This window comes from Clostridium sp. Marseille-P3244, assembly GCF_900120155.1.
GTDB lineage: Bacteria > Bacillota > Clostridia > Lachnospirales > Lachnospiraceae > Mediterraneibacter.
Genome location: NZ_LT635549.1, coordinates 1,266,059 through 1,322,396 on the forward strand (window position 1 = coordinate 1,266,059; position 56,338 = coordinate 1,322,396).

A 56,338-nucleotide genomic window follows, 5' to 3' on the forward strand; every position below is an offset into this window, starting at 1 on the left:
GGTGACGTCTACCTGATAGACACCGAAAACGCGAGCCCCATCATTACGGTAAAGGAGGACTTTAACCCGGCGGCGCCGATCGCCGTAAATGCACTTAACGGAAAGAACGGAATGGTGGCAGTGTCCTATCCCGCCAGCATGACGGCTGCCGAAGCAGAGGCGCTTTTTGCCTCCACAAATGAAAGCAGGATACTGACAGAGACCGGATCGGACAATACGCTTGAATGGTTTGATCTGGTAAAGGTGAGCTTCATGGCGGCGGATGGAACAACTACATACAAGACCGTCTATGTACGTCCGGGCGCGCGGATCAATGCGTCGGATGCGCCTGCCGAAAGTGAAATTACGGCGCCTGCAGGCTACGAATTCTCACACTGGAGACAGGATGGGCAGACGGCGGCCTGGAACTTCGAGACGGATTCTGTTCCGGCGGATACAACAGAAATGGAACTGTATGTAGCCTGGAACCTGAAAGCCCCGACTGTGGAAGTTAAGGCTGAAACTACGACGCTGCAGGGCGGTGCGAGCATAACGCTTACGGCAGTCCCATCCCACGATCTCAGTACGGTTACTTATACTTATCAGTGGTATAAGGACGGGACACCGATTGAGGGAGCAGTCGGAGCGACATTAACTGTATCTGAAAGCGGAAGCTATACGGTCAGGGTAAAAGCAGGCGATGGCGTGGAGGAATCTGCGGAATCTGAAAGCGCGCCAGTGGTCATCACGGCAGGGGGACAAGTTTCTGAGCCCGCAGGAACTTCGCCGACTGATACTCCGCCGACCGGGGACAACAGCAGTATGCTGCTCTGGCTTATCCTGTGCATTGCGGCAGCGGGTACAATGGCCGGCACTTTCGCCTGTAAAAGATACGCGCGGAAAGAAAAATAAAAAACATACACGATAACATAATTTCATGAAAGGAGCTATTGCAAAATGGATGAAGAATCATCTATGGAGCAATGGCTCCTTTGATAATGCTTTTTAGTAGGTCATTGAAAGTAGGATCATTATTGACATTTGTTAAAAGAAACGATATGATTAAATTACCTGAAAGGTAATTTATATATTGGGAGGGGCGGTTTGGAACTGATATACTCGTCTGAGAAACTCAAAAGACAATGTACAAATATAAAAGCGGCCAGGAAACTGTTTCATGGAGATGCCGGCTTATCAATAAGTTTGTTAGGCCGTATCAATGCTCTTGAAAATGCTTATAATCTGAAAGATATTATTGTTCAGCCGTCATTTCATTTTCATAAATTAGCAAATAAAAAGGGAAGAAATTTCGGAGGTAAGCAAACATTATGAGTAACTATGTTGAATATCACGGCACTGTTGCATTTCATCCGGGTTATTATCTCAAGGAAATAGTAGATGAAAGTGGGCTGACACAGGAGGATTTTGCTAAAAGGCTGGATACAACACCTAAGAATCTTAGCCTTTTGATCAGGGGCGAACAGAACCTGTCAGTTGATATTGCTTTGAAACTTTCCCGAATGCTTGGAACGAGCGTAATGTATTGGCTTAATTTACAAAATTCGTACGATGCACTGATCACGGAGTTTAAATCAGATGAGGAACTCGAAATTGAGCGTAAGGTTTTTAAAAGTCTGGATTACAGATATTTCAGGGATAACTTTGGTCTGCCGGATCTTCCCAGAAAAACAGATGAGCAGATTAAAGAGATAAGAAATTTTTTAAATGTGTCGACACTGAAAGTATTCACAAAAAAGGATATGGCCGTCAGCTTCAGAAGTTCTGCAAAAGAATTGACGGAGGCTAATATAATCAAGGCGAATACAATGGTTCAGATTGCGACAAACAAAGCTTTAAAAGTGGATGCACCCAAGTTTAACAGGCATAAATTTGAGGATGCAGCAAGATATGCACTGACTTTAACAAAAGATCATGATAAGTTTTATCCTCTGTTATATAAGGCTTTTTTGAATGCAGGTGTGATATTTATTATTCTGCCGAATCTCACGGGGTCAAAGATTAATGGTGCCACGAAAAAGATCGGAGACAACATTATGTTGATGGTAAATGATCGAAGATTGAATGCTGATTCTTTTTGGTTTACTCTTTTCCATGAAATCGGACATATTATTAACGGCGACTATGGAATCTCTTTTGAGAAAGAGACCGGAGAGCAGGAAGAACTCGCAAACAAATATGCCGAAGACTCTTTAATTCCTGAAAAACTGTATAAAGAGTTCAGAGAAAAAGGTCAATTTGATCTTCAGGCAATTCGCCTTTTTGCTGATCAGATCAACCGTGATCCGGGGATTGTTTTGGGGAGATTGCAGAAGGAGGAAATTGTCAGCTATGACGATTGGAGGATGAAATCCCTCAGACATAAGTATAAGGTTCAGACAGTGATCTGATAGTTTAGTGATCATAAAAATACCCCCTCGAAAGAGCTGGATCCGCAGTCTTTCAAGGGGGTATTTTAGCAGTTATTTATTTTCCTAAAGATGGATCCTTGTCCCGGTCTTCCCGAGGATGCCGTCCTTGGCTTTTTCCAGCAGGGTGATCAGGGCCTGTCTGCCGGGTTTGGACTCGGCAAATTCTACCGCGGCCTGCACTTTCGGGAGCATGGAGCCGGGGGCGAAATGTCCTTCTTCTATGTACTGCTTCGCCTCGTCGACGGTAATGTCGTCCAGCCATTTTTCATCCGGCTTCCCGTAGTTTATGGCGGCCTTTTCTACAGCCGTCAGGATGATCAGGAAATCCGCGTCCAGCTCTTTCGCCAGAAGGCAGCTTGCGAAATCTTTGTCGATTACGGCGCTGGCGCCTTTTAAGTGGTTCCCCTGTCTTGTGACCGGGATGCCGCCTCCTCCACAGGCGATGACCAGATCGCCGGAATTTACCATCGTGCGGATGGTGCCGATCTCGACGATCTCCTGCGGCTTCGGGGACGCGACGACACGGCGGTAGCCGCGGCCTGCGTCTTCTTTCATGATGTAGTCATATTTCTCGGCCATCACGTCGGCCTGTTCTTTTGTCAGGAACCGTCCGATCGGTTTGGAGGGATGGTCAAACGCCGGATCATCCGCGTCCACCCGGACCTGGGTGATCATCGTGGCGACAGGAATATCCGTGATGCCCCGGTTCAGCAGCTCTTCCCTCAGAGCGTTCTGCAGGTCATAGCCGATGTAGGCCTGGCTCATGGCCACGCATACAGAGAGCGGGGTATTGGGCTGCTGTGGATCCTCGTGGGTGAGGGCGATCATGGCATTGTTTACCATGCCTACCTGCGGACCGTTCCCGTGGGCCACTACCACTTCGCAGCCTTCCTGGATGAGATCCACGATAGCCCGGGAAGTGATCTTTACAGCCTTCATCTGTTCCGGCAGAGTATTGCCGAGGGCGTTCCCGCCCAGGGCAATGACGATACGTTTTTTCTTTTCCATAAACCTGCCTCCTGTGCGTTTAAGCCTCTTTCACGGCGGCGATGGTCTCCACTTCGCAGAGTACGCCCTTGGGGAGGGCTTTTACAGCCACGCAGGAGCGGGCCGGATTCCCTGTAAAATATCTGGCGTACACTTCGTTGAAGGCCGCGAAATCCCCCATATCAGCGAGGAAACAGGTGGTTTTCACGACGTCCGCGAAGGAAGCGCCCTGGCTTTCCAGGAGAGCCCGGACATTTTTCATGACCTGCTCAGCCTGCTCTGTGATGTCACTGCCTACTACTTCGCCGGTCTCCGGAGAGAGCGGGATCTGGCCCGAGAAAAAGGCGATCCCGTTGTAAATGATCCCCTGGGAGTAAGGTCCGATAGCTGCCGGCGCGTTTTTTGTTTCTACATATTTTAACATGATGTGATGCCTCCTTGATGTTTTTGTCTGGCCGAATGATCGGCGGGTTGTTTTCAGATTTTTTATTTGAAGATCCTCGGCGCTGCTTTCTCTTCCAGCTTTTTCAGGATATCGGCTGGATCCGCGAATTTTGCCAGGAAGATCATGGCTGCGATGATGTACGGCTTATAGCTTGCCTCTTTGTACAGCGGAGTTCTGTAGCGGTCGAATACGCTGGCGTCCACCTCTCCGGTCTCACAGCTTACGCCTGTGATGTCCGCCGGCAGGCAGTGCATGTAGAGTGCCTTTCCATTTCTGGTAGTTTTCATCAGTTCTTCTGTACAAGCCCAGTCTTTGTGCTGTGCGTTCTGTGCCAGCAGTTCTTTCTCCAGCGCCTGGATGCCTTCGGTGTCGCCGTTTCCGTACAGCTCGGTACGTTTCTCCATGGCGGCGAAGGGAGCCCAGCTCTTCGGATATACGATGTCCGCGTCCTTGAATGCTTCTGCCATGCTGTTTGTCTTTGTGAAGGTGCCGCCGGATTTCTTCGCGTTTTCGGCAGCTACGGCCTCGACCTCCGGGAAAACTTCATATCCTTCCGGGTGAGCCAGGACGACGTCCATTCCGAAGCGGGACATCAGGCCGATGATCCCCTGGGGAACGGAGAGCGGTTTGCCGTAGGACGGAGAGTAAGCCCATGTCATGGCGATCTTCTTGCCTTTCAGATTCTCGACGCCGCCGAACTCATGGATGATGTGGAGCATATCCGCCATGGCCTGTGTAGGGTGGTCGATGTCGCACTGCAGATTGACAAGGGTAGGTTTCTGTTCCAGGATGCCGTCTTTGTTTCCCTGTGTCACAGCGTCAACGACTTCATGCATATATTTGTTTCCCTTGCCGATGTACATATCATCACGGATACCGATGACATCTGCCATGAAAGAGATCATGTTGGCTGTCTCGCGCACAGTCTCTCCGTGGGCTACCTGGGATTTTCCCTCATCCAGATCCTGTACTTCAAGCCCCAGCAGGTTGCAGGCGGAAGCGAAAGAGAAACGTGTTCTGGTGGAGTTGTCACGGAAGAGGGAGATGCCCAGGCCGCTCTCAAACACCTTAGTGGAAATATTGTTCTCCCGCATGTAGCGCAGAGCGTCGGCAACGGTAAATACCGCCTCCAGCTCATCGTCTGTCTTCTCCCATGTCAGGAAAAAGTCTCCATTGTACATGTCCTTGAAATTCAGTTTATTCAGCTTGTCAATATAGTCCTGCAATGTTTTCATATTTGTTGATCCTCCTTAATATTATTGAAAAGATTTTGAAACGCAAATTTATTCACAGTAAGTTTCCGGAAGCGCCGCGTACACAGCTGCGCAGGTTACCAGATCCTGTTTCCATGTTTTCTCGTTGGGAGCATGTGCCTGAGCCTCGGCTCCCGGACCGAATCCGATGCAGGGGATGCCGTTTCTTCCCATGATAGAGACTCCGTTTGTGGAGAAGGTCCACTTGTCTGTCAGCGGACGGCTCTGGCGCATTTCCAGAGTCTCGGGAGCGCCGATCCTCTTGTCACCGTAAAGGGAGGTATATGCTTTCTCCAGCGCCTTCGTGACCTTGTGATCCTTCGGGATCGCCCAGGTGGGGAAGTAGCACTCGATCTCATAAACACATCCTGTATAGGACGGACGGTCGTAGTTGTACATGGATACGACTACGTCGTCTCCGTATTTCTTGACACTGGGCAGCGCTCGGATCTCATCCAGGCAGCTCTCCCATGTCTCGCCGAATGTCATGCGGCGGTCAAGGGATACCGCGCAGGAGTCCGCCACCGCGCAGCGGCTGGGTGATGTATAGAAGATCTGGGATACAGTGACGGTGCCCCGGCCAAGGAAACGGGCCTCTTCCCAGTCGGGGTTGTATTTCGGGTTCAGCATTTTCACAAGGCCCTTGATCTCGGTGGCGTCTTCGTCATCATTTTCATTAAGGGCACGTACGTCCTGGAGGATATCGGCCATCTTGTAGATGGCATTGTCACCCCGCTCCGGAGCGGAGCCGTGGCAGGAGACTCCTTTGACGTCGATGCGGATCTCCATACGACCTCTCTGTCCGCGGTAGATCCCGCCGTCTGTAGGTTCTGTGGACACGACAAATTCCGGCCGGATCTTGTCTTCATTGATAATGTACTGCCAGCAGAGACCGTCGCAGTCTTCCTCCTGAACTGTTCCTACGACCATGATCTTATACCCGTCCGGGATCAGATCCATGTCTTTCATGATCTTTGCTCCGTATACAGCGGATACGAGGCCGCCGCACTGGTCGGATACGCCGCGCCCGCCGATCTCGGTGTCATTTTCATAGCCTTCATAGGGATCGAAGGTCCAGTTGTCGATATTGCCGATGCCGACGGTGTCGATGTGCGCGTCAAAAGCGATGATCTTGTCGCCGGTCCCCATATAGCCGATGACATTTCCCTGGGGATCGATGACCACTTCGTCGAAGTCCAGCTTCTTCATCTCAGCGGCGATGGTGTCGATGTGGGCCTTCTCATCGCAGCTTTCGCCCGGATTTCTGACGATGGCGCGCAGGAAGGCGGTCATGTCTGTCTGATAGTTTTGAGCAGCTTCTTTGATTTTGTTGAAATCCATAATCTTTCTCTCCTTTTCCCCGGCGGCCGCAGCCTTATGGATTGCCGCGCGGCCGGAATGTATTGAATTGATTTGTTACTTTCGTTTTACATTTATTTCTCGTTTCCGCCCCAGACGATGGACTCATAACGCTCTGGGTCTGTGTCCCCTTCTGTGGAGAAGAGGAGAACTCTGGAGTTTTCATCCAGCCCCAGGTGATCCCGCAGCGGTCTGTATTCCTCCATTGTCATGATACATGAGAGCACTCCGAAGGGAGCCGCGCCGGATTCTCCGGAGGTGACAGGCTGATCTCCTTTGATGGGGGCGGCCAGCATGCGCATTCCCCGGGCTGCTACCCAGTCAGGCGCTGCGGTAAAGGTATCTACGTGGTTTTTCAGGATATCCCAGGAGATCGTGTTCGGTTCTCCACACGCGAGTCCCGCCATGATGGTTACCATATCTCCGTCTACGATACGGATGTCTCCATCGCCTGCGGAAGCTCCTTTGTACAGACAGGCAGCTGCCTCGGCTTCTACAACGATCACTTTCGGAGGATTGTCGGGATAACGGTTCGCGAAATATCCCTGAACTGCTCCGGCCAGAGATCCGACGCCGGCCTGGATGAAGACGTGGGTCGGGCGATCGCAGCCGTAGCCGTGCAGCTGTTCATCTGCCTCCATAGCCATGGTGCCGTAGCCCTGCATGATCCAGGACGGGATCTCTTCATATCCGTCCCAGGCGGTATCCTGTACCATGACACCGTTCTCTGTCTTTTCGGCCATGGCGTTTGCCATGCGCACACACTCGTCATAATTGTACTCTTCAATGGTCGCCTGGGCCCCTTCAGCCAGAATGTTGTTCAGCCTTGTCTGTGTGGACCCTTTGGGCATGAGGACGACAGCCTTCTGTCCCAGTTTATTCGCGGCCCACGCCACCCCGCGGCCATGATTTCCGTCCGTCGCGGTAAAGAATGTGGCCTGGCCGAATTCTTCTTTCAGCGCTTCGGATGTAAGTACGTTGTAGGGAAGCTCGGAAACATCCTTTCCGGTCTGTTTCGCGATATAGCGCGCCATGGCGAAGGACCCTCCCAGCACTTTAAACGCGTTCAGTCCGAAACGGTAGGACTCATCCTTTATGTATACTTCTTTCAGCCCGAGATGAGCCGCCATATGGTCAAGTTTCACAAGAGGAGTGACGGTGTACTGGGGAAAGCTTTCGTGGAAAGCGCGTGCTTTTTGTACCTCGTCAAGCCCCATGACCTTCAGATTGGCATCGTCGGTTTTTGGCATTTTGTTTACTGCCCATTTGATCGCTTCCATTGTGGAACCTCCTTTAGATTGATTTTCAGACGGACATATACCCATGTTCAGTGTTTGTCCATGTAACTGTATAATGTGAATTTTGAAATTCCAAGCAGGGAGGAGATTTTGTCTCCGGACTTGGTGATCAGGAACGCCCCGGCATTATTCAGATACTGTACCACGGCGATCTTATCGTCTTTATTCATGAGAGCCACGGGTTTTCCGACTCTGTCTACAGCCTGTTCGATGAGAAGATCCAGGAGTTCCGTCACATTGTGGGTGATCTTCTGGGGAGAGTCAGAGCTCTTCGCATCAGAATGTGTCTGAGGATCCGTCTCTACCAGGGCACGGATGGAGTTCTCCGCGGCGACAAGAGTCGTGATATCATAATTGATAGAAAAGATATAAACGATCCTGCCTTTGTCATCCCGGATGTAAAGTGTACTGGATTTCAGGATCCTGCCGTCATCTGTCCTGGTAAGGTAGCAGAGACGGTCGTGGATCTTTCCCGGGTCAGACCGGAGGGTCTCCAGTACAATACCGGAAGGCCCGTCGCCGGTATGGCGGTTGGATACATGGCCATTTTCGATATAGACGATGGACTGCTCCAGATCCTGCCGTGTCAGATCGTGGATCACTACTTCACAGGAACTGCCGAACTGAGCGGCAAGACCATGCGCAAGCTGCTTTAAAAAATCAAGCTTGTGGTTCATGTTTTCACCTGCCCTTTTTCGAAATAATGTCAGAGAGAAGAAGTTGTTTTGATGTGTGTCTTTAAACTCATCATAGCATAAAAAAATGCAGAGTCAATAGTTTTTCTAAAAATTTTTTAGGTAATCTAAAAATTATTTAGGATTTGTCTTGCATTTATACATTTTTAATGGTATTCTATAAAAAGTAAAAGGTATTTGTATGCGAAATGCACAGGATATGGAGAGAAGATACAAATGCCGGTGTGTGTAATATCAATAAAAAAGGAGAAAGATGTATGCTTGTTTTAGACAACGGAAAAGTGATCACAAGAGACAAGGCCTGTCCTTTTATTGAAGACGGCGCGGTGGCCATTGACGGCAGGACGATCGTCCGGGTCGGCACTTCACAGGAGATCCGAGAGGCGTATCCTGACGCAGAGCATATTGACGCCGGAGGCGGACTGATCATGCCGGCCTTTATCAATACACATGAACATATCTACAGTTCGTTTGCCAGAGGGCTCTCCATAGAGGGGTATGATCCGAAAGGCTTTCTGGATATCCTGGATGGGATGTGGTGGACCATTGACCGGAATCTTACGCTTCATGACACCTATCTGAGCGCTATGGCGACTTACATTGACTGCATTCGAAACGGAGTCACAACGATTTTTGACCATCATGCCAGTTTCGGGTCTGTAGGCGGGTCCCTGTTTGAGATCGAAAGGGCTGCGAAAGAGACAGGAGTACGGTCCTGCCTGTGTTATGAGATTTCTGACAGAGACGGCATGGATAAGGCCAGGGCATCCGTGATGGAGAACGCGGAATTTATCCGGCATGCTCTGAAGGACGACAGCGGGATGATCGCCGGAATGATGGGAATGCACGCGCAGTTTACGATCTCGGATGAGACCTTTGATCTGGCGGCTTCAAACAAACCGGATGAGGTGGGATATCATATCCATGTGGCCGAGGGGATCGAAGATCTTCACCATTGTCTGAAGCATTACGGGAAACGGATCGTGGACCGTCTGATGGATCATGGGGTTCTGGGAGAAAAGACTTTACTGGGGCACTGCATTTATATTAATCCGCATGAAATGGATCTGATCAGGGAAACAGATACTATGGTCGTACATAATCCGGAGTCGAATATGGGCAATGCCTGCGGATGCCCGCCCACAATGGAGCTGGTACACAGGGGGATCCTGACCGGGCTGGGGACAGACGGATATACCCATGACATGATGGAATCCTACAAGGTGGCAAATGTACTGCACAAGCATCATCTTTGTGATCCCAACGCAGCATGGGCAGAAGTGCCGCAGATGCTGTTTGAGAACAACGCGAAGATCGCGGCAAGATATTTTAAGCCTGAGCTTGGCGTTTTAAAAGAGGGGGCGGCAGGAGACGTGATTGTTGTAGACTACAATCCTCTGACTCCGATGAATGCCGGGAACATTAACAGCCATCTGGTGTTCGGTGTTACGGGACATGATGTGGTCACGACGGTAGCGGACGGAAAAGTTCTGATGAAGGACAGGGAACTCGCAGATCTTGACGCGGAAAAGATCATGGCGGACTGCAGACAGGCGGCGGCAGAGCTGGCCGGTCGGATCAACAGCAAATAGAAAGGAAGAAAGAGATGAGTGACAGAAAACAGAAACGGGATAATTCAGAATTATTTAAATGGGATGGCAACCCATCTGTGGGACAGATCCTTCCTCTTGCCGCGCAGCATGTGCTTGCCGCGGTCGTCGGATGTGTTACGCCGGCGATCCTTGTAGCGAACGCCGCGAACAACGCGGGAGGAAATGTAAATATGGGGCTGCTGATCCAGGTATCTCTTGTGTTCGCGGCGCTCTCCACTTTGCTGCAGCTGTATGGGAGCAAGATCAGACTCGGGTCGGGACTTCCGGTCATTATCGGAGTGAGTTTTGCCTATGTGCCAACGATGACAGCCATCGCGGCACAGGCAAAGGATGTCAATACAATTTTCGGCGCCATAGTCGTAGGCGGTGTCATAGCGATCATTGTAGGACTTTTTATCAGGCAGATCAGAAAGGCATTTCCACCTCTGGTGATCGGGACAGTGATCTTCGCTATCGGTCTTTCCCTTTATACGACGGCGATCAACTATATGGCAGGAAATTCTTCTAATACATATGAAGTGATCGTAGAGCAGCAGGGAAAGACAGAAGCCCTTGTCTATGGTTCCTGGCAGAACTGGCTGGTGGCGTTTATCACACTGGGGATCGTTGTCCTTCTGAATCATTATGGGAAGGGCCTGTTCAAACTGGCATCTATCCTGATCGGGCTGATCTGTGGATACGTAGTAGCGCTGTTCTTTGGAATGGTGGACTTTTCTGCTCTTGCAAGCGCCGGATGGTTCCAGGTGCCCATGCCCCTGGAGTTTGGAATAAAATTCGATATCTCGGCCATTATTCCGCTTGGGATATTATTCCTTGTGAATTCGATCCAGGCGATGGGTGATTTTTCCGCTACGACTACCGGCGGCATGGACAGGCTGCCCACCAACGCCGAACTTAATGGAGGAATCATCGGATATGGGGTGAGCAATATCGTGGGCGCGGTTTTCGGATGCCCGCCCACCGCGACATACAGCCAGAACGTAGGAATCGTCGGCTCTACAAGGGTCGTGAGCAGAAAAGTCTTTTCTGCGGCGGCGGTACTCCTGCTGATCGCGGGCCTGATCCCGAAGTTTTCCGCCCTGCTCCGTACGATACCTCAGTGTGTGCTGGGCGGCGCCGTGGCATCGGTATTCGCCTCCATCGCGATGACAGGGATCAAGCTGTTTGTAACAGAGAAACTGACGTACCGCAATACGACGGTCGCGGGACTTTCTATTGCCATCGGGATGGGTGTGTATTTAAATGACGGATGCCTGAATCAGATGACGCAGAGCATCCACAGCGCTCTGGATATGAGCATGAGTCTGGAGAGCTTCCAGTCCATCATCAACAATACATTCGCGTCATCACCGGTAGTGCTGGCCACGATCTTCGCGGTGATCCTGAACCTGATCCTGCCCAAGGACAAACCGGAGGCGGAGGCCTGATACAACCTTATAACAGGAGGTAAAAACAATGAGTGATATTATGAGACCAATGTCTTTTGCCCAGCTGCTGGACTGGACACTGACAGAATATAAAAAGAGCGGCACCGTGTTTGGAGCGCATCACCCTTATCACGCGGATGCCAGATTTGTAAGAAACATCTTTGAGCGGCCCCTGGAGACTCCTGTGGGACCGGCCGCGGGACCGCATACACAGCTGGCGCAGAACATTGTGGCGGCATATTATACGGGCAGCCGTTTCTTTGAGCTTAAGACAGTGCAGATCATGGACGGCGAAGAGCTTTCCGCGTGTGTGAACAAGCCATGTATTAAAGCGGATGATGAGTGCTATAACTGCGAGTGGTCCACAGAACTGTATGTGCCGGAGGCCATGGAAGAGTATATCAAGGCATGGTTTTTGTGCAAGATCGCTGCCAAAGAGTTCGGCCTTGGCAGCATGGACGGATTTCAGTTTAACATCAGTGTAGGATATGATCTGGCCGGGATAAAATCTGAGAAGATCGATCATTTTCTGAATACGATGAAGCGGGCGCAGGACTCAGAAGTATTCCAGTCCTGCAAGTCGTATCTTCTGAAACACGCAGACATGTTTGAAAAGGTGACAAAGGAAGATATCGATAACATTTCCGGAGATATCTGTAACTCTGTGACCATATCCACTCTGCATGGATGTCCGCCGCAGGAGATCGAGAAGATCGCGATGTATCTGATAGAGGAGAAGGGATTCCATACCTTTATTAAATGCAATCCCACGCTTCTTGGCTATGAGTTTGCCAGAAAGACGATGGACGACATGGGGTATGACTATGTAGCGTTCGGAGATTTCCATTTTAAAGACGACCTTCAGTGGGAAGACGCGGTTCCTATGCTGAACAGACTGATGAAGGTCTGCTCAGAGCGGGGGCTGGAATTTGGCGTAAAGATCACCAATACGTTCCCTGTGGATGTGAAGCAGAATGAACTTCCCAGCGAGGAGATGTACATGTCGGGGAAATCTCTTTATCCTCTGTCCATTTCTCTGGCCGCGAAACTGGCGAGAGAGTTTGACGGGAAGCTGCGGATCTCCTATTCAGGAGGAGCGGATTTCCATAACATCAAAGAGATCGTAGAGGCAGGTATCTGGCCGGTCACAGTGGCGACGACGCTGTTAAAGCCCGGCGGTTATGACAGAATGTCTCAGATGGCCGCGCTTCTGGAGAAAGAGAATGCTGTGTTTACGGGGGTCAGCGCAGATGCCACGGCGAAGCTGGCGGAAGAAGCCAGGGTCAGCCCGTACCATGTAAAGGCATTGAAACCGCTGCCTTCAAGAAAGATGAAAAAGCAGGTCCCGCTGCTGGACTGCTTTACCGCTCCCTGCAGGGAAGGCTGTCCGATCCATCAGGATATCCCGGCCTATCTGCAGCTTGTAAAAGAAGAAAAATATGAGGAAGCGCTGAGGGTGATCACAGAGAAGAACCCGCTCCCATTTATCACGGGGACCATCTGCGCACATCCGTGTATGAGTAAATGCACCCGTAATTTCTATGAAGAATCTGTTTATATCCGTGGCATGAAGCTGATCGCGGCAGAGAAAGGCTATGACGCCCTGCTTCAGAAGATCCAAGCGCCTGCTGTGACAAAGCCTGGAAAGGCCGCGGTGATCGGAGGCGGGCCTGCGGGTATGGCTGCGGCATATTTTCTCAGGAGAGCAGGTATGGAAGTGACACTTTTTGAGAAAAGCAGCGCTCTGGGCGGAGTGGTGCGCCAGGTAATCCCGGAATTCAGGATCCCGTCAGATGCCATTGACAAGGATGCGGCTCTGCTTGAGAAGATGGGAGTGAATATTTTCCTGAACTCTGAGATCACGGATATTTCGATGTTGAAGAACGCGGGATATACCGCGGTGATCCTGGCGGTAGGAGCGTCTGAGCCGGGCGTCCTTCGGCTGGAAGAAGGGAAAACAGTCAATGCCCTGGAATTCCTGGAAGATTACAAGAAGACGGACGGGAATCTCGATATTGGGAAACAGGTGGCTATCATCGGCGGAGGAAACACGGCGATGGATACTGCCAGAGCCGCAAAGCGCACAAAGGGCGTGGAGCATGTTTATCTTGTATACAGGAGAACAAGGAGATACATGCCGGCGGATGAGGAAGAGCTTGAGATGGCCATGGAGGACGGCGTGGAATTCATGGAACTTCTGGCACCATTGAAGCTGGAAAATGGAAAGCTGCTCTGTAAAGTGATGAAACTTGGTGATACGGATGCTTCCGGCAGAAGGAGTGTTGTGGAGACGGATGAAGAGAAGGAGATTCCGGCAGATACAGTGATCGCGGCAGTAGGCGAAAAAGTACCTACCGCGTTTTATCAGAAAAACGGGATCCATGTAAATGACAGAGGCCGTGTCATTGTAAATGAGGAGACCTGCGAGACAAATCTGGCGGGTGTCTATGTGGCGGGCGACGGGCTTGGAGGACCTGCTACAGTGGTAGAGGCGATCCGTGACGGGCTGAAAGCCGCAGAGGCTGTGGCAGAAGGCACACTGGTGAAGGATCACGAGGCAGTTACGGAGGAAACGGTCCTCTATAGCAGAAAAGGCAGACTGGCCGACCTTGAAGAAGGAAAAGAAGAGAGCGGACGATGTCTTGGATGCTCCGGTATCTGTGAGAACTGTGTGGAAGTCTGTCCGAACAGGGCAAATATATCGATCCGTGTGCCGGGCATGGAGAAGCATCAGATCATTCATGTAGATTATCTGTGCAATGAATGTGGAAACTGCAGGAGCTTCTGTCCTTATGACAGCGCTCCGTACCTGGACAAATTTACTCTGTTTGCCGATGAGAAAGATATGGAAGACAGCAAAAATCAGGGATTTGTCGTGCTTGACCGCAAAGCGGTGAAGTGTAAAGTCCGGTTCTTCGGCGAGACTTCTGTGTGGACAAAAGGCGAAGAGACACGGATACCTGAAGGACTGTTAAGACTGATGGAGACTGTCATAGAGGACTATGGCTATCTTTTAAGACAGTAACAGGGAAACCAGTAAATACGTACCGTTTTGGCCTTATAACGGCCAAAACGGGCTATCCGGAAAGAAGGGGTCAGCGATGAAACGGTTATTCAAAGGCGGAACAATTGTCAACGGAGAGGGTATGGAGAAACTGGATCTGCTTGTGAAAGGAGAGAAGATCCTGGCGGTAGGCAAGGATCTGGATTTTCCGGATGCCGAGATTGTGGACGTGAGGGGTAAACTTTTATTTCCCGGATTTATTGACGCGCACACCCATATGGCGCTGGAAGTGAGCAATACAGTCACGGCGGACAAGTTTGACACCGGGACGAAGGCAGAACTGGCGGGCGGCACCACCTGTATTATTGATTACGCCACCCAGTACCCGGGAGAGAGTCTGCGGCAGGGACTGGACAACTGGCACAAAAAGGCAGACGGCCATTCATCCTGTGACTATGCGTTCCATCTGGCCGTGACGGACTGGAATGAGGAGATCAGCCGGGAGCTGGAGGAGATCACAAAGAAAGAGACCATGTCTTTCAAATTGTATATGACCTATGACACCAGGGTGGATGACGAGGAGATGTACCAGATTCTTGCCCGGTTGAAAGAACTGGGAGGTATTGCCGGAGTGCACTGTGAGAATCACGGGATCATCCAGGCCAGGCTGAAAGAGACGGAAAAGACAAAGGGGAACAGGATGGATGTCTCAGATTACCCCTGGACCCGTCCGAAGGAAGCTGAAGCTGAGGCAGTGAACCGCCTTCTGAAGATCGCGAAGTGTGTGGACACGCCGGTCATCGTTGTGCATCTGAGCACGGCAGCAGGTTACCGGGAGATCTTAAGAGCGAGGGAGGCGGGACAGACTGTTTATGTAGAGACCTGTCCACAGTACCTTGTGATGGATGAAGAAAAATATTCACTTCCGGCAGAAGAGGCAAGGCGATACATGATCGCGCCGCCTCTGCGGAAGAAGAAAAATCAGGAAGTGCTGTGGCAGGCACTGCGGGAAGGGCGGATCCAGACGATCGCCACGGACCACTGCAGCTTTACGCAGGAACAGAAAGACGCAGGGGCAGAAGATTTCTCGAGAACGCCCTGCGGAATGCCAGGGGCGGAAGAGCGCCCGGCTCTGATCTGGCAGTTCGGGGTGCAGGAAAAGAGGATCACTCCGGAGCAGATGTGTCTGTATCTGGCGGAGAATCCGGCAAAGCTTTACCGTCTTTACCCCTGGAAGGGGGCTCTTGTCCCGGGGGCTGACGCCGATATTGTTGTCTGGGATCCCCATACAGAGTGGACGCTGTCCGCAAAGTCCCAGCAGTCAGCCTGTGATTACTGCCCCATGGAGGGAACGAAGATCCACGGGCGGGCAGAACAGGTTTATCTGAGGGGAACGCTGGCGGCGGAGAACGGAAAGATCCTTTTAGAGAACGCCGGCACCTATATCCGCCACGGGGCAGAATGAGATGGTCGGATATTATCGGAACGGATCTCTGCAGGAGGCAGAATCTCTGGTGAAGGCCGCGGGGCTGGGAACGGCTCCGGTAGTCTCTGTGGTAGGGGCAGGAGGAAAGACTTCTCTGCTCCGCCGGCTCGCGGAGGAGTATGCAAAGTCCGGGCAGAAAGCAATCGTCACGACTACGACGCACGTCTTGAAGGAGGAGCACCCTTATTTTCTCACTGATCCTTCGCCGGATCAGATCCGGGAATGCCTCGAAGCATACAGGCAGGCGTGGGCAGGCGGTTCTTCGTCCGGCGGCAGGCTGAAGGGCCTTCCGGAAGAACATCTGAAACAGATGATCGGGTGGGGAATCCCTGTGCTGATCGAGGCGGACGGAGCGAAACGGATGCCGCTGAAAGTCCCGGCAGACCATGAACCGGTGATCCTTCCGCAGACAACGCATGTCCTGTCAGTGTATGGCCTTGACGCGGTGGGGCGGCCCCTGGAAGAGGTCTGTTTTCGTCAGAAGAAAGCAGAAGCCCTGCTGGAGAAGAAAGGGACCGAACAGGTGACGCCGGGGGATATCGCATTCCTTGCGGCCTCAGAGCAGGGAGGAAGGAAGGGCTGTCCTTCGAAGGCATTGTACACCGTCATTCTGAATAAAGCGGATACACCAGGCAGAAGGGAAACTGCCCTTGCGATATGCGGGCTGCTGAAAGTAAAAGGGGTAGACCGGGTGTTGGTTACATCCTGTCTAGAGGAAAAGTGGAGCAGACAGTTATGAAGATTTTGATAAAAGGCGCGGGAGACCTGGCCACGGGAATTGCCTCCCGCCTGTATGGAGCCGGGCATCAGATCCTGATGACGGAGATCGCGGTTCCCCTGACAGTGCGCAGGACGGTTGCGCTGTCCAGAGCAGTCTATGAGGGAAAAGCAGAGGTGGAAGAACTTTGCGGTTTCCTTGCGGACAGCCGGGAGAAAGCACAAGAGATCATGGGCAGAGGCGATATTGCCGTTATAGTGGATCCGGAAGCGGAAAGCAGGAAGTGGTACGGTCCGGACGTCATCGTCGACGCCATCCTGGCAAAGAGAAATCTGGGCACGCAGATCACAGACGCGCCTTTTGTGGTCGGCGTCGGCCCGGGATTTGAAGCAGGAAGGGACTGCCACTGCGTGATCGAGACAAAAAGAGGGCATACTCTGGGAAATATTATCTGGAAAGGCAGCGCCATCCCGAATACCGGAATACCGGGAAATGTAGGAGGGTATACTCTGGAAAGGCTGATCCGGGCATCCGCGGACGGGGTGATGGAGCCCAAAGCCTGTATCGGGGAATGTGTGGAGAAGGGACAGATTGTCGCGCTGACGGGAGGAAAGCCCGTGTACGCCCAGATGAGCGGGATCGTCCGGGGAATGCTCCAGGAAGGAGCGCCGGTAACGAAAGACCTGAAAGTGGGCGACATTGACGCCAGAGCAGAGTTATCTCACTGCTATACCATATCTGACAAAGCCAGGGCCATCGGAGGAGGAGTTCTGGAAGCTGTGAGCCGGTTTGAGAAGATGAAAGGCGGGTACGCGATCGTGGTGCTTGCCGCGGGAGCCGGAACAAGATTCGGCGGGAACAAGCTCAGAGCAATCATCAACGGGCGGACACTGTATGAGCACATGCTGGATAAGATGCAGGCGTTTTCCGCGTTTTCCGCGTTTATTGTCACCGGTGACGAAATGATTGCCCGTGAGGCGCGAAGACGGGGCATAACCCCGGTATGGAACGGGGAACCGGAGAGGGGAATCTCAAGATCACTCCAGCTGGGGCTCGAGGCGGCTCTTCAGGGAAGAAGCGGGAGTCGTCCTCTGAAGGGAGTTCTCTTTTCTGTATGTGACCAGCCGGGGCTGAAAATTTCAACGATACAGAGGATATTTAATGAGGCCGTGCTGCATCCGGGAAGCATCGTCTGTGCCGGGAGCAGCGCCAGAAAAGGAAATCCCGCTCTGTGGGATCCGGCATATTTTTCCGAACTGAGAGGACTCTCCGGTGATGTGGGAGGCAGACAGCTGATGGAGAAGTACCGGGACAGAGTGCGGATCGTGGAAGCAGAGACTGAAGAACTGGAGGACGTTGACCTGAGAGAGGATCTGCCGTCAGAGAGAACAATGCAGGCAGGAGGACAGTTAGAATGAGCGAAATTTATTCCTTTACAGTAAACGGAGTTGAAAGAAGTACAGATCAGGAGAAACCGCTTCTGCGGTATCTGAGAGAAGATCTGCATCTGCATTCCGTCAAAGACGGATGCAGTGAAGGCGCCTGCGGAACCTGTACGATCATCGTGGACGGCAGGGCAGTCAAGTCCTGCGTGCTCACCACAAAACGGGCGGCGGGGAAGAACATCCTGACGACAGAGGGACTCAGCGAGGAGGAGAAAGAGGCGTTTGTGTATGCTTTCGGCGCCTGCGGTTCCGTACAGTGCGGCTTCTGCATCCCGGGGATGGTGATGGCGGGAAAGGCGCTCATCGATAAAGTGCCGGATCCCACAGAAGACGAGATCAAGGCGGCTCTGAAAGGAAATATCTGCCGCTGCACCGGATATAAGAAGATCATTGAAGGAATCCAGCTTACGGCAGCGATCCTCCGGGGAGACGCGCAGATAGAGGAAGACCTGGAAAAAGGTGACAACTATGGAGTAGGACAGCGGGCCTTCCGTCTGGACGTCAGAGAGAAGGTGCTGGGATACGGCGAATATACGGATGATGTTGAGATGGAGGGCATGGTGTACGCATCAGCCGTAAGGTCGAAATATCCCCGTGCCCGGGTGCTGGATATCCGTGCCGACAAAGCGCTGGCTCTTCCCGGCGTGCTTGCCGTGCTGACGGCGGAGGACGTGCCCCATAACAAAGTGGGACATCTCCAGCAGGACTGGGATGTGATGATCGCGAAAGGATCAGTGACCCGCTGCGTTGGCGATGCTATCTGTCTGGTGGTGGCGGAGACAAAGGATATCTTAAAAGAGGCCAAAGAGCTGGTGGAGATCGACTATGAAGAGCTGAAGCCGGTGACTTCCATTCAGGAGGCCATGGCCGAGGATGCCCCCAAAGTACATTCTGCCGGCAATCTCTGCCAGAAGCGCCACGTGACCAGGGGAGACGCGAAAACGGCCCTGGCAAACTCAAAATATGTGGTGACGAAGACGTACCGGACGCCGTTTACAGAGCATGCGTTCCTGGAGCCGGAATGTGCGGTGGCATTCCCCTATAAGGACGGGATCAAGGTGTATTCTTCCGATCAGGGAGTGTACGATACCCGGCATGAGATCTCGATCATGTTCGGCTGGGACCCGGAGCGGATCGTGGTAGAAAACAAGCTGGTGGGCGGAGGATTCGGCGGCAAGGAAGACGTCTCCGCCCAGCATATCGCGGCGCTGGCCGCGTATAAAGTCCAGCGTCCTGTGAAGATCACATTCTCCAGACAGGAATCGATCAATTTCCATCCAAAGCGGCATGCCATGGAGGGCACATTTACGCTGGGCTGTGATGAAAACGGAATATTTACGGGACTGGACTGCGAGATTTACTTTGACACCGGGGCATATGCGTCCCTGTGCGGTCCTGTCCTGGAGCGGGCTTGTACCCATTCTGTAGGGCCATACTGTTATCAGAATACAGATATCCGCGGATATGGCTATTATACAAATAATCCTCCGGCAGGGGCGTTCCGAGGCTTCGGCGTGTGCCAGAGCGAGTTCGCTCTGGAATCCAATATCAACCTTCTGGCGGAGATGGTAGGAATTTCTCCCTGGGAGATCCGTTACCGGAATGCCATTGAGCCCGGAAAAGTGCTGCCGAACGGACAGATTGCGGACTGTTCCACCGCGCTCAAAGAGACGCTTCTGGCGGTGAAGGATGTGTATGAGAAGAATCCGGGAAGAGCCGGGATCGCCTGCGCCATGAAGAACGCGGGCGTGGGTGTGGGTCTTCCGGACAAAGGCCGGGCAAAACTGAAAGTACACAACGGAAAAGTAGAACTGTACAGCGCCGCCTCTGATATCGGGCAGGGATGCGCCACTGTGTTTGTTCAGATGGTGGCAGAGACCACCGGGCTAGGGAGAGACAGGATTGTGAATATGGGAGCCAATTCAGAGGTGGCGCCTGATTCCGGAACTACGTCCGGGTCCCGTCAGACCCTGATCACCGGCGAGGCAGTGCGGATGGCAGCGGCGGATCTTAATAAGGCGCTCAAAGAGGCGGGAGGAAGCCTGGAAAAGCTGGAGGGCTGGGAGACATTTGCCGAATTCTTTGACCCAACAGACAAACTGGGCGCAGATGTCCCGAATCCGAAGAGCCATGTGGCTTATGGATTTGCCACTCATGTGGTAATTCTTGATGATGACGGGAAGGTAAAAGAAGTGTATGCGGCCCACGATTCCGGAAAAGTCGTGAACCCGATCTCCATCCAGGGACAGATCGAAGGCGGGGTGCTGATGGGACTGGGATACGCCCTGACAGAGGATTTCCCGCTGAAAGATGGCGTGCCCCAGGCAAAATACGGGACACTGGGACTGATGCGCGCGCCTCAGATACCGGATATCCACGCCATCTATGTGGAGAAAGAAGAGCTGTTGCCCTTTGCCTATGGCGCGAAGGGAATCGGAGAGATCGCGACGATTCCGACAGCTCCCGCAGTCCAGGGAGCGTACTATGCGAAAGATCATGTGCTCCGGACGAAACTTCCAATGGAAGATACCTTCTATTCAAAGAAAAAGAAGCCTGCAAAATGACCGGCGGTGAGTTGACAGTAATCGGCAGCGGGAATGGATGAAATCCAGGAAACCGGTGGAACAGCTGTGAGAGAGGATGAGAAGATGAACGGGAAGGAGAACACAGCCGACCTGGGACAGAAAAAATTGAATATGCCGGACAACATCCGTCCCCGGCTGAAGGTACAGCTGGCCGGTATGGAATCTTTTTTTGGCCCGGGCGTCAGGACACTTCTCAAAGGGATAAGGCGGGAGGGATCCGTGCGCGAGGCATGCGAGAAGATGGGAATGTCTTACAGCAAAGGCAGGAGGATCATTGAGCGTGCGGAGCGAGAGCTGGGTTTTACGATCATAGAACGCAGCCATGGAGGAAAAAATGGAGGCGGCGCAATGCTCAGTGAAAAAGGAGCTCTGCTGCTGGAGCGTTATGAACAATTTGAACAGGAACTTGATCAGATCGCGGAGGAAAAATACAGAGAAATATTTGTGGATTTTTAAAATGGGGATGTAACGGTGTGGCAGGAGTGGAACAGGAAGACCGGTATCCTGCCACAATTTTTAAATTCGATTGCTTTTGAAAAAACAATCGAGTATACTTTAAGGTAACAGCAAAAAGGACAGAGAAGATGAAAAGAGAAAATGTAAAAGTCAAGGAGGAAAAGTAATGAAGAAACGAATTTTAGCGGCAATGACGGCGGCAGTCCTGGTATTTTCAATGGCGGGCTGTTCAGGCGGAAGCAGTGACGCCGGGGAGGACAGCGGCGGCACGACAGAGGAAAATGCCGCAGCAGAGGAAGAGGAGACAGAGATCCAGGTATTTATTGCTGCAAGTCTGAATACAGTGATGGAAGAGCTGGCAGAAATATATAATGAGGATCATCCGAATGTAAAGATCACTTACAATCCGGACAGTTCCGGAACGCTCCTGACGCAGATCCAGGAAGGATATGAGTGTGATATTTTCTTCTCCGCGGCCCAGAAACAGATGGATGACCTGGAAGCAGACGGCCTGATGGTAGAAGGAACAAGAGCAGATGTGGTGAATAATCAGGTTGTTGTCGTAACATTAAAAGACAGCGGAACCAAGGTGACAGGACTGGAGAATCTGGGAGATGCGGAGAGTATCGCCCTTGCGGGCGGCAGCGTGCCTGTGGGCAGGTATACCAGACAGGCTCTGATCAGTCTGGGGATTCTTCCGGAGACAGACGATCCCGCATCTATTACGACAGAGGAAATATCTGAGGCCCTCGGCGGCGTGGAGATCAGCGAACAGGACAATGTGAGCAAGGTTCTTTCAGCGGTAGTGGAAGGGTCCTGTGAGGTCGGCACCACCTATTATTCTGATACATATGGATATGAGGAAGATCTTCAGATCCTGCAGACGGTAAGTTATGATCTGACCGGCAACGTCATCTATCCCATCGCCCGTGTGATAAATGAGGAAGCGGATGATGCGCAGACAGCGGCGGCCGAGGATTTCCTTGCATTCATACTTTCCGATGAAGCGAAGGAGATATTTGAATCCTATTATTTTGACACAGACGTATAAGAACCGTACAGAGGAAGGTTATGGAAGAAGTTATACAGATTTTGAAGGAACTGGACTGGAGTCCCCTGGTTATTTCACTGAAAACAGGGGTCGTGGCCACGATTATTTCGTTCTTCCTGGGGATTTTTGCGGCCCGGAAAGTCGTGAAGGCATCGCCGGGGAAAAAGGCAGTCGTTGACGGCATACTTACGCTTCCCATGGTGCTTCCGCCCACAGTGGCGGGATTCTTCCTGCTTCTGCTGTTCAGCCGGAGAAGACCGCTGGGAGAATTTCTCTTCGACGAATTCGGGTTCAAAGTGGTGCAGACCTGGCTGGGATGTGTCATAGCGGCTACGGTGATCGCATTTCCGCTGATGTACAGAAATGCCAGGGCAGCCATGGAACAGATCGATATGAATCTGATCTATGCAGGGCGGACACTGGGAATGTCGGATACAAAGATTTTCTGGAAGATCATTGTGCCTACAGCCGGCCCGGGGATCGCGTCAGGGACGATCCTTACCTTTGCCAGAGCGCTGGGTGAATATGGCGCGACTTCTATGCTGGCCGGGAATATTCCGGGGAAAACAGGTACCATTTCCCAGAAGATCGCCATGGTCATTCAGGATGGAGATTATCTGACCGCGGGGATCTGGGTCGCGATCGTTATGGTTATCGCCTTTGTGATTATTTTCCTGATGAATCTGATTTCAGGCAGGAAGATGAAACATATCGGGAGGTGGTAGGCCATGTCTGTAAAGGTTGAGATCCGCCGGAAGCTGGACAGTTTCCGGCTGGATATCTGTTTTCAGAGTGATTCCCGGCGTATCGGCATACTGGGCGCGTCCGGGTGCGGAAAAAGCATGACCCTCAAAAGCATTGCCGGCATCGAGACGCCGGACGAAGGGCACATTGAGGTGGAAGGGCGCACATTGTTTGACAAAGCAGGAAAGATCAATCTAAAGCCTCAGAAGAGAAATGTGGGTTATCTGTTCCAGAATTATGCCCTGTTTCCTACCATGACGGTGGAGAAAAATATTGCGGCCGGTCTGAAGGGAGGCAAACAGGAGACAGAAACCAGAGTGAAGGAAATGGTGGAAAAATTCCAGCTGAACGGCCTGGAAAAACGCCTTCCGGGACAGCTTTCGGGAGGTCAGCAGCAGAGAGTGGCCCTTGCCCGGATCATGGCCTATGAACCGGACGTGATCCTCCTGGATGAACCGTTTTCTGCATTGGATATGCACCTGAAAGATCAGCTTCAGCAGCAGCTGATCCGGATGCTGGAAGGCTATGAAGGGACGGTTATCATGGTATCCCATAACCGGGATGAAGTATACCGGTTCAGCGAAGAACTGCTGATCATTGATCAGGGCAGCATTGCGGCAGCAGGACGGACAGAAGAGATTTTTGCGAATCCGGTAAGCCGGGAGGCTGCAAGACTGACCGGATGTAAAAATCTTTCCCGGGCAGTGCGCAGAGATGCCCATACAGTTGAGGCTGTGGACTGGGGGATCTGCCTGCATACTCATTCTGAGATCCCGGAGTATACAGAATGGCTCGGATACCGGGCCCATGATATTATCCCTGTATGGGGAAAACGGGGCGAGAATATGATCCGGTTTGATCTGGAGAGCAGCGCGGTGTTACCTTTTGAACAAAATTACTATATCAGACCTGAAATGACAGGTGAAGATGCACAGATGATCTGTTGGTTTGTGCAGCGGGAAAAGGGGGATGAACTGAAGAAGAAAGGAATGCCGGATTATCTTGAATTCAAGGAAGATAAAATACTGTTTCTGAAATAAAAACAAAATAAAAACAGAACCCGTATAAGGAGATCTGTTCAAAGCTTCTTAGGCGAAGTCCGATGGCTGTGCATGCAATAGCTGTATGTACAGCCATCGTCTTCTTATTATCATGTTTACAGGATAGCAGAGAAATGTGAATCGGCTGTGACAATATATGGAAGAAATCTTAAACATTCTTAAAATTAGATAAAGAGTCCGATTTCTCATTTTTTACTGTGCTCATCATTCCCTTCAAAGCAGTGTTCCATCGCTTCTGCTCAGAGGTATAATTCTCGACCAGCCATTCGATCGCCTGGTCCATTCCGTCCTCTGTGAGGGGAAATGTCGCGCTTTGCCGTTCTTCTGCCGGCGTCTGTTCAAAACACCATGGTTCGGGATAGATAAAAACTGTGAAGGTCGTACTGTTCTTTCCGTCATCCCCAAGGAATAAATAGCGCATGCCATTATGGCTCCCGGAGAAGGGTTCTTTTTTTAATCCGGCTACAGGGATCAGTCTTTTGTCGATCATACAGAATCTTCCTTTCGTATAAAAGGTACAGAAATATTATATCACTGCGCCGCGATCTCCGCAAATTCTGTTGTGACGAGATCTTCATAAGGCACCCGCTCTTCCAGCTCTCCTGCGGTTTCCAGGATATCCTGCAGCAGATCAAAGCTGCTTTCTTCAAAAATCAGGTCGCTCTTCCATGTTTCCTGGTCATAGTACCGTGTCACAATAGTAGTGATTGTTTCCAGATCTGTTTCCGGGAACTGGGGCTCAATGACAGCGGCAATCTCTTCCGGAGTATGAGACTGTACGTAATCCATCCCTTTCTGCAGCGCGTTGGTGAATCCCTGGATAATGTCAGGATTTTCGCCGATATAGCTTTCTTTTGCGCTGAACGCGGTGTAGGGGACAAAGCCGCTGTCCTCGCCCAGAGAGGCGACGACATAGCCCTTGCCCTCAGACTCCAGGGAAGTGGCGCCGGGTTCAAATTCAACTGAGCGCAATTAATTACCGCACCCAAAAGGCATAAAATTAATAGATTCTATTTTGTGGGTTTCTTTGTTCAGAACGATCTCCTTCACGACTTTTTTCCAGAAGGCATTTTTGTGTTCCGGATCAAGGGCATTATAAATGTCGATCCAATTTCCGGAGAGCATTTTGACAATATGCTCATAATCCGCGGCTGTTTCTTTTTGTCTCTGAAGCTCATCTCTGAGCTGCGTTTCCAAAGCCTCATACTGACGGTCATATTCCTGTTCAGATATACGTCCTTTCATGTAGATGTTGTTCAGCCGGTTCATTTCCGCCCGGATGCGAGGCTCCGGATCCTCTTTCTTTTTTGGATTTCCTCCGTTCCTGATGGTGTACATCTTCCGGTTGAGCTCCGACTTGATGTGATGGGTTATGTACTCTTCGACAGTAGACTCAGAGATGCATATTCCCCGGGGATGCTGATCGAACTTCCGGGAGCAGCGGTAACGCTTATACCGGGAGACAGATCCGTCTTTACATTTGTGGGTCTTTACAAATCCGGTCATCGTGGCGCCGCAGTAAGGACACTTCATGAGCTGGCTGAAGATATACGGCTCATTTGATGTGTGAAAGGTACGTGCGGAGGTAGTTTCCTGGATAAAGCGGAACTGCTCCGGTGTGATATATGGCTCGCAGTAATTGTGATCATCGCCGCGCCAGCCGCAGTACACCTCTTTTTTGGTAAACTTATCCATCGCTTGGGCGGATGGGGCGCGATCGCCATATACGTCCCGGATATAGTTGATCGCCTTGCGTTTCGACAGGCTTCCCAGGTACTGCCGAAAGTATTCCTCTACAATTTCGGATTCTTCCGGGTTCTTTTGAAGCTTCTTATTCACCGTCATGTATCCGAACGGAGGTTTCCCGGTGATCAGTTCCCCATTTCTCCGCTTATGCTCGAACACCACCTTGATACGCTCACTTGTCCGGTCTGACTCATTCTGGGCCACTGCCAGCATGATATTGATCTTAAGCTGGCCGTCCGCCGTGGACGTGTCGTAATCCTCCAAGATCGTCTTCCAGTTGCAATGATGCTGTTCCAGGATCGCCTGTGTGTTGTGGTAGTCCCGGACGTTCCGGAACCATCGATCCAGCTTTGTCACCAGGATCAGGTCTATTTTGTCTTTCTGGACATCTGAAAGAAGCCGCTGAAAGTCTTTCCGGTTCTGCAGCTTCTTCCGGGCAGTCAAACCCTCATCAGCATAATAATCGACGATCTCATATCCGTGGGAAGTGGCATACTCTGTCAGCAGTTCCTTCTGCGTATCCAGAGACAGACCATTTTCAACCTGGATATCCGTGGACACACGATCGTAAATGGCGCACCGGATCCTTTTTTCCATGCTATCATCTCCTTATTCATTTGTATGTTTCAAACCGTGTTCCTACGCAGGAAACGGCGATACAAAATAACAGCCGGACAATGAACGGATGTTCTGGATTGTGTCGGCTGCCCGAAGATGATACAATATTCCTGTCAAGAAGGTATCTCTTCGGAGATCATCTCCGTCCGATGTTGGCGCATCGGGCGGTTGACTTTTCGGGTACATTTGCTATAATGTACTTAACAGGATAGCCGGAAGATAGATGAAGCCTATCCGCTCCGGTGCAAAGTTAACAGTTACTAAAAAGCAAGCTGCCTACTCCGGCCAAGAGACAAGGCGGCTTGCTTATTTTCTATAATTCAGAATTGCTACAATGAGCGTTGACACGGTCAAAATTACCATGAATTCTTCATATGTAGTCATAGCATTTCACCCTTTCTACAGGATAAGAACGGATGACTGCACGCCTTCCCGGCTACCCGGGTAAATACATTATTCTGTTTGGGCACCCCGGCGGCTCTGGGAGTGCCGGGGCGGGTATATTATTTGGATTTGACCAATGAAACAATTGCCAGTATCGCACAGATTAAGCACCATGCTGACCAAATATATAAATCGCTGTAGCCGCCTGCCAGCGCAAATCCACAAAGCGCGCCAATACCGAAAAGTATAATCAAAGCAATGTTTCCGCCTTTTCCACCATTGCGGGTGGCGATAGAAACGATGCCGCCAACAAGAAGCATAAGAGCAACAATTATGCCGGCAGATCCTCCGACTTCTCCGTTAGCTTCCAGAGTATTTGCAACTCCCGCCGCACAAGACTGGAACGTTACAAATACGAACAGCACGATTGATAAAATACCAGATACCAGTTTCCAAGTTTTCATGTTACATTTCCTCTCTTTCTTCTCATTCCAAAAAACACCACATTTATATAATCCCTTCCGGGGTTATACCAATTTCCATACAGTCAGATTGGGAATGAACATAACATAGTACCCATCTATTTCAGTCCCAAGACCATACTTGCCGCGATATGTTTCGATACAATCCTGTAGAAATTCTTCTGTCACGTCCAGATACTCTGCCACTTCATGGCAATTTTGGCAGCCGGCTTCATAGGCCCGTATAATACCGGTCAGCCCGATCAGCTTGTTGTATCCCCAGAGCCGTGCCTGACGCTCCTGTTTGCGGTTCCCGGCATCCGATGTATCGAGGATATTCCCCATGCTGGTATGGTGGTGGCCCAGCTCTTCCGCGAGGACACAGGCTTTTTCAGTGGAAGTGTCGATATCTTTACGGATGGCGATACGTTTCCCTTTAATTCTACCGTTATTGTATTTAAGGGGCTTTTCCTTTACAATAAGCCCTTCCTGATATGCCTCATCCAAAAGTGCTTCATATATCATAGGTCATACCTCCAGTTTATAGTGTACTATAAATCTTGTCCTATAAACTGGACTTAGAAATTTTCATCATCCATAATATCATCATCGGATGTGTCTATGCCTTCTGGTATGTCTATGTCGGTACGGGCATGGGCGGCGTTGAGTTCTGTATCATTATCAAATATTTGTTCAGATGATTTTAATAATAACTTTTGTAAACGCTTTTTATAAAAGAGTTCTACGTCATTACAAAATGAATTATATTCCTTTATTGAAACATCAAATGAAAGAGTTCCATTGGAAAATTTATAATGAGGATGTCGATATACACAATTTTCGCATTTTGTATATCCTTTATTTGGAAGTGAACACCCTATGGGATGCCCCGTTCCTCCATCAACCATCTCGCCTTCATCATTTAATCCCATTCCGCCATTTTCAATTAATTCCCAATCATTACAGCCAAAATATTCACAAGTCCATCCTATGGCTTTTAACTGCGCTTCAAAAGCATCCGTTTTATTTATAGATTTTTTTATGTTTGCCCATTTGTTTTCCCTTTCCATAGGAACATCAAGCCCCATCAGCCAGGATTCAGATACATTTAAAGCCTTAGCGATTTTATATAAATTTTTTTGTTTCGGTTCGTAAGCTCCTGAGATATATGAGCTCAAAGCCCCTTTACTAATTTGGGTTTTTTCTACTAAGTCAGCTTGTTTCATATTACGAAGTTCTAATGCTTCTTTTATGCGTTGAGCTGTATTCATTTAATCACCTCCGTAAATTTACAATATCACAGTTGTTTATAAAATGCAACATAAAAGTTTTAATTTCTAAATAAGTTTAAAAAACTAAATTTTATGATTGACAAAGTGTTGAGGGAATGATATGCTAATGGTGTTCAGAAAACTAAACTAGGCAGATAGGAGGGAAAAACATGGCGTTTGACTACACCGAACTTGTAAGACTGATAAGATTTAAGTTTGATACTCAAGAAAATTTCGCAAAAGCATTAGGAATTGGACGTGTTTCATTAAATCAACGACTCAATAATAAATTAGACTTTTCTCAGGAAGAAATACTTAAGGCATCTGAGTTACTGGGTATCCAGACAAAGTTTATACCAAAATATTTTTTTAAAGAAAAAGTTTAGAAAACAAAACCGAAATGCGGATTTAAAATCATCAAAAAAGGAGAGCAGATGCAGGAGTTAGTAACGCTGAACGGAAATGATGTTTTTACAGATAGCCTAATTATTTCAAAAGGAACAGGAGTTACCCACAGAAAATTAAAGGAGACTATCCGAAAGCACCAAAAGGTAATGGAGCGGTTTGGAAAACTTTCTGCCCCATATCAGGCAGAAAGTACCGGAGGTAGACCAGAAGAGTATTACTCCTTGAATGAGGAGCAAGCAACGTTCCTTATAACTCTTTTGAAAAACACAGAAACGGTTGTTGAGTTCAAAGCCAGATTAGTTTCTGAATTTTATAAGATGCGTCGATTCATTCTCGAGCGGCAGACTCAGACATGGATTGAGACCAGACAAGCGGGCAAACTGACACGCAAGGCGGAGACGGACACGATCAAGAAACTCGTGGAATATGCCAAGAGTCAGGGGAGTACTCATGCGGATATGTTGTATATGACATATTCTAAGCTGGCAAATAAGATGGCCGGTATTCAGAAGAGAGACGAGGCCACGGTGATGCAGCTTAATAATCTGTCTTTAATGGAGAATATTATTCTTCATGTGATTGATACAGGAATCCTGACGGGTAAGCATTACAAGGAGATTTATAAGGACTGTAAGAAGCGACTTGAGACAGTTAGAGATTTGGCGTATCTGGAGGCAACAGCATAAGTCACTCGATTATTTATTTCAGACGGACGAGAAGGAGGTGAGGTGAGAATGCGGACAATCATTGGAAGTATCGTGGGAGCAATCATTGCATCAGTTATTACAACAAAAATATTAGCCACCCACTATTTTGAAATAGTAGATGGCTATGTAAAGGATATTGAACTTAACACAAAAGAATTTGTTGATTCTATGAAACGCAAACAGATATAAGGGAAAATTTATTTGTAGTTTCATCAGACATAAAATCATTCCTTTCATCATTTGATAGGAAGATTATACCAGATACCGGAAAACCGGACAATCCAGTCGACATAGATTTTATAGAGAGGCGGTGAATGTAATGGAAGAACCTAAAATCCGGAACGAGGCGGAAGAAAAAGAGTTTGCAGATCATTTCATGGAGGCATTGTTTGAAACATACCGCCATCAGTATGGTGACTGCACGATCACAGAAGTAACAGAAGAGAAGCCCGCGTGAGCGGGAGAGAGGAGGACAAGCATGAAAACCGAACTGAGCATAATCCCCGCATACCGGGAGCCTCCGGCATACAGAAGGAAACTAATCCAGCACAAACGGAAGAAGCGGGACTTTGCATCGGCGGTGGTGCTGGTGCTGGCATACATCGGGGCTGGATTCGTGGCCGGTATAACGTTTACAGGGATAGTTTTGCTGTATTGCCTGCAGGCCGGGCCAATATAAAAAATGAGCGCTTACATAATGGCTGGCAGGCCGGTAAGCACTCAGGAAATTATCCATCTAAATTATAACAGAAAGGAAAGAAAAATGGAAGATAAAAGCAAGATCTGTGATCTATTACTGCCGGCCCTGCAGGCGACAAGAAACCTGCACGACCTGGAAGACCTGGAGTATATCCCGGAGCAGGAGGCCGTGCTGGCCACATTTGCGTCCGGAGCTACCAAGAAGGCCAACGTATCCATGGATTCCGGAACAGCCATGATCCGGGACATTATTGCACAAATTGTATAGGAGGATGAATGAAAAATGAGTACGATCTATGAACTGACAGATGCATATAAGACAGTGGAAGACATGCTTTATGACGGCGAAACGGATGAACAGACCATCATGGACACGCTGGAAGCGATCGACGGGGAGATCGAGGAGAAGGCGGATAATTACGCAAAACTGATCAAGAACCTTCAGGCGGATGCCATGGCACTGAAAGCAGAAGAAGAGCGCATGTGTGCCAGGAGGAAGTCCCTGGAGAACAAGGCTCAGCGGTTAAAAGACCGTCTGCAGGCCAACCTTGAATTTATCGGGAAGACGAAATTCAAGACCCTGCTGTTTTCCTTCAGTATCGCGAAGAACGGAGGGAAGCAGCCCCTGTCTATTACAGACAACCTGGACGAGATCCCGGGCAAGTACCTGATCCCGCAGCCGCCGAAGGTGAACAATGATGCAATCCGGGAGCTCTTACAGGACAAGGAAGTGGAATGGGCACATCTGGAACCCTATGGGAAACACCTGAATATCCGGTGATGGACCATGGAAGAACGAAAAGAGATCACGCCTTATCGGATGGGACAGATCGCAAAGACAGCGGGGATCATAGCGGAACAGTTGACGCATGGGAAATACTTGTACAACCCGACCTTTCAGGAGTGCGAGATCATCCTGGAACTGATACAGGAGTCAATCAGGAAATGTAAAGGAGAATAGAAATGTTTTTGAATAAGACAATGTTTAAGAGATGGATCAAGGACGCTTTCCGGCACAATGGCCTGGTAGTAGGCAGGATTTATGGCGGCCTGGTGATCTCAGGCGGAGCCTGGGCCACATGGACCAAGGAAGGATATGTGCCGAACTGGCTGAAAGCGGCGATCATGGAACACACCGGGGAACTGCCGAATGAAGGCGAAGTATTTAAGGCAAAGAAGGATGAAGTACAGCAGTATGAGGTGTCAGAGAATCCGTATCTGGACCTTCCGAAGAGGTTCCAGGGAGCCCGGATCCCGTTTTCAGTGATCCCGGTCATCTACGCCACCCGCTGGGCGAGCTACCGGCTGATCCAGTGCCGGATGTCAGGCGAGGTCATTCCAATCCCCAGTGAGTATTATGACATCATAGATATCCGGGAGACGGAACATGATGGGACACCTGCGGGACCATCATCCAGGGATGAGACAGGGCGCGTGTTGATCTGGAAGAATGAGACATCTGCGCTGGCTGTAAGCAGATCGGAGATGTCAGAGGAAGGGTCACCGATCCTGAAGGTATTGAAGGGTCTGAAGTTTGAGGAGGTGCCGCTGTAATGGGAGTGCCGGTTTTGATCATAGGGAAGTCTGGGACCGGGAAAAGCCGGAGTATGAAGAACTGTGTCGGCAAAGATTTCGGAGTGATCCGGGTGCTGAACAAGCCGCTGCCATTCCGTGGGAAGCTTCCGGGGAATGTATGCAGCGATTATGGAAAGATCAAGAGCGCAGTAAAAAGTCCGCAGTGGCCGAAATCCATCGTGATCGACGATGCAGGGTATCTGATCACCGGTCAGTTCATGGATGGACACAGCACCACAGGAAAAGGGAATGCGGTGTTTGGCCTTTATAATCAGCTGGCAGATGACTTCTACCGGCTGATCCAGGCAATCTCCGAGGCCCCGGACGATCGGATTGTCTATGTGGTCATGCATGAGGATACGAATGAATTTGGAGATATCAAGCCGAAGACGATCGGGAAACTTCTGGATGAAAAAGTTTGCCTGGAAGGGATGTTTACCATTGTGCTCCGGGCGGTAAAGGGAGAGCGGTATGCGTTCGTGACCCAGTCAAAAGACGGGGCTGTGAGTAAGGCTCCGGATGATATGTTCCCCGAAGTCGAGATCGACAATGATCTTTTGTATGTGGATAACAAGATCCGGGAGTATTACGGGATAGAGAATCCGAAAAACAGAGAAAGAGAGGAAGATAAGAATGATCAGTAAACCGAAAGGATATGATGAGGCACCGGCGTATACAGGAGAATTTTCCCAGCTGCCGGCAGGACTGTATGTATGCGAGATTTTGGGCGCGAAGCAGGAGGAGGCCAATGGACGGGACCGTTTTGTGATGCAGTTTGATATCGCAGAAGGGGATCAGAAGGGGTTTTACCGGAAGCAGTATGATGCAGAGAAACAGGTGAATCAGAACGCCAAGTACAAGGGTGTACACCGGCAGTACATGGATGAGAGCGGACTCCCGTTCTTTAAGGGGCTGATGACCAGTGTGGAACGGTCCAATGAGGGCTTTCATTTCCCATGGGGGACCAAAGGAAATGAGAAAACTCTGGTCGGGAAGAGATTCGGCGCAGTGATGGGCCGGGAGGAATTCCTGACAGATGACGGCAGGAAGCGGATGGCAACGAAGATCGTGCAGATCCGCAGCATAGACGGATTAAAGGATGCCAGGATCCCGGAGGACAAGCTCCTGGAAGATCAGGCCGGGAGGGACGTGCCGGCGCCTGAAAACAGCCAGCCGGATGGAGACGGTTTTATGAGCGTCCCGGAGGGGATCGATGAAGAGCTCCCATTTATGTAAAGCGGACTATGAGGAGGTGAAGCAGAGGCTGGGCATGCGGACTGCCGCGGAGTGCTATGGCCTGCGGGTAAACCGGCAGGGGTTCTGCCTCTGCCCTTTTCATGCCGACAGCCATCCCAGCATGAAGATCTATCAGCATGACAAGGGGTATTACTGTTTCACCTGCCACAATGGCGGGGATGTGATCAGATTTACGGCCCAGCTGTTCGGGCTTTCCAATGAGGAGGCCTGCAAGAAGCTGATCGAGGATTTTTCGCTCCCGATCCGGCTGGAAGGGCTTACATACCGGGAGAAGCGGGAACGGCAGAAAGCGCAGGAGAAATATGAGGAACTGCGGAGATTCCAGAAAGAGGCGGGAGCCATCCTGAAAGAATACTGGAAGCTCTTGTGTGACGCCGCGCACTGCTTTTCTTCCCCGCACTTTACAGAGGCGATGCAGGAGCTGTCGATCGTGGAGTATCGGATGCAATGCATCAGGGAACATCCAGAAGAATACTACAGGGACAGGAAGGCGGTGAAGCGTCTTGGAGAGATCCAAAGAAGAATTGCTGGATGGGATGAATGAACTGACGCCGGCGGATCCATTCCCAGATGAGATTTTTTATCAGATCTTTGAGATCGATGACCACGTGGAGCGGACCCAGTTTGTGGAAGCGCTGCGGAACCGGGCCCGCCTTCTGAAGAGAAGCCGGGAGTTCTCGAATCTTCTCCAGTCCTTCTTCAAAGATTACCAGCAAAAAATGATGGAACGCGGGAATGTGACCCAGTTCACAGAGCAGCCGGTCGAGCTGCAGTGCGGCCCCTGGAGGGCGACAGATCTGGGCGTCACCATGCAGAAGTTTGACAGCCGCGGGATGCCGGTACAGATCACGGCGTGCATGCATCCGATCCTGCCGATGGAGATCCTGAAGAATGTAGATACCGGGGAGGAACGGGTCCGGCTGGCTTATTTTAAATATGGGGCATGGAATCAGGTGACAGTGAACCGGGAAGTCTGCGCGGATAACACGTTGATCGTCAAGGTCCTGAGCAAGATCGGGATCGAAGTGACGTCAGAAAACGCAAAGTACCTTGTGCGGTATATCAGCGACTGTATCGGAATGAACCCGGCTAAACTGGCGCCGACGCGGTCTATTAACCGCTTGGGCTGGTGCGGGAATGAGTTCATGCCATATGCTGATGATATTGTATATGACGGGAATAAGGAATATGACCCGATCTTCCAGAACGTCCGTGAAAGCGGTAGTTTCCAGATATGGAAGGATCATTGCAGCATCCTGCGGAAAAATAGGATCATCCGCCTGGCATTTGCGGCCAGCCTCGGCAGCGTTTTGATCGAAGCTTTGCGGATCCTGCCATTTGTCTTCCACATCTGGAGCGGGGAATCCGGTACCGGAAAAACTGTGGCCATCATGGCAGCCATGTCTATCTGGGGCAACCCGAAGATGGGCGGCCTGGTCAAGACCATGGATGCAACAAGCGTGAACGTGCGGCGCACAGCAGCTTTTTTATACAGTCTTCCCTATGCAGGGGATGAACTGCAGACGGTGAAAGACAATAAATATTTTACGAATTATGATAGGTTCATTTACCAGATCACGGAAGGGATCGACCGCGGTCGTGGAAAGGCTTCCGGTGGTGTGGAAGAGACGAAGACATGGCACAACAGCTACCTTTTTACCGGGGAAGAGCCGATCACAAAGTCCAACAGCCGGGCCGGATCCAAAAACCGCGTGATCGAGATCGAGGTCGAAGAGAAGCTGCTGGAAGATGGAAACGATACGGTATCGATCCTGACAGAGAATTACGGACATGCCGGGAAACTCCTGGTGGAGTACCTTCAGAACACAGAGACAAGGAAGCTGCAGGAGGAATACAAGAGATATTTTGACGCTATGTGCAAGCTGGATACGACAGAGAAGCAGGCCATGGCAATGGCGTGCATGCTGGTGGCGGACCGGATCCTGACGGACGTGATCTTTGAGGGAGAGGATCCGCTGACAGTCCAGGATGTGGCACCATATCTGCGCAGCGCGAAGGAAGTAGATATCGCGGAGCGCTCCTACCAGATGGTCCTGAACTGGATCGCGAGAAACCCGGTACGGTTCCAGAATCCGGATGATGCGGATTCCGCCAATAAGGGAGAAGTCTGGGGAAGGATCGACACGGATGAAGAACATCCGGAACGCCCGCCCGTAGCGGTGATCAATAAGGACGTTCTCTGCGACTTCCTGGAGAAGAGCGGATATGACTATGCCGCAGTAAGTAAGAAATGGGCGGCGAAAGACCGGGTGATCCGGAACTCCCAGGGCAAACTGGTCCATCAGACAAAGGTATATGGCGTAAAAGCGAGCTATATCAAACTGAACATGGAACCCGCCGCGGACAAGGATGGATTTACGGAAGCGGAAGATGAGCAGATAGAACTTCCGTTTGATTAGGGTCTTACCACCATTTTTTGGTAAGACAAAAGGTAAGACCGAAAAATGGCTTAAAATGGGGCTTTATTATATACAGTCTTACCGTCTTACCAGTCTTACCTTACCCCATATACGTTACGCGCGCGTAAATGGCAGTGCGAAAAATATGATAAAAAAATATGAGTGTATGGGGGGTATTTTAGGTAAGATGGTAAGACCCCACGTTTTTACTGGGTTTGCGGGCCGTTTTTTATGAAAAACAGGGTAAGCCAAAACTGGAAAAAGGTAAGACAACAGGGAAATGGAGTGAAAAAATGAGTAATAAGAGTAATGGGACGGCATTTGAGAGAAAGTTTGCAGAGCTCCTTTTTGCAGAAGGATTCTGGGTCCACTGCCTGAAGGATAATGCGAACGGGCAGCCGTTCGATGTGATCGCGGCCAAGAATGGAAGGACTTATGTGTTTGACTGCAAAGACTGCATGACAGAGAGATTTGTGATGAGCAGGATAGAGGAAAACCAGCGCAACGCTATGAAGCTTTGGGCAGAGACGGGGAACCAGCCCGGATTGTTTGCCATTAAGTTCTCCGGGAGGATCTACCTTCTGCCATGCAGGATGCTGGAGATCCTGGAAGAGAACGGTACAAAGAGCATCACGGAGATCGAGGCGAGAAGATACGGCAGGACATTTGAGCAATGGTGCTATTCTCAGCATAGATTGGACAAGAAGGCAAAGAAATGAAAGTAAAGATCAGCAACGAGATTTACATACAGCATCCATCCCCAGAATTGATCCACTGGGCAAGACAGAACCTGATCATCCCGAATCCGGAATATAGCAAAAAGCAGCGGATGGGGCTATGGGTTGGCAATACGGAAAGGCAGCTGTACCTGTTCTATGTTAATGGCGATACGCTGGCGCTGCCCTGCGGCACAGGAAAGTCGATCCGGAAATATCTTTCCGGGGATATAGAGATCCGGCAGGATCTGGCAGACAACGGGATGATCGAGTATCCTGGCCGGGTTCCGCTGTATGAATACCAAGAGCTGGCGGTCGAGGCGATGCGAAAGGCCGGATGCGGGATCCTGCAGAGTCCCTGCGGGTCCGGGAAGACACAGATGGGGATCGCGCTGGCGGCCAGGCTGAGAAGAAAAACGCTGTGGGTTACCCATACAGCAGATCTGCTGACCCAGTCCTATGAAAGGGCGGGGCAGTATTATCCAGATGGCCTGCTGGGGAAGATCACAGCGGGGAAGGTGCAGATCGGAAGCCATATGACATTTGCGACGGTTCAGACACTCTCAAAACTGGATCTGCAGAAATATAAATACACTTGGGATGTGATCATTGTGGATGAGTGTCACCGGGTGTCCGGCACGCCAGCCAGCATGAAGATGTTTTATCGGGTAATAAGCTCCCTGGCGGCCAGATATAAATACGGGCTGTCTGCAACTGTACACAGATCAGACGGCTTGATCCAGAGTACGTTCGCCGTCCTGGGGAATGTGCAGTACCAGGTGCCGGATGAGGCAGTGGCCGAGAAAACAATGCAGGTGAAGATCCTGCGCAGGGATACCGGGATCAAGATAAACCGTTGCTGTCTTGATACGGACGGGACCCTTGTTTACAGCAGGCTGATGGACTACCTGGTGGAAAATGTAAAACGGAATGATCAGATCCTGGAGGACCTGATCAAGAACCGGGACCATTCCAACCTGATCCTGTCGGACCGTCTCCTGCATCTGCAGCTTATCATGGCGACAATGCCGATCGAAGTCAGGCAGTGCGCAGTGATGATCGATGGGAGCATGACATCAAAAAAAGCGAAGGCGGATCGGATAAAGGCGATCGAGGACATGAAATCCGGCAAGAAACATTTCCTGTTTGCTTCCTACAGTCTGGCAAAGGAAGGGCTGGATATCCCAAGGCTGGATCGGCTGTACCTGGCGACGCCGAAAAAGGATTATGCGGTGGTAACACAAAGCATCGGGAGGATTGCGAGGACATTTGAAGGAAAAGCAGATGCGGTATGCTACGACTATGTGGATGAGATCCAGTTTTGCGAGAATCAATGGAAGCGGAGAAAAACCAGTTACCGGAAAGCGGGGTGCGAATTTTTATGAACACAGTGGAAGCGTTTGAGAGAGTAAGGAAGCTACAGGCCAGGCGAATAAGGAATGAGAGAAATCTATCTCCGGAAGATCTGAGCGGGAAGTATCGGGTGCCATATGAGAAGCTGCAAGAGGAAATCCGGCAGGCGCAGATGGAGTACCGCGCAGCGTGTACGAGAAGTATCCGGAAGGCCACGGAGTATCTTTCCCTGCTGATCCTGTGTGATCCCACGGATGAGGGAATAGATGATCGCAGTGAGACCGCCCGGAGAAAGTTCCGGGAAGGAGATGGGGATCCGCTGCTCTTAAAAATCCTGACAGAGATTGATAATCTACTGGATGAAAAACTGGTGAGATGAAGAAAGGAGAAAAGCAATGCTGACAGGAGTGAATTTTGAACAGGCGATTGATTACTGGAAAAAGGGGCGTGAAGTCATTGTGATCGACCGGAACTCGAAAACGGAAAGCGGCGGATATGATAACTTCCCGTTTGAGGAACTGTTCCGCAACGTAGAGCTGCTGGCGGATGTTCCGGCTGTTGAGAACCCGGAGTTCAAACAGGCGATCGAGGAGATGGTGCAGAACGGATCCGGCCATGATCACGGAAAGGAAGAGTCTTCTGTGGAGGGAAATGATCCCCTCCCTCGACGGGGCCGGAGGTGAGTAAGCTTCCGGCCGGCAAGAAGACAAAAGAGATCATTCTGGAACTGGCCGCGCAGGGGATGCCCGCTCCGGAGATCGCGCGGAAGACCGGAATTAAGTATAACACGGTGTACTTCCATCTGAATCCAGACAAGTGCGCGAAGAAGCCGCAAAAGAAGGAAACGGTGGAACGGCCTGCGGTGATCCCGGGATGGAACGAGGACCGGCATGCGTGTAAGACATGCAGGTATCGGACAACGAAGGTTCAGGAGAAGCAGAACTTCATGAAGTGTAATTATATATCTCTGGCAAAGCATAGCCGGGGATGTGCGGTAGAAGACTGCGACAAGTATGAGAAGGGTTAAAGGGAAGAAATGAAGAACGAGAAAGAACCGTCAGAAGTCTTAACTGACTTTCTGAACTACATAGACAAGTGCCGGCACGATTATCAGGCAGCCCATGATGCTGTCGGGATGGAGGACAAGCGCCTTCAGGATCTACTGCATGGGTTGGAGTTCGCGGCAGATGAGAACGAGAAGCGCCGGGCCGGGACGAAGCTTCAGCAGAGTCGACGGGAGCGGCGGCAGAAAAAGGACGAGGTCAAGCGTCTTGAGCTGATCGTGAGGTTCTTCGATGAACCGGGGAACAAGGGCACACTGAACAAGATGCGTCAGCTCCTGGGGAAGCAGAGGAAAGAAGAAGAGTATCTGAATGGGGAACGGCATTATTACAAGAGAGTGGACGAGTAAAACAAAACAAACGAAGGGAGAGCGGAGATGGCGAAATTATTAGATAGACCATTCACGACCGATGAAAAGAGGGAGATCCTTGATATGCTGCGCGGAAACATAAGCAGGATCTCGGTGTCGAACGACATCGAAGAGATTGTGTGCCAGTTGAATTTTGCAGTGGACAGATTATCTGCGGTGGCGTATTCAAGGATTAAGGAGTTGACTGAAAGGGAGGAATGACGATGCGAGAAATATTATTCCGTGCAAAGCGGATAGATAATGGCGAGTGGGTAGAGGGAAATTATGTCAAAGCAGAGCTTATACATGAAGATGGGTATGAGCATTATATCATTGAAACTATGCGGCGAGGGAAAACATATGAAATTGACCCGGAAACCCTCTGTCAGTACACCGGACTGAAAGACAAGAACGGTAATCGGATATGGGAGAATGATATTGTTTCGGGATATTTCAACCATAAAAAAATAACCGGATTTATCAAATATGGATCAAATGCTGTCTATTACATTGAAAGAGAGGGATCATATGGGATACATCTGGATAACTCAGAAGACTGGCTTGAAGTGATCGGCAATATCTTCGATAACCCGGAACTGCTGAAAGGAGAATGAGGATGCAGGAATTAGAGAAGATTCTGGAAGAGATAGATCAGGAAAAGAAGAATGCGGCATTATCGATTAGACATACAACAGGATATAAAGCAGGGCAAATTCGCATGGCAGAAAGAATCGAGAAAATCATCCGCAAGCACATGAATGACGGCTGGATCCCGGTGGAGGAAGCGCTGCCGGAAGAGGATGGATTTTACATAGCTACTATGGATGGAGAGATTGTTGATCAGCAAGAGCCATTTACCGGACTTGCTGAATTTGAAAACGGGAAATGGATTGATGACGAGGATGATTACAGATGTGTTATCGCCTGGCGTCCTCTTCCAGAGCCGTACCGCCCGGAAAGGAGCGAGGGAAAATGAGACTGATTGATGCAGATGAGTTTTGCAGATACACGGATGAACATTGCCAAGACGATTTTGCGGAATTATGGAAAGAGCTTATAAGGAGACAGCCGACAGCCTTTGACAAGGAAAAGGTAATGAATAAATTAACTGGGCTTCAGGAAGCTGAACGCAGCGACTCTGATGAAGAGCCGGAACTCATAGACGGAGAGGATATATATGATGAAGGCCGTTCGCAAGGAAGGTTTGAGGCCTATCATAATGCGATAAATATTGTCGAGAAAGGCGGGATTGAATGAGCAAATATCCAATATCTGAGTACAGCCATCCCCGAAAGCAGAGTATGGCCGCCGCGCTGATCCGGGCACAGGGGGAGCAGTTAAGGGAGACGCCGGCGGAGGAGTATTTGATAGACAAGATAGGGAGCGGAGAACATGATAAATCTTCTGAAATTTTTAATACTGATTTTCTGGATACTTGATATTACAAATATGCCATTCATGAAGATATTTGACACAACCTATCCGATGAATACAGCATTTTGGTGGCTGATATGGATTTTTGTTTTGGGGTTCAGTGTTGAGACAAAGAGAGAGGGGTGATGCGGATGGATCGGGAAAAACTACAGACAGACAACGATAGAAAGAAAGAATATCTGAAAAGCTACCGGAAGCATGTCCGAAGAATACACCGGATCAATGCAGAGATCGAGGAGCTCAGAATGATGAAGATGTGCCCGTCGATGAAACCTGACGATGGTATGCCGCACGGTAGCGGCGGCCAAGGGGATTTGTCGGGGTATGCTGGCGATCTGGATGAAATGATCCAGGAGCTGATAAATGAAAGGTATCTCAGGATTAAGACATACCAGCAGATTATACGGCAGATCAAAAGGCTTAAATCGGAGAATGAGAAGGATGTACTCTTCTACCGGTACATAAAGGGGATGGAATGGTATGAAATTGCAGAAATGATGGGGTATTCAGAAAGGCAAGTGCATCGCTTTCATGGAAAGGCTTTAGCGCATTTTGAACTACCGAAAGATGTCATAGAATGTCAGTAGTATATGTGATATTATGATATCATCGAGAAGAAGAAAAAAGAGGAGCACCTTGCCGGACGAAAAGGAGTCTTTCTCTTTAACAAAGCGCCCAGCGCGCACAACTATAGCACAATGCCTCTCGCAGGCCGAACTATTGCCCTCGCTACAATGCGGGGGCTTCTTCATGCGGGCATATCATCAACGGCAGATGTGCAGGGTCGCGCCCTGTGTCCCGGTTCGACTCCGGGTGCTCCGCTTAAATACAGATTAGATCGAGAGGTGGTGATGTGAACGATGTTAAAGCTCAGATCAAGTTAGATTATCTTTCTGGTGTTCCGCCGAAAAAGCTGGCGGAGAAATATGACACCAGCATGAATACAATAAAGTCATGGATCAAGCGGTATGGCTGGTCAAAAATGAAAAAGCAGGGTGCACCTTCCGGGAATGAGGGTGCACCCTCTGACGTTCGGGGTGCACCCCGAAAAAAGAAGCACGGCGGCCAGCCAGGCAATAAGAACGCCGTTGGCCACGGTGCACCGAAAGGAAATAAAAACGCAGAAAAATTCGGTTTTTTCTCGAAGTATCTTCCGGAAGAGACCGTTTCTATTATCCAGGAAATGCCGGAGGATCCGCTGGATATCCTGTGGGATCAAATCCAGATCGCCTACGCGGCCATCATCCGGGCCCAGAAGATCATGTATGTTGCAGACCAGAAGGACAAGACAGTCGAAAAGGTTGGCGACGGAAAAGGGAAAGTTATATCCCAAAAGTGGGAAGTCCAGCAGGCCTGGGATAAGCAGGCAAACTTCCTGCAGGCGCAGGCAAGGGCGCAGAAAGCGCTGGACGGTATGATCAACCGGTATGAGGAGTTGCTGCACAAGAACTGGAAGCTGGCGACCAGGGAACAGAAGGCAAGGATCCAACAAATGAAGGCAAATACGGAAAAGATCAGACGGGCATCTGATAAAGACGAAGAAGAGGATGGTGTTACAATTGTCAATGACGCGCCAGCAGGTGAAAATATCGGAGATCATCATTCAGAAATACCTTCCGATTTTTAACAATACATCAGTCCGACATATCATATTGACGTCTGGTCGGTCTAGTACAAAGTCCAGCTATGCTGCTATCCGGGCAGATTATCAGATCGTTTCTGATCCGAATGGCTCTGTTGTGGTCCTGCGTAAGCACCATAATAAGCTGAGAAAAACAGTATACAAAGAAATGCTCCGGGGGATAAACCGGCTGAAAATACCGAAAAGAAAATTTGACATTACGAAATCCCCTATGGAAATCACTTACAAGAAGACGGGAGCGACGATCTATTTTTCTGGATCTGATGGTATTGACGATACGAAAGGTATCATAGATGAGGATAAGCCGATCAAGCTGGTAATCCTTGATGAGCTGACGGAATTTTTTGATGACGGAGAAGGAGAAGATGAACTACAGAATATAGAAGCCACTTTTATCCGCGGCAATTCTTCCGGATTCCAGATGATCTATCTGTACAATCCGCCCAAAAATCCAAATGCAGCAGTTAATCAATGGTGCCGTAAGATGGAAAAACGTCCGGACTGCATACATATCCATACAGACTATCGGGATGTGCCGCCGGAATGGCTTGGGCCGGATCTGATAGAGTCTGCGGAGATGATGAAAGAACTGGATGAAAAACAGTTCCGCTGGGTATGGCTTGGGGAAAGCATAGGGGTGGATGAATTGATCTATTACATGTTTTCTGACAGGCATAAGACCAGACCGGTGAAGAAAACATATCGGCTGATCGGTATCGGAGTGGACTATGGACAGCAGAATGCGACGACATACCAGCCGTTCGGTCTGGATATTTATAACAAAAAACTGGAAGGACTCACAGAGTATTACTACTCCGGACGAGATGAAGGAAAACAAAAGTCTCCGTCAGAGTACGCTCAGGATTTTATAAAACTGACAGACACATTGCATGAACAATATTCCTGCAATGTTTTTTATGTGTTCATAGATCCTTCTGCGAAGGGATTATCTGAAGAAATCAAAAGGGCGGTGGCAAGACGGCATTATAGCATTTCTATCAAAGACGCAGACAATACAGTGGCTTTGGGGATTTCCCGTGTGCAGAAGTGCCTGACATACGGAATCATAACTGTATCACCGGATCAAGAAAACCTGATCGAAGAGTTTGGGTTGTATGAATATGACAAGGATATCCTGAATCGTGGGAAGGAACAGCCGGTGAAAACTAATGATCACTGCATGGATGCATTGAGGTACCTTGTAATGGGATTATGGAGCAAGATCAAATATTTCCTTCCTGCCGCAGAAAGAGAGGAGAAAGCTGGATGATCATTATAAAATATTTGAATAAGGCTGGATATGACACGGTTGACTCCAGCTTTTATACGTTAATTGACACATGGAAGAGTTGGTATAGAGGGAATGTGAAGAAATTTCACAAATATAAAATGTACAATGGAAAAACTCATATTTCTTGCAAAAGACTGAGCCTCCAGATGGCGAAAAAATTATCTGAAGATATAGCAGATCTTTTACTAAATGAAAAAGTACAGATCACAATACAGGATGAAGAGACGAGTAAATTTGTTATGCAGGTATTGAAGGAAAACTATTTTTCAGTTCTCGGAAATGATTACCAGGAGCGGAAAGCCTATACAGGGACCGTGGCATACGTGCCATATCTGGAAGGGATAGCTGTAGATCAGGACGGATCTGTGCTTCCCGGAGCAGGGGGGAAAGTAAAGATAAACTATGTCTCTGCCTCTAACATATATCCGCTGTCTTGGAATAATGGATACATTTCAGAGTGTGCGTTTGTATTTCCCAAAGTAATTGGGACAAAGAAATATGTTCATATCCAGATCCATAAATTGGAAAATAGGCAGTATGTTTTGGAAAATCATGTTGTTGAATGTACATCTGGTGCTGGTACGGAAATTCCGAAAGAGAAGTGGGGGAAATTAAAAGGATTCGAGACGATGACGGAACGGTTTTATACGGGGTCTGAAGAACGGCAGTTCGTAATAGATCGTCTGAATATTTCTAATAATTCGGACAAGGACAATCCTATGGGCGTTGCTATTTTCGCAAATAGTCTGGATGTCCTCAGGGGGTTAGATACAGCCTATGATTCTTATATTAATGAGTTCGTATTGGGGAAGAAGAGGATATTCGCTTCACCTGAATTGATAGGGACAGATCCACTTGGAAATCCGGTATTTGATCCAGATGATGTAGTGTTTTATCAGCTCCCGGAAGATTATCTTAAAGATGGGGGGAAGCCACTGGAAGAAGTCAATATGGCCATCCGGGCAGATGAGCATGAGAAGGCAATTAACGACAATCTGAATATCCTGTCTATGAAATGCGGATTCGGGCAGAATCACTATAAATTCGAGAACGGGAGCATCCAGACAGCAACGCAGGTGATTTCGGAAAACAGCGACATGTTCCGGTCTGTTAATAAGCACGAGATCATTCTTAGGGATGTTTTGGATGAGCTTGTACGGATCATAGCAAGGCTTGGCCGGGTAATCGGAGCGAATACAAATCCTGATACAGAGATCGTAGTCGCATTTGACGACTCAATTATAGAGGATAAGCAAGCGGAACGACAGAGTGATCGTCAGGATGTAAGTATGGGGGTCATGCGTTTGGAAGAATATCGGGCGAAGTGGTACGGCGAAACAAAGGAAGAAGCACTGGCTAATCTTCCAGAACAGAATACGGTTATGGATGAATCTATATCCATTCCTCAGTCGGGGGGGCAATAGCGGAAGTTCAGGGGAAAGCTCTTAACGGTGCGCAGACGCAGAGCCTTATCGCTATTATGTCTCAGTTTAGCGCTGGAAGTCTGACAGAAGGACAGGCAATCAATCTGATTTCTACCGCAATTGGTATTGAAAAGGAGGAGGCTCGTAAGATTTTGAATGGGGATGTGATGTAATTTGAACCGAGAGTATAAAGAAAAACTTTCCCGGCAGATCGAAAGGAATTACTCTAATCTGGAGATGCGGATTATGGAAGATATTGTGCGCCGCATCAAGAAGACAGGGAAGATTACCAGTACAGCGGACTGGCAGATTAATCGGCTGCAGATTCTTGGCAATTCTTCAGAAGACATCGAAAAGATGGTAAAAGAAACTTTAGACGTATCATATCCGAAGATGTTTGAGCTGTATGATAAGGTTATTGACTGGGAATATGTTAGAAACAAGGATATCTACGAGCAGATTAATGCGGAGTTTATTCCCTATGAGGAAAATGGTCAGCTTCAGCAGATCACCAACGCTCTGATTCAGCAGACAGATGCAGATTTGCGGAATATTACTCAAAGCCTAGGCTTTTATCTGGATTATGGTGATGGAAAACGGGTACTCACTCCGCTTTCACAGGTGTATCAGAAATACTTGGATGCAGCCTGCTTGGATATTGTGTCGGGGACTTTTGATTACAATAGTGTTCTGCGCCGGGTAGTGTCGCAGTTGACGAACAGCGGGCTTCGACAGATTGATTATGCATCCGGATGGGCGAATCGTGTGGATGTTGCTGCCAGAAGAGCGGTAATGACCGGAATTACACAGCTGACCGGACATATATCAGAATATAATGCTGAAAAACTGGGGACAGAATACTTTGAGGTCGCCTGGCATGCCGGGGCTCGCCCCACTCATGCTGTTTGGCAGGGGAAAGTGTGGAGCAAGGAGCAGCTTGTTACAGTATGTGGCCTTGGGTCTGTGACCGGGCTGGAAGGGATAAACTGCTATCATGAAAGATATCCTTTTATTCCCGGTATTTCTGAGCGCCAGTGGTCAGATGAGTGGCTGCAGCGTAAGAATCAGGAAGAGAGCACGCCGAAGGAATTTAAAGGCAAAGAATATACTGTTTACGGGGCAAAGCAGAGACAGAGGCAAATGGAAACAGCGATGCGGGCGCAAAGGGAGAAAGTTCAGCTTCTTGAAAAAGGCGGAGCGGATCCGGACGATATCATGCTTGCCCGGGCGAAGTACCAAGGGCAGCTGGATGAGTATTCCAGGTTCAGCCGGAAGATGGGACTGAAAGAAGAAAGAGAGCGGATTTACTACGATATGCGCGGCAGAATAGCCAGCAATACTTCAAGGCAGAACTCGAGATATTCTTCGGGAATGATCAAAAATGCTGCGAGAGACTCAAAGCAGTATAACAGATATAAGAATATTATCGGAGAAAATGTAGGAAGTCTTGCGGATTTCCGACAGATGAAGTACAATAACCCTAAAGAGTTTGGGCTACTGACAGATTATACAAATTCTGTTAAAAACGGAATGATATCTCCATTGTCCGGGTTTGAAAATTATAAAAAACTTTACGCAACAGTTGAAAAAGATGTTGTCGGGATGAAAACATCCACAGGAATAGAGATTACAGGACAGAGTAAGCATTTTATGGAGAGGGTAATCGGGACCAAAGAAGATCCGAAAACACACCGGCCAAGAAGCGGGGTTAGCATCGAAAATATCCAGGATGCGCTTCTTCATGGAACTCCACGGACTAGAGCGCAGGATCCAGACAGTATAAAATATGTAACCGATAAGTGTATCGTATCTGTAAATCCTAAGACAGGGGTTTTAATACAATGCAATCCAAGATAGGAGGCGACGAGCAATGACAATAAAACTGAATAGAGAAATGTCGGAACTCCTATTAAATGAAGTGGAGGATATAGATCCATTCGTTGTCAGTCAAAGAGAACTGGATGAAGGCATAGTGGAATTAGATGTTTCGGATATTGATGAAGTGCAATTGCTAATAAATGATGAAATTGTGTACAGAGGGCTCGATAAGCAGGACACAGTCAATGACCTTGGTAAGAGACTGTATGATTTATATGACGAGGTTTTGTATCAGAAGCATCATAGCTGAGGTGCATGATTAGATAAATAGTACCGCTCATTCAAAAAGAATGAACGGTATTTTTATACTTCTTTTTAGGAGGTGATGTGAGTGATACAGATATGTATCAGAGAAAGCGGAATACGAATGGCCGGACACGCAGGACGAACAGAGTCGGATGGTATTGACCGTGTGTGTGCTGCAGTATCTGCTCTGACATGCGCGTTGATCAACGGCTTGACAGACTTGACCGGTGATCGGATCAGAGCATATACAGACAGCGGAACAGCTATTGTTGAATGGGAAAACCTGACCGACGGCGGCAAACTTCTGGTTGATAACTGGATGCTCGGCATTACAGATATCAACCGAGAATATAACTGTATAATATTTCAATAGATAAGCACCCATTTAAGGGTGTTTTTCTTATGTCCAAAACGTGATGACGTGAAAAGCTCGGGAGCCTGTCGAGGCGAAACGGAGGAAAGAACATGAAAAAAAGAATGATATTGCAGCTCTTTGAAGACGGTGCGGGAGCTGGCTCTGCCGGAGGGCAGGAAAAAAATACCGGGGCTGGTAACGGCGGCCAGAGTGGAAACGCCGGGAGCGCTTCCGGAGCGCATGGAACCGGAACATACACCTATGAACAGTTGGAAGAAATTGCTTCAGTTCGTGTCAACAGGGCAGAGAGAAATGCTCTTACGAACTACTTCCGAAGTCAAGGGATGACTGAGGATGAGATAGCAGAGGCGATCCGCGATTTCAAAGAACAGAGAGCGAAGCGCCAGCCAAATGCGGAACAGCTTCAGCACGATCTGGCCGAAGCACAAAAAGAGAATGCCCGCATGAAGAATGAGAACATTCTTCGGGAGAAAGGCGTAAAGGCAGACGATCTGGACTATGTGATATTCAAGGTGGAAAAGATGGTCGATGACAAGACTGACTTCAAGAAAGCTGCTGAGAAATTTCTTAAGGAAAATCCCCGTTTTACTGGATCTACTTATCGAGTGAGCACAGGCTCTTCGTCAAGTGGGGCTGGAGGCGAGGGAAATCCCAATGATAGTATTAACGCTGCAATCAGAAGGGCGGCAGGAAGGTAGGAAAAATGAACAGAAACAGAATGAATCTCAGAATTTTTGAGAATGACGCAAATATTATTGACAGGACGGGGGCAGAAGCTCTGATTCCGGAAGAAAGAGCAAGGGAAATTATCCAGGGCGTTGTGGCGCAGTCAGCTGTGCTCACACAGGGACGCAAACTGGCCAACATGTCCAGTAAAACATATCGGATGCCTGTTTTGGATATGCTCCCGCTTGCGTATTTTGTGAACGGCGACAATGGAAGTAAAAAGACAACGAAGGTAGCTTGGGACAAGAAAATCATAACGGCAGAGGAAATTGCGGTTATTGTACCGATTCCAGAGGCTGTGCTTGATGATTCTGAATATGATATCTGGGCCGAGGTCCGTCCGCGTGTTGAAGAGGCTTTTGGAAAAGTGATTGACAGTGCAATTCTGTTTGGAACCGATGCTCCGGATTCCTGGAGAGATGATATCGTAAAAACAGCGACAGCTGCCTCCAGCGTAGTTACTCTCGGCGCCTCTGATGATCTCTACGACAAGATCATGAGTGAGGATGGGGTGATCGCAAAGGTGGAAAGCTCCGGCTTTTTCGTTACAGGCCATATGGCGGACATCTCTATGCGGGCAAAGCTCCGTGGTCTGAAGGACAGTACTGGTAATCCGATCTTTAAGAGCGATATGCAGAATGGGACACAGTATTCTCTGGATGGATCTGCAATCACGTTCCCCAATAACGGAGCATTTGACAAGTCCAAGGCTTTGATGATCTCCGGCGATTTTTCTCAGCTGGTGTATTCTATCCGTCAGGATATTACGTTCAAGCTGTTTACAGAGGGCGTAGTGCAGAATACGGACGGCACGATTGCATACAACCTTATGCAGCAGGATATGGTTGCACTGCGGGCAGTTATGAGACTCGGCTGGGAAATTCCGAACCCGATCAATGCGATCAAGAGCAATAAAACTCAGCGGTGCCCGTTCGCGGTACTGAAGGCAGGATCCTGATGGGAGGTGTGAGATATGCAGATTGTTGATGCGATCAAAAATCTTACAATTGCAATAAAAGGAAGCGGGTCCGTGGAAGATATTTCTACGGACCAGATCGCTGATGCGATTCAGTATATGGCAGACAATTGGGATACCATTTCTGCCGGAATAGGCGGCGGAGAAGCTTATGAACTTCCTGCGGCATCAGAGACTGCTTTAGGAGGAGTTAAAAAGGCTGCCACTGTTGCGGCTGTTTCGGCAGCAGATGCGACTGCTGCAGGTGAAGCTTATGACCAGACGGTGGCTCAGAGTGCAGTGGCACTGGCAAATGCTAATAAATCCGCTATCAATGCTATACTGACGAACCTTAAAGCCGCGGGCATCATGGCATAGGCGGTGATGGGATGCAAGGATATGCAGATTATACTTTCTATGTAGACACCTATCATGGAAGCATGGACGAGGCAGACTTTTCCCGGCATATCCTGTCGGCTACGCAATATATCCGGTATGTGACAGCAGGAAAATCTGACGCATATGCAGGAGATGAATTAAAGTATGCGTCCTGTGAGGCAGCAGATATGTATTATGTTGCTTCGCAGGCGGATTCTGGCGACAGAGGGCGAGTAAAAAGCGAAAATAACGACGGCTACTCCGTAAGTTATGCGTCCGAGGGAAAAGAGGGAGAGACCGACGAAGAGTTGATTTCAAGGAAGATATATGGAATCGTACGGCGTTGGCTGCTCCCAACGGGGCTGATGTATAGAAAGGTGAGATGCGGATGTGATTACGAATGCAGACATCACGATTTATAATCATTATTATGACAAGGAAACACGTCTTGATAAATGGCACAGGACCATTATCTACGGCGTGCATTTTTATGTGGATCATAAGGTTTCTGTAGGAGACAACGGCCTGAACAGTGCGGATATATATAAAATTCGGATTCCGGGAGACGCCCGGTGTATGAATCAGTACATTTCGGAAGATGACTGGATAGGGCGCGGATGTGACATTCTTGGCTGTTGGACGTTGCAGAATGACGATCTGGCGGTACTGGGTGTTTGTAGCGTAGATATTGAGAAGCCGGCTGATCTGAAGCTAATGGGGAAGAAATACTGTAAGATTACATCTTGGTCAGACAATCGGTTCGGCGGACTTCCGCATTGGCGGATCGGAGGCGAGTAGCGTGGCTCAAAAGAGAGATATCAAAATAGCGTCTCCCAGAGGGTTTATATACACTTCAACAAATAAAAACGGATCTGTGACAGCGAGGCTTCAGTGGGCCCCAGGTTTTCAAAGAAAAAAACAGGCATCATTTGTACGGGCACAGGAGTTTGTGGATTCTGAATGTTTGAGGTATATGAATCCTCTAACCCCACGCCGTACAGGTGCAATGATCAAATCCGCAACATTAGGAACTGTGATTGGAAGCGGAAGCATTGAGTATCTGGCCCCTTATGCAAGGCGTCAGTATTACGAGCACAAAGAAAAGTCACATTGGTTTGAGACTATGAAAGCCAGTAAGAAGGATGCCATTATGAAGGGAGCGAATCAAATTGCCGGGCAATAAACCCATTATAGAGAGTATAAGAGATTATATTTTATCCTGTGATTTTCTGAAGGAAGGAAAAGTAAATATTGATTACCTTCCGGACGAGATGGCTTATTCCATTGATCCAGTTGGAGCTGATCCGATTTATAAACGTTACGTCGACGGGGGATGCCTGAAACAGTTTCAGTTTTCTTTATTGAGCAAGGAAGCGTATGACGGAGATGCACGAACAGGGATTGCAAACAGTGGATTTTATCAGCTGTTTGAGGAATGGATCGAAAGAAATAATATGATGGATATCTACCCTAAATTGGATGGACACCAGGCGATACGAATTGATGTGCTGCAAAGCGGCTATCTGTTTTCAACAGAGGCCGATCTGGGCAGATATCAGATTATATGTAGATTGATTTACAAATAGGAGGTAAAAACTATGCCAGGAACTGTAAAAAAAGAATTGGTTGGCCGCCATAAACGGCTGGCATTTATGAATGTGTCAGGGACTGATGGAAGTTCTGTGACTTATACCAGGATGACCGGCTTCACATCTTTGTCAGAGGGAAAGGAAGCGACAGAATACAGTAGGCAGTACGTCGATGAAGCAACTGAACGGACAGACGTGGTCGGCTACGCAACTTCTATTGACTTTGAATTTGACCGGTATACCAATGACCCTGTCTGTGAAAAATTGGCGACTATCACTGACGATGAGATTGTAGGTACGGCCGCTCAGGTTGATATTGTATCCGTAGATGTATTTACAGAGGATTCAACAGGAAGAGCAATTGCCCGAAAACGTACTTACAGTGTTATTCCGGATACAGCAGGGGACAGTACAGATGCGCTGACATACAGCGGAAGCTTTTCTGCAGCATCTGAGATCACAAAAGGTTACTGTACCACAACAGATAAGTGGCAGACCTGTACGTTTACAGAGGGAGAGATTCCAGAAGAATAATTTGATAAGGAGATGATGAGCCAATGAGCCTGTGGAAATTTAACGACTTTGAAAGAGAAGTAGATTTTACGGATGCAGATTTTCTCGACCGACTTGAAGATGCAAAAAAGAACATGAATGATCAGTTGAGACTTGTACCGAAAACCGGGAAAAATTCTGATATTATCCGTTCGCAAGTAGCTTGTTATCGCGTGTTTTATGACACTTTATTCGGAGAAGGGGCAGGAGACGCGATAATGGGCGGTAAGACAAGCCTAAATATTTGCCTGGAAGCTACAGATTCCCTGCTTGCCTTTGAAGGGAGAACGAGTGATGAGCTGAACCGGAAATATGAGAAGTATATGGTGCAGAATCATGGGAACAGACAACAGCGTCGTAAGTATAATCAAACGCATAAAAATCAGAGGTGATCAGGGTGCTGAATGTGCTTTATGAGCAGTTCCCCAAAAGTGTAAGAGTATGTGGGATGTCTTATCCGATTGTTACAGATTTTCGAGAATGGATTCGATTTTCCGAGCTGATAGATGATGAATCAGTACCGTGGGAAGTAAAGTGTAGGTTGATGCTTCAATGGTATCAGAAGCGGTTTCCAGATGATCTGGAGGCCGCGATCTACGCCCTGGGGGATTTCCTTTCTGCGAGAAAACTGTATTTTGCAACCGAGGAAAACGACTCAAATGAAAAAGGGATCGATAAACCGGTATTTTCATTCTCTGATGATGCCGGTTGCATTTATTCAGCGTTTATTGACAGCTATGGGATTGATCTACAGACGGTTCCATATATGCATTGGTGGAAGTTCCGGATTCTGTTTGATGGACTTCCGGAAGATACAGAAATCAAACAGAGGATGATGTACCGGGGAATGAATCCGAAGACAATAAAAGATAAGGCGGAACGTAAGCGCGTTCAAAAGATTCAACAGCAGATTGCGTTGCGTAAGAGGATAAGAAAGGTAAATGACTATGATATAGGGGATATGTTTGCATGAAAAAGAAAGAAATACAGATTCCATTCGCAACAGAGCGAAAATGGTATTGCTGCCGGCATTGCGGTCAAAAGCTTTTGATCTATGATGATGCGGCAAAATGCCGAGGGGTCTATGTCAAATGCAAATCATGCGGAAGAGAAGTGGAGGTAAAAATATAAAGCGCTTGTGAGCCTGTGAGCCGTGCTGATCAGAAAGGACAGTGATCAACATGGCGGCAGACGGCCATCTGAATTTCGATACAAAAATAGATGAAAGCGGATTTAGCAACGGAATAAGTAAATTAAATAATCTGGCAAAGTCAGGTGTGGCAGCTGTAGGAAAAGCCCTCGCAGGAGTAACAGCAGCTCTGGGGGCAGGAGCGGTTGCGGGCGTGAAATATAATGCGACAATTGAGCAGTATCAGACCTCATTTGAGGTTATGACCGGTTCTGCAGAAAAGGCGGCTGAGGTCGTGCAGAAGCTAACGGAGATTGGAGCGAAAACGCCGTTTGAGATGACAGGGCTTGCAGAGACCACTCAGCTCCTAATGAATTATGGGTTCACCGCAGATGATGCGATGGACAAAATGATGATGCTGGGAGATATTTCTCAGGGATCTGCAGAAAAAATGAACCGTATTGCTATGGCATACGGGCAAATGTCTTCAGCAGGAAAGGTTCAGCTTGAAGATATCAAACAGATGATAGAGGCCGGGTTTAATCCGCTTCAGGAGATTTCTCAGACGACAGGTGAATCGATGGAGTCCCTATATGACAGGATATCCAAAGGGACGATTTCCGTAGACGAGATCACGGCGTCAATGGAGAGATCCACAAGCGTGGGTGGAAAATACTTCCAGTCAATGGAGAAGCAATCCCAGACAGTTTCCGGTCAGTTGTCAACACTTGCTGATAACATGAATCAGCTGCTCGGAAGCCTGACATCTGGATTATCAGAGGTGATTGGAGGAGATATTCTTCCGGCGATTAATGACATGCTCGGAAGGCTGAATGATGCTTTCGCTTTTGGCGGTTTTCAGAGTTTTTTGGATGAATTGGGAACAATTTCTCCAGTGGTAAAAAGCGCTACAGATGCAATAGGGGCGCTTGTTGAAAAATTACAGGGGATGTCCGCGGACGAACTGGAAAATCTCGGAAAGATCGCATTAGCAATCGGGGCCGCAGTGCCAACATTATCTGTATTTGGTGGCGGAATCGAGACTGTATCGACTGCAACAAAGGCATTTAATGGAATCTCAGATGGAGTCATATCCGGTTTGGGGAAACTTCCAAAATCGATCCAGGGCGCGGGGAAGTCCTTGTCAGGTCTTGGGAAAGATTTTGGAAATATTGGAAGCACTTTGATTATGCCATTTCAGGATCTTGCGGGAAAATTCCCGGGGATTACCGGGAAGGTATCTAAGATATGGTCCGCAACTGGTGGAAAACTTGCTTCAAGCACATCAAAGATAGTGTCGCAGGTGTCAGGTGCATTTGGAAACTTGGGTCCGGCGCTGACCAAAAAATTTCCTAAAATTACAAAGACCCTGTCTGGATTAACAGATTATATGGGGTCTTGGGGCAGCTTGATGGGAGAATCATTTTCTCCGATTCTGAAAAAAGCAGCAGGATTCGCACCTCAGTTTTTGAAATATATGAATATTGCCGGTGGCATCGGTATTGTAGTTGCGGGGCTAGGACTCCTGTATGATGCTTTTGGAGGAGAAATCTCTGAAATCATTTTTATGGTCCAGTCTAAGGGACCGGAGGTTATTACAAACTTTTGCAATGGAATCACATCGGCTCTACCGAACCTAATCGCTCAGGGAACAACGTTGCTCAACAGCCTTATGATGGCGATCACCGCAAATCTTCCGGCAATCGTCTCCGGAGGAATGAGCATCATTTCAGCGCTGGTATCTGGGATAGGAGCGCAGCTACCCACTCTGATCCCGACAGCACTGCAGATGATTTTGACGTTGGTAACCTCATTGCTCGGCAATATAGACCAGCTGGTAAGTGCAGGATTAGACCTGCTGACAGGATTGGTACGGGGAATTTTGAACGCAATTCCTCAACTGATCGCCGCGGTGCCTACTATTATTGGAAATCTGATAAGTGCAATCGTATCGAGCTTGCCACAGATCCTGCAGACAGGTATTGAGTTGTTAGGACAGCTTGCCGCAGGCTTGGTTCAGGCGATTCCAGAACTGCTGGCAAAAATCCCAGAGATCATATCTTCTATGATTGACGCTTTTACCAGTGTTGACTGGGGCGAAGTAGGCTTGAATATAATAAAGGGTATTGCTTCAGGTATCGCGGGGGCAGTCGGCTCTTTAATTGACGCAGCGAAAGATGCTGCAAGTAAAGCCCTTGGAGCCATAAAGAACTTTCTGGGGATTGAATCTCCGTCTAAGGTATTCCGGGATCAGGTTGGTAAGATGATGGCTCTTGGTATGGGAATCGGCTTCCAAAAGAATATACCGACAAAATCGATGAGCGCAGGTGTGGAAAAAGCTGTGAAAAGCCTGAAGAAGGATGTTGCATTTACTACATCCGCAAGAAGCGATAAGACTGTCGGCAGCATAAAACGTGATCCTGCCTACAGATCAGATTATGCATTTGATTATGACCGTTTCGAGCGCATCCAGCGCAAAGTAGCGAAAGAGCAGAGCAACAGACCAATCTATCTGAATACAGATCGGATAGACAGACCATTACCGAAAGGAGCAGTGCCACAGTTGACATGATAGTATATTATCAAAATTCAAAAGGAGAAATCCTGAACTTGATGAAGTCACCATTTCGGACGGTCGAAGCCGACTGGTTTGATGCAGATTGGACGGAATCGAGTCCAGGATATGAAAAAACAGTTGATATTGACGTGTTTGGCAATCGCGAGCAGTTCGCAGAGAATATGGAATACTTATATAGTATTATTGCTGTGGATGCGGAAGAAAATACATACGGTAGATTATATGTAAATGATACGTTCCTGCGTTGCCGGATACAGACATCAAAGAAAACAAACTGGAAGGGGTACATATACTCAGAGGTAGAGTTGACCTTCATTGCACCGGAGCTGGCATGGGTTGTAGAAATGAGAAGGAGGTTCTATCCGAGCCAAGAGTCAGAAGATGATACAGGCTTAAATTTTCCGTATGATCATCCATTTGATTTTTCGGCAGAGGATGCAGGTATGGCAGTATGGGAGATTGACCATGTTACTTCCAGTGATTTTCAGATGATCATCTACGGGCCATGTGCGAATCCATATGTGATCATTAATGATCACACATATGCCATCTATACGGATGTAGAAAATGGCGAATATATGGTTATAGACAGCCGAGACTGTACCGTGAAAAAGTATCTTATAAACGGAACTGTGCAAGACATGTTTCATGAACGAGGTCTTGCGGATTCGGTATTCGAGAAGATTCCTTCCGGTTTGCTGCGACTTAATTGGTCAGGAAGTTTCGGTTTTGACCTTACGTTATTCTTGGAAAGGAGGGAAGCACGGTGGTGATTCTGGCAAACAGTGACCTGCGGGAGCTGGGCGCTGTCAGAGATGTGAATCTGACGGTTGACCTGAACGGAAACCGAGACTTCTCTCTTCAGATTGCCCGGTCATATTGGCGACCTGAGCTGACATTTTCCAGTCTGATCTATATTCTGGGCACGGAATATGGCGGGATCATAGGAGAGGTTCTGACAGACACTGCTCTTGACTATGTGGAGTTGAAAGGACTGTCGTGGCGGGGACGTCTCGCAAAGAAGATCATCCAGCCTCCCGGCGGCGCTGATTATATGACAGTGTCTGGTGAATTACATT

General features: G+C 48.9%; 70 protein-coding genes (2 of these 70 cut by a window edge). 58 read left to right on the top strand and 12 right to left on the bottom strand.

The window, feature by feature from the left end:
• The 3 genes from BQ7367_RS07725 to BQ7367_RS07735 form a co-directional block, all read left to right on the top strand.
• A protein-coding gene (locus BQ7367_RS07725) for a PKD domain-containing protein (protein ID WP_072524912.1) crosses the window boundary here: on the top strand, positions 1–891 show its 3' portion. 5,322 nt of this gene lie to the left of the window's left edge; the window shows 891 of its 6,213 coding nt (coding positions 5,323–6,213); its start codon lies beyond the left edge, outside the window; it ends in the stop codon at positions 889–891.
• A 192-nt stretch (positions 892–1,083) separates the two neighbouring features.
• Complete coding sequence (locus BQ7367_RS07730; RefSeq protein WP_072524913.1) at positions 1,084–1,311, top strand: hypothetical protein; 228 nt, start codon at positions 1,084–1,086, stop codon at positions 1,309–1,311.
• The gene (locus BQ7367_RS07735; RefSeq protein ID WP_072524914.1) at positions 1,308–2,387 is read left to right on the top strand and encodes a HigA family addiction module antitoxin; all 1,080 of its coding nucleotides are present in this window, start codon (positions 1,308–1,310) and stop codon (positions 2,385–2,387) included. Before BQ7367_RS07730 ends, BQ7367_RS07735 begins: the two co-directional genes overlap by 4 nt.
• A gap of 84 nt (positions 2,388–2,471) precedes the next feature.
• On the opposite strand, the gene arcC is transcribed toward BQ7367_RS07735, so the two are convergent.
• The 6 genes from arcC to BQ7367_RS07765 form a co-directional block, all read right to left on the bottom strand.
• Positions 2,472–3,416, bottom strand: a complete 945-nt coding sequence (gene arcC / locus BQ7367_RS07740; protein WP_072524915.1) for a carbamate kinase — start codon at positions 3,414–3,416, stop codon at positions 2,472–2,474.
• Positions 3,417–3,435: 19 nt separating this feature from the next.
• Positions 3,436–3,819, bottom strand: coding sequence for a RidA family protein (locus BQ7367_RS07745; protein WP_072524916.1), 384 nt, complete (start codon positions 3,817–3,819; stop codon positions 3,436–3,438).
• A 62-nt stretch (positions 3,820–3,881) separates the two neighbouring features.
• The gene (ygeW, locus tag BQ7367_RS07750; RefSeq protein WP_072524917.1) at positions 3,882–5,075 is read right to left on the bottom strand and encodes a knotted carbamoyltransferase YgeW; all 1,194 of its coding nucleotides are present in this window, start codon (positions 5,073–5,075) and stop codon (positions 3,882–3,884) included.
• A gap of 48 nt (positions 5,076–5,123) precedes the next feature.
• Positions 5,124–6,434, bottom strand: coding sequence for a YgeY family selenium metabolism-linked hydrolase (locus BQ7367_RS07755; protein WP_072524918.1), 1,311 nt, complete (start codon positions 6,432–6,434; stop codon positions 5,124–5,126).
• A gap of 92 nt (positions 6,435–6,526) precedes the next feature.
• Positions 6,527–7,732, bottom strand: coding sequence for a diaminopropionate ammonia-lyase (gene dpaL / locus BQ7367_RS07760; RefSeq protein ID WP_072524919.1), 1,206 nt, complete (start codon positions 7,730–7,732; stop codon positions 6,527–6,529).
• Between the two features lie 47 nt (positions 7,733–7,779).
• Positions 7,780–8,427 (bottom strand): helix-turn-helix transcriptional regulator, encoded by a 648-nt coding sequence (locus tag BQ7367_RS07765; protein WP_072524920.1) that lies wholly within the window; start codon positions 8,425–8,427, stop codon positions 7,780–7,782.
• A gap of 275 nt (positions 8,428–8,702) precedes the next feature.
• On the opposite strand from BQ7367_RS07765, the gene ssnA reads away from it, so the two are divergent.
• The 11 genes from ssnA to BQ7367_RS07820 all read left to right on the top strand — a co-directional run bounded on the left by ssnA (position 8,703) and on the right by BQ7367_RS07820 (position 24,014).
• Positions 8,703–10,037 carry a putative aminohydrolase SsnA gene (gene ssnA, locus BQ7367_RS07770; RefSeq protein WP_072524921.1) on the top strand — a complete coding sequence of 445 codons (1,335 nt, stop codon included), beginning with the start codon at positions 8,703–8,705 and terminating at the stop codon, positions 10,035–10,037.
• Between the two features lie 14 nt (positions 10,038–10,051).
• Entirely contained in the window at positions 10,052–11,485 is a 1,434-nt protein-coding gene (locus tag BQ7367_RS07775; RefSeq protein WP_072524922.1) for a uracil-xanthine permease family protein, read from the top strand.
• Positions 11,486–11,513: 28 nt separating this feature from the next.
• Entirely contained in the window at positions 11,514–14,510 is a 2,997-nt protein-coding gene (gene ygfK / locus BQ7367_RS07780; RefSeq protein WP_072524923.1) for a putative selenate reductase subunit YgfK, read from the top strand.
• Between the two features lie 76 nt (positions 14,511–14,586).
• Positions 14,587–15,954, top strand: a complete 1,368-nt coding sequence (gene hydA, locus BQ7367_RS07785) for a dihydropyrimidinase (RefSeq protein WP_072524924.1) — start codon at positions 14,587–14,589, stop codon at positions 15,952–15,954.
• A 1-nt stretch (position 15,955) separates the two neighbouring features.
• Positions 15,956–16,714: a selenium cofactor biosynthesis protein YqeC gene (gene yqeC / locus BQ7367_RS07790; protein WP_072524925.1), complete on the top strand. Its 759-nt coding sequence runs from the start codon at positions 15,956–15,958 to the stop codon at positions 16,712–16,714.
• Positions 16,711–18,111, top strand: a complete 1,401-nt coding sequence (gene yqeB, locus BQ7367_RS07795) for a selenium-dependent molybdenum cofactor biosynthesis protein YqeB (RefSeq protein ID WP_072524926.1) — start codon at positions 16,711–16,713, stop codon at positions 18,109–18,111. Before yqeC ends, yqeB begins: the two co-directional genes overlap by 4 nt.
• The gene (gene xdh / locus BQ7367_RS07800; RefSeq protein ID WP_072524927.1) at positions 18,108–20,702 is read left to right on the top strand and encodes a selenium-dependent xanthine dehydrogenase; all 2,595 of its coding nucleotides are present in this window, start codon (positions 18,108–18,110) and stop codon (positions 20,700–20,702) included. The genes yqeB and xdh overlap by 4 nt, the downstream gene beginning before the upstream one ends.
• A 33-nt stretch (positions 20,703–20,735) precedes the next feature.
• Positions 20,736–21,179 (top strand): winged helix-turn-helix domain-containing protein, encoded by a 444-nt coding sequence (locus tag BQ7367_RS07805; protein WP_235837571.1) that lies wholly within the window; start codon positions 20,736–20,738, stop codon positions 21,177–21,179.
• A 166-nt stretch (positions 21,180–21,345) separates the two neighbouring features.
• Positions 21,346–22,230: a molybdate ABC transporter substrate-binding protein gene (gene modA / locus BQ7367_RS07810; RefSeq protein WP_072524928.1), complete on the top strand. Its 885-nt coding sequence runs from the start codon at positions 21,346–21,348 to the stop codon at positions 22,228–22,230.
• Between the two features lie 20 nt (positions 22,231–22,250).
• Entirely contained in the window at positions 22,251–22,955 is a 705-nt protein-coding gene (gene modB / locus BQ7367_RS07815; protein WP_072524929.1) for a molybdate ABC transporter permease subunit, read from the top strand.
• Between the two features lie 3 nt (positions 22,956–22,958).
• Positions 22,959–24,014, top strand: coding sequence for a sulfate/molybdate ABC transporter ATP-binding protein (locus BQ7367_RS07820; protein WP_072524930.1), 1,056 nt, complete (start codon positions 22,959–22,961; stop codon positions 24,012–24,014).
• Between the two features lie 169 nt (positions 24,015–24,183).
• Here BQ7367_RS07820 and BQ7367_RS07825 read toward each other — a convergent pair whose 3' ends face one another.
• The 6 genes from BQ7367_RS07825 to BQ7367_RS14245 form a co-directional block, all read right to left on the bottom strand.
• Positions 24,184–24,525, bottom strand: a complete 342-nt coding sequence (locus BQ7367_RS07825) for a hypothetical protein (protein WP_072524931.1) — start codon at positions 24,523–24,525, stop codon at positions 24,184–24,186.
• A gap of 41 nt (positions 24,526–24,566) precedes the next feature.
• Positions 24,567–25,007 (bottom strand): type 2 periplasmic-binding domain-containing protein, encoded by a 441-nt coding sequence (locus BQ7367_RS07830; RefSeq protein WP_072524932.1) that lies wholly within the window; start codon positions 25,005–25,007, stop codon positions 24,567–24,569.
• Positions 25,008–26,378, bottom strand: coding sequence for a recombinase family protein (locus BQ7367_RS07835; RefSeq protein ID WP_072524933.1), 1,371 nt, complete (start codon positions 26,376–26,378; stop codon positions 25,008–25,010).
• Between the two features lie 524 nt (positions 26,379–26,902).
• Positions 26,903–27,247, bottom strand: coding sequence for a hypothetical protein (locus BQ7367_RS07840; protein WP_072524934.1), 345 nt, complete (start codon positions 27,245–27,247; stop codon positions 26,903–26,905).
• Between the two features lie 63 nt (positions 27,248–27,310).
• Positions 27,311–27,769, bottom strand: a complete 459-nt coding sequence (locus BQ7367_RS07845) for an ImmA/IrrE family metallo-endopeptidase (protein ID WP_072524935.1) — start codon at positions 27,767–27,769, stop codon at positions 27,311–27,313.
• Positions 27,770–27,822: 53 nt separating this feature from the next.
• Complete coding sequence (locus BQ7367_RS14245; protein ID WP_083588902.1) at positions 27,823–28,515, bottom strand: helix-turn-helix domain-containing protein; 693 nt, start codon at positions 28,513–28,515, stop codon at positions 27,823–27,825.
• Positions 28,516–28,685: 170 nt separating this feature from the next.
• Between BQ7367_RS14245 and BQ7367_RS07855 the strand changes: the two genes are divergently transcribed.
• The 44 genes from BQ7367_RS07855 to BQ7367_RS08055 all read left to right on the top strand — a co-directional run.
• Positions 28,686–28,901 (top strand): DUF739 family protein, encoded by a 216-nt coding sequence (locus BQ7367_RS07855; protein ID WP_072524936.1) that lies wholly within the window; start codon positions 28,686–28,688, stop codon positions 28,899–28,901.
• Between the two features lie 48 nt (positions 28,902–28,949).
• The gene (locus BQ7367_RS07860) at positions 28,950–29,609 is read left to right on the top strand and encodes a Rha family transcriptional regulator (protein WP_072524937.1); all 660 of its coding nucleotides are present in this window, start codon (positions 28,950–28,952) and stop codon (positions 29,607–29,609) included.
• Between the two features lie 48 nt (positions 29,610–29,657).
• Positions 29,658–29,819 (top strand): hypothetical protein, encoded by a 162-nt coding sequence (locus BQ7367_RS14465; RefSeq protein ID WP_159431639.1) that lies wholly within the window; start codon positions 29,658–29,660, stop codon positions 29,817–29,819.
• A gap of 130 nt (positions 29,820–29,949) precedes the next feature.
• Positions 29,950–30,087: a hypothetical protein gene (locus tag BQ7367_RS14470; RefSeq protein ID WP_159431640.1), complete on the top strand. Its 138-nt coding sequence runs from the start codon at positions 29,950–29,952 to the stop codon at positions 30,085–30,087.
• Positions 30,088–30,108: 21 nt separating this feature from the next.
• Positions 30,109–30,309, top strand: a complete 201-nt coding sequence (locus BQ7367_RS07865; RefSeq protein WP_072524938.1) for a hypothetical protein — start codon at positions 30,109–30,111, stop codon at positions 30,307–30,309.
• An 84-nt stretch (positions 30,310–30,393) separates the two neighbouring features.
• Positions 30,394–30,597: a hypothetical protein gene (locus BQ7367_RS07870; RefSeq protein WP_072526141.1), complete on the top strand. Its 204-nt coding sequence runs from the start codon at positions 30,394–30,396 to the stop codon at positions 30,595–30,597.
• Between the two features lie 15 nt (positions 30,598–30,612).
• Positions 30,613–31,110 carry a siphovirus Gp157 family protein gene (locus BQ7367_RS07875; RefSeq protein WP_072524939.1) on the top strand — a complete coding sequence of 166 codons (498 nt, stop codon included), beginning with the start codon at positions 30,613–30,615 and terminating at the stop codon, positions 31,108–31,110.
• A gap of 6 nt (positions 31,111–31,116) precedes the next feature.
• Positions 31,117–31,290 carry a hypothetical protein gene (locus tag BQ7367_RS14590; protein ID WP_200786724.1) on the top strand — a complete coding sequence of 58 codons (174 nt, stop codon included), beginning with the start codon at positions 31,117–31,119 and terminating at the stop codon, positions 31,288–31,290.
• 8 nt (positions 31,291–31,298) lie between these two features.
• Complete coding sequence (locus BQ7367_RS07880; protein WP_143142971.1) at positions 31,299–31,883, top strand: hypothetical protein; 585 nt, start codon at positions 31,299–31,301, stop codon at positions 31,881–31,883.
• The gene (locus BQ7367_RS07885; protein ID WP_072524941.1) at positions 31,883–32,548 is read left to right on the top strand and encodes an AAA family ATPase; all 666 of its coding nucleotides are present in this window, start codon (positions 31,883–31,885) and stop codon (positions 32,546–32,548) included. The genes BQ7367_RS07880 and BQ7367_RS07885 overlap by 1 nt, the downstream gene beginning before the upstream one ends.
• Positions 32,538–33,140, top strand: a complete 603-nt coding sequence (locus tag BQ7367_RS07890; protein ID WP_072524942.1) for a hypothetical protein — start codon at positions 32,538–32,540, stop codon at positions 33,138–33,140. The genes BQ7367_RS07885 and BQ7367_RS07890 overlap by 11 nt, the downstream gene beginning before the upstream one ends.
• Entirely contained in the window at positions 33,118–33,705 is a 588-nt protein-coding gene (locus BQ7367_RS07895; protein WP_072524943.1) for a CHC2 zinc finger domain-containing protein, read from the top strand. Before BQ7367_RS07890 ends, BQ7367_RS07895 begins: the two co-directional genes overlap by 23 nt.
• Entirely contained in the window at positions 33,665–35,581 is a 1,917-nt protein-coding gene (locus BQ7367_RS07900) for a DUF927 domain-containing protein (protein WP_235837572.1), read from the top strand. The genes BQ7367_RS07895 and BQ7367_RS07900 overlap by 41 nt, the downstream gene beginning before the upstream one ends.
• A gap of 293 nt (positions 35,582–35,874) precedes the next feature.
• A complete protein-coding gene (locus BQ7367_RS07905; protein WP_072526142.1) occupies positions 35,875–36,300 on the top strand; it encodes a Holliday junction resolvase RecU in 426 nt (141 codons plus the stop codon).
• Complete coding sequence (locus BQ7367_RS07910; protein ID WP_072524945.1) at positions 36,297–37,682, top strand: DEAD/DEAH box helicase; 1,386 nt, start codon at positions 36,297–36,299, stop codon at positions 37,680–37,682. The genes BQ7367_RS07905 and BQ7367_RS07910 overlap by 4 nt, the downstream gene beginning before the upstream one ends.
• Complete coding sequence (locus BQ7367_RS07915; protein ID WP_072524946.1) at positions 37,679–38,029, top strand: hypothetical protein; 351 nt, start codon at positions 37,679–37,681, stop codon at positions 38,027–38,029. The genes BQ7367_RS07910 and BQ7367_RS07915 overlap by 4 nt, the downstream gene beginning before the upstream one ends.
• A 16-nt stretch (positions 38,030–38,045) precedes the next feature.
• The gene (locus BQ7367_RS07920; RefSeq protein WP_072524947.1) at positions 38,046–38,333 is read left to right on the top strand and encodes a hypothetical protein; all 288 of its coding nucleotides are present in this window, start codon (positions 38,046–38,048) and stop codon (positions 38,331–38,333) included.
• Entirely contained in the window at positions 38,330–38,677 is a 348-nt protein-coding gene (locus tag BQ7367_RS07925; RefSeq protein ID WP_072524948.1) for a helix-turn-helix domain-containing protein, read from the top strand. The genes BQ7367_RS07920 and BQ7367_RS07925 overlap by 4 nt, the downstream gene beginning before the upstream one ends.
• 9 nt (positions 38,678–38,686) lie before the next feature.
• Positions 38,687–39,061, top strand: coding sequence for a hypothetical protein (locus tag BQ7367_RS07930; protein WP_072524949.1), 375 nt, complete (start codon positions 38,687–38,689; stop codon positions 39,059–39,061).
• Between the two features lie 27 nt (positions 39,062–39,088).
• Entirely contained in the window at positions 39,089–39,283 is a 195-nt protein-coding gene (locus BQ7367_RS07935; protein ID WP_072524950.1) for a hypothetical protein, read from the top strand.
• Between the two features lie 2 nt (positions 39,284–39,285).
• Positions 39,286–39,675 carry a YopX family protein gene (locus tag BQ7367_RS07940; protein WP_072524951.1) on the top strand — a complete coding sequence of 130 codons (390 nt, stop codon included), beginning with the start codon at positions 39,286–39,288 and terminating at the stop codon, positions 39,673–39,675.
• Between the two features lie 2 nt (positions 39,676–39,677).
• Positions 39,678–40,037: a DUF551 domain-containing protein gene (locus tag BQ7367_RS07945; RefSeq protein ID WP_072524952.1), complete on the top strand. Its 360-nt coding sequence runs from the start codon at positions 39,678–39,680 to the stop codon at positions 40,035–40,037.
• A complete protein-coding gene (locus tag BQ7367_RS07950) occupies positions 40,034–40,318 on the top strand; it encodes a hypothetical protein (RefSeq protein WP_072524953.1) in 285 nt (94 codons plus the stop codon). The genes BQ7367_RS07945 and BQ7367_RS07950 overlap by 4 nt, the downstream gene beginning before the upstream one ends.
• Positions 40,315–40,500, top strand: coding sequence for a hypothetical protein (locus BQ7367_RS14475; protein WP_072524954.1), 186 nt, complete (start codon positions 40,315–40,317; stop codon positions 40,498–40,500). Before BQ7367_RS07950 ends, BQ7367_RS14475 begins: the two co-directional genes overlap by 4 nt.
• A gap of 126 nt (positions 40,501–40,626) precedes the next feature.
• Positions 40,627–41,082, top strand: coding sequence for a sigma factor-like helix-turn-helix DNA-binding protein (locus tag BQ7367_RS07960; RefSeq protein ID WP_072526143.1), 456 nt, complete (start codon positions 40,627–40,629; stop codon positions 41,080–41,082).
• A 266-nt stretch (positions 41,083–41,348) separates the two neighbouring features.
• Positions 41,349–42,122 (top strand): phage terminase small subunit, encoded by a 774-nt coding sequence (gene terS / locus BQ7367_RS07965; RefSeq protein WP_072524955.1) that lies wholly within the window; start codon positions 41,349–41,351, stop codon positions 42,120–42,122.
• Positions 42,043–43,407 carry a PBSX family phage terminase large subunit gene (locus BQ7367_RS07970; protein WP_235837573.1) on the top strand — a complete coding sequence of 455 codons (1,365 nt, stop codon included), beginning with the start codon at positions 42,043–42,045 and terminating at the stop codon, positions 43,405–43,407. The genes terS and BQ7367_RS07970 overlap by 80 nt, the downstream gene beginning before the upstream one ends.
• On the top strand, positions 43,404–44,852 hold the full coding sequence (locus BQ7367_RS07975) for a phage portal protein (protein ID WP_072524956.1): 1,449 nt from the start codon (positions 43,404–43,406) through the stop codon (positions 44,850–44,852). The genes BQ7367_RS07970 and BQ7367_RS07975 overlap by 4 nt, the downstream gene beginning before the upstream one ends.
• A 174-nt stretch (positions 44,853–45,026) precedes the next feature.
• Positions 45,027–46,709 (top strand): phage minor capsid protein, encoded by a 1,683-nt coding sequence (locus BQ7367_RS07980; RefSeq protein ID WP_083588905.1) that lies wholly within the window; start codon positions 45,027–45,029, stop codon positions 46,707–46,709.
• 13 nt (positions 46,710–46,722) lie between these two features.
• A complete protein-coding gene (locus BQ7367_RS07985; RefSeq protein WP_072524957.1) occupies positions 46,723–46,980 on the top strand; it encodes a hypothetical protein in 258 nt (85 codons plus the stop codon).
• A gap of 81 nt (positions 46,981–47,061) precedes the next feature.
• Positions 47,062–47,349, top strand: a complete 288-nt coding sequence (locus tag BQ7367_RS07990) for a ribosomal-processing cysteine protease Prp (protein ID WP_072524958.1) — start codon at positions 47,062–47,064, stop codon at positions 47,347–47,349.
• Positions 47,350–47,441: 92 nt separating this feature from the next.
• A complete protein-coding gene (locus BQ7367_RS07995; RefSeq protein ID WP_072524959.1) occupies positions 47,442–48,050 on the top strand; it encodes a hypothetical protein in 609 nt (202 codons plus the stop codon).
• A gap of 5 nt (positions 48,051–48,055) precedes the next feature.
• Positions 48,056–49,036: a phage major capsid protein gene (locus BQ7367_RS08000; protein ID WP_072524960.1), complete on the top strand. Its 981-nt coding sequence runs from the start codon at positions 48,056–48,058 to the stop codon at positions 49,034–49,036.
• A gap of 15 nt (positions 49,037–49,051) precedes the next feature.
• The gene (locus BQ7367_RS08005; protein ID WP_072524961.1) at positions 49,052–49,411 is read left to right on the top strand and encodes a head fiber protein; all 360 of its coding nucleotides are present in this window, start codon (positions 49,052–49,054) and stop codon (positions 49,409–49,411) included.
• 11 nt (positions 49,412–49,422) lie between these two features.
• Entirely contained in the window at positions 49,423–49,833 is a 411-nt protein-coding gene (locus BQ7367_RS08010) for a head-tail connector protein (RefSeq protein WP_072524962.1), read from the top strand.
• Positions 49,802–50,209 (top strand): DUF6751 family protein, encoded by a 408-nt coding sequence (locus tag BQ7367_RS08015; RefSeq protein ID WP_072524963.1) that lies wholly within the window; start codon positions 49,802–49,804, stop codon positions 50,207–50,209. Before BQ7367_RS08010 ends, BQ7367_RS08015 begins: the two co-directional genes overlap by 32 nt.
• A gap of 1 nt (position 50,210) precedes the next feature.
• Positions 50,211–50,594 (top strand): minor capsid protein, encoded by a 384-nt coding sequence (locus BQ7367_RS08020; RefSeq protein ID WP_072524964.1) that lies wholly within the window; start codon positions 50,211–50,213, stop codon positions 50,592–50,594.
• A complete protein-coding gene (locus BQ7367_RS08025; protein ID WP_072524965.1) occupies positions 50,581–50,997 on the top strand; it encodes a hypothetical protein in 417 nt (138 codons plus the stop codon). Before BQ7367_RS08020 ends, BQ7367_RS08025 begins: the two co-directional genes overlap by 14 nt.
• 12 nt (positions 50,998–51,009) lie before the next feature.
• Entirely contained in the window at positions 51,010–51,534 is a 525-nt protein-coding gene (locus tag BQ7367_RS08030; RefSeq protein ID WP_072524966.1) for a hypothetical protein, read from the top strand.
• A 23-nt stretch (positions 51,535–51,557) separates the two neighbouring features.
• Positions 51,558–51,944, top strand: a complete 387-nt coding sequence (locus BQ7367_RS08035; protein WP_072524967.1) for a DUF6673 family protein — start codon at positions 51,558–51,560, stop codon at positions 51,942–51,944.
• A gap of 14 nt (positions 51,945–51,958) precedes the next feature.
• Entirely contained in the window at positions 51,959–52,525 is a 567-nt protein-coding gene (locus BQ7367_RS08040; RefSeq protein ID WP_268874783.1) for a bacteriophage Gp15 family protein, read from the top strand.
• A 208-nt stretch (positions 52,526–52,733) separates the two neighbouring features.
• Entirely contained in the window at positions 52,734–55,253 is a 2,520-nt protein-coding gene (locus BQ7367_RS08045) for a tape measure protein (RefSeq protein WP_072524968.1), read from the top strand.
• A complete protein-coding gene (locus BQ7367_RS08050; RefSeq protein ID WP_072524969.1) occupies positions 55,250–56,032 on the top strand; it encodes a hypothetical protein in 783 nt (260 codons plus the stop codon). The genes BQ7367_RS08045 and BQ7367_RS08050 overlap by 4 nt, the downstream gene beginning before the upstream one ends.
• Positions 56,026–56,338 carry the beginning of a Gp37-like protein gene (locus BQ7367_RS08055; protein WP_072524970.1) on the top strand. It continues 677 nt past the right edge of the window, so the window shows 313 of its 990 coding nt (coding positions 1–313); the start codon lies at positions 56,026–56,028; its stop codon lies off the right edge, out of view. The genes BQ7367_RS08050 and BQ7367_RS08055 overlap by 7 nt, the downstream gene beginning before the upstream one ends.

Bases quoted from the DNA above. Each gene is read 5' to 3' on its own strand.
- BQ7367_RS07735 (WP_072524914.1), top strand. From the start codon at position 1,308: ATGAGTAACTATGTTGAATATCACGGCACTGTTGCATTTCATCCGGGT.
- arcC (WP_072524915.1), bottom strand. From the start codon at position 3,416: ATGGAAAAGAAAAAACGTATCGTCATTGCCCTGGGCGGGAACGCCCTC.
- BQ7367_RS07745 (WP_072524916.1), bottom strand. From the start codon at position 3,819: ATGTTAAAATATGTAGAAACAAAAAACGCGCCGGCAGCTATCGGACCT.
- ygeW (WP_072524917.1), bottom strand. From the start codon at position 5,075: ATGAAAACATTGCAGGACTATATTGACAAGCTGAATAAACTGAATTTC.
- BQ7367_RS07755 (WP_072524918.1), bottom strand. From the start codon at position 6,434: ATGGATTTCAACAAAATCAAAGAAGCTGCTCAAAACTATCAGACAGAC.
- dpaL (WP_072524919.1), bottom strand. From the start codon at position 7,732: ATGGAAGCGATCAAATGGGCAGTAAACAAAATGCCAAAAACCGACGAT.
- BQ7367_RS07765 (WP_072524920.1), bottom strand. From the start codon at position 8,427: ATGAACCACAAGCTTGATTTTTTAAAGCAGCTTGCGCATGGTCTTGCC.
- ssnA (WP_072524921.1), top strand. From the start codon at position 8,703: ATGCTTGTTTTAGACAACGGAAAAGTGATCACAAGAGACAAGGCCTGT.
- BQ7367_RS07775 (WP_072524922.1), top strand. From the start codon at position 10,052: ATGAGTGACAGAAAACAGAAACGGGATAATTCAGAATTATTTAAATGG.
- ygfK (WP_072524923.1), top strand. From the start codon at position 11,514: ATGAGTGATATTATGAGACCAATGTCTTTTGCCCAGCTGCTGGACTGG.
- hydA (WP_072524924.1), top strand. From the start codon at position 14,587: ATGAAACGGTTATTCAAAGGCGGAACAATTGTCAACGGAGAGGGTATG.
- yqeC (WP_072524925.1), top strand. From the start codon at position 15,956: ATGGTCGGATATTATCGGAACGGATCTCTGCAGGAGGCAGAATCTCTG.
- yqeB (WP_072524926.1), top strand. From the start codon at position 16,711: ATGAAGATTTTGATAAAAGGCGCGGGAGACCTGGCCACGGGAATTGCC.
- xdh (WP_072524927.1), top strand. From the start codon at position 18,108: ATGAGCGAAATTTATTCCTTTACAGTAAACGGAGTTGAAAGAAGTACA.
- BQ7367_RS07805 (WP_235837571.1), top strand. From the start codon at position 20,736: ATGGATGAAATCCAGGAAACCGGTGGAACAGCTGTGAGAGAGGATGAG.
- modA (WP_072524928.1), top strand. From the start codon at position 21,346: ATGAAGAAACGAATTTTAGCGGCAATGACGGCGGCAGTCCTGGTATTT.
- modB (WP_072524929.1), top strand. From the start codon at position 22,251: ATGGAAGAAGTTATACAGATTTTGAAGGAACTGGACTGGAGTCCCCTG.
- BQ7367_RS07820 (WP_072524930.1), top strand. From the start codon at position 22,959: ATGTCTGTAAAGGTTGAGATCCGCCGGAAGCTGGACAGTTTCCGGCTG.
- BQ7367_RS07825 (WP_072524931.1), bottom strand. From the start codon at position 24,525: ATGATCGACAAAAGACTGATCCCTGTAGCCGGATTAAAAAAAGAACCC.
- BQ7367_RS07835 (WP_072524933.1), bottom strand. From the start codon at position 26,378: ATGGAAAAAAGGATCCGGTGCGCCATTTACGATCGTGTGTCCACGGAT.
- BQ7367_RS07840 (WP_072524934.1), bottom strand. From the start codon at position 27,247: ATGAAAACTTGGAAACTGGTATCTGGTATTTTATCAATCGTGCTGTTC.
- BQ7367_RS07845 (WP_072524935.1), bottom strand. From the start codon at position 27,769: ATGATATATGAAGCACTTTTGGATGAGGCATATCAGGAAGGGCTTATT.
- BQ7367_RS14245 (WP_083588902.1), bottom strand. From the start codon at position 28,515: ATGAATACAGCTCAACGCATAAAAGAAGCATTAGAACTTCGTAATATG.
- BQ7367_RS07855 (WP_072524936.1), top strand. From the start codon at position 28,686: ATGGCGTTTGACTACACCGAACTTGTAAGACTGATAAGATTTAAGTTT.
- BQ7367_RS07860 (WP_072524937.1), top strand. From the start codon at position 28,950: ATGCAGGAGTTAGTAACGCTGAACGGAAATGATGTTTTTACAGATAGC.
- BQ7367_RS14465 (WP_159431639.1), top strand. From the start codon at position 29,658: ATGCGGACAATCATTGGAAGTATCGTGGGAGCAATCATTGCATCAGTT.
- BQ7367_RS14470 (WP_159431640.1), top strand. From the start codon at position 29,950: ATGGAAGAACCTAAAATCCGGAACGAGGCGGAAGAAAAAGAGTTTGCA.
- BQ7367_RS07865 (WP_072524938.1), top strand. From the start codon at position 30,109: ATGAAAACCGAACTGAGCATAATCCCCGCATACCGGGAGCCTCCGGCA.
- BQ7367_RS07870 (WP_072526141.1), top strand. From the start codon at position 30,394: ATGGAAGATAAAAGCAAGATCTGTGATCTATTACTGCCGGCCCTGCAG.
- BQ7367_RS07875 (WP_072524939.1), top strand. From the start codon at position 30,613: ATGAGTACGATCTATGAACTGACAGATGCATATAAGACAGTGGAAGAC.
- BQ7367_RS14590 (WP_200786724.1), top strand. From the start codon at position 31,117: ATGGAAGAACGAAAAGAGATCACGCCTTATCGGATGGGACAGATCGCA.
- BQ7367_RS07885 (WP_072524941.1), top strand. From the start codon at position 31,883: ATGGGAGTGCCGGTTTTGATCATAGGGAAGTCTGGGACCGGGAAAAGC.
- BQ7367_RS07890 (WP_072524942.1), top strand. From the start codon at position 32,538: ATGATCAGTAAACCGAAAGGATATGATGAGGCACCGGCGTATACAGGA.
- BQ7367_RS07895 (WP_072524943.1), top strand. From the start codon at position 33,118: ATGAAGAGCTCCCATTTATGTAAAGCGGACTATGAGGAGGTGAAGCAG.
- BQ7367_RS07905 (WP_072526142.1), top strand. From the start codon at position 35,875: ATGAGTAATAAGAGTAATGGGACGGCATTTGAGAGAAAGTTTGCAGAG.
- BQ7367_RS07910 (WP_072524945.1), top strand. From the start codon at position 36,297: ATGAAAGTAAAGATCAGCAACGAGATTTACATACAGCATCCATCCCCA.
- BQ7367_RS07915 (WP_072524946.1), top strand. From the start codon at position 37,679: ATGAACACAGTGGAAGCGTTTGAGAGAGTAAGGAAGCTACAGGCCAGG.
- BQ7367_RS07920 (WP_072524947.1), top strand. From the start codon at position 38,046: ATGCTGACAGGAGTGAATTTTGAACAGGCGATTGATTACTGGAAAAAG.
- BQ7367_RS07930 (WP_072524949.1), top strand. From the start codon at position 38,687: ATGAAGAACGAGAAAGAACCGTCAGAAGTCTTAACTGACTTTCTGAAC.
- BQ7367_RS07935 (WP_072524950.1), top strand. From the start codon at position 39,089: ATGGCGAAATTATTAGATAGACCATTCACGACCGATGAAAAGAGGGAG.
- BQ7367_RS07940 (WP_072524951.1), top strand. From the start codon at position 39,286: ATGCGAGAAATATTATTCCGTGCAAAGCGGATAGATAATGGCGAGTGG.
- BQ7367_RS07945 (WP_072524952.1), top strand. From the start codon at position 39,678: ATGCAGGAATTAGAGAAGATTCTGGAAGAGATAGATCAGGAAAAGAAG.
- BQ7367_RS07950 (WP_072524953.1), top strand. From the start codon at position 40,034: ATGAGACTGATTGATGCAGATGAGTTTTGCAGATACACGGATGAACAT.
- BQ7367_RS14475 (WP_072524954.1), top strand. From the start codon at position 40,315: ATGAGCAAATATCCAATATCTGAGTACAGCCATCCCCGAAAGCAGAGT.
- BQ7367_RS07960 (WP_072526143.1), top strand. From the start codon at position 40,627: ATGGATCGGGAAAAACTACAGACAGACAACGATAGAAAGAAAGAATAT.
- BQ7367_RS07970 (WP_235837573.1), top strand. From the start codon at position 42,043: ATGGTGTTACAATTGTCAATGACGCGCCAGCAGGTGAAAATATCGGAG.
- BQ7367_RS07975 (WP_072524956.1), top strand. From the start codon at position 43,404: ATGATCATTATAAAATATTTGAATAAGGCTGGATATGACACGGTTGAC.
- BQ7367_RS07985 (WP_072524957.1), top strand. From the start codon at position 46,723: ATGACAATAAAACTGAATAGAGAAATGTCGGAACTCCTATTAAATGAA.
- BQ7367_RS07995 (WP_072524959.1), top strand. From the start codon at position 47,442: ATGAAAAAAAGAATGATATTGCAGCTCTTTGAAGACGGTGCGGGAGCT.
- BQ7367_RS08000 (WP_072524960.1), top strand. From the start codon at position 48,056: ATGAACAGAAACAGAATGAATCTCAGAATTTTTGAGAATGACGCAAAT.
- BQ7367_RS08005 (WP_072524961.1), top strand. From the start codon at position 49,052: ATGCAGATTGTTGATGCGATCAAAAATCTTACAATTGCAATAAAAGGA.
- BQ7367_RS08010 (WP_072524962.1), top strand. From the start codon at position 49,423: ATGCAAGGATATGCAGATTATACTTTCTATGTAGACACCTATCATGGA.
- BQ7367_RS08030 (WP_072524966.1), top strand. From the start codon at position 51,010: ATGCCAGGAACTGTAAAAAAAGAATTGGTTGGCCGCCATAAACGGCTG.
- BQ7367_RS08035 (WP_072524967.1), top strand. From the start codon at position 51,558: ATGAGCCTGTGGAAATTTAACGACTTTGAAAGAGAAGTAGATTTTACG.
- BQ7367_RS08045 (WP_072524968.1), top strand. From the start codon at position 52,734: ATGGCGGCAGACGGCCATCTGAATTTCGATACAAAAATAGATGAAAGC.
- BQ7367_RS08050 (WP_072524969.1), top strand. From the start codon at position 55,250: ATGATAGTATATTATCAAAATTCAAAAGGAGAAATCCTGAACTTGATG.